We start from the raw sequence: 55501 nt of genomic DNA, 5'->3' as shown, positions 1-55501 counted from the left end.
TCTCGAAATAGTCGGCGACGGCCTTTTCCGACACCAGGATCGAGGCGTCGTAGGTCGACAGGCCAAGCGAGGAGATCAGCCGCGCCTTCTTGGCGTCGGGCAGTTCAGGCAGATCCTTTGCCAACGAATCGACATAGGCCTGGTCGAATTCCAGCGGCAGAAGATCGGGATCCGGGAAATAGCGGTAGTCGTGCGCTTCTTCCTTGGAACGCATCGAGCGCGTCTCGCCCTTGTTGGGGTCGAACAGCCGCGTTTCCTGGTCGATTTTGCCGCCATCCTCGAGGATGGCGATCTGGCGGCGCGCCTCGTAGTCGATGGCCTGGCCGATGAAGCGGATGGAGTTGACGTTCTTGATCTCGCAGCGCGTGCCGAATTCGCCGCCGGGCCGGCGCACCGATACGTTGACGTCGGCGCGCAACGAGCCTTCGTCCATATTGCCGTCGCAAGTGCCGAGATAGCGCACGATGGTGCGCAGCTTGGTGACATAGGCCTTGGCCTCGTCGGCGGAGCGCATATCGGGCTTGGAGACGATCTCCATCAACGCCACGCCGGAGCGGTTGAGGTCGACATAGGACATCGTCGCATGCTGGTCGTGCATCGACTTGCCGGCATCCTGCTCCAGGTGCAGGCGCTCGATGCCGACCTCGATGTCCTCGAATTCGCCCTGCCGGTCCGGGCCGACCGAGACGATCACCTTGCCCTCGCCGACGATCGGCTGCTTGAACTGCGAGATCTGATAGCCCTGCGGCAAATCGGGATAAAAATAGTTCTTCCGGTCGAAGACCGATTTGTGGTTGATCTCGGCCTTCAGCCCGAGGCCGGTGCGGATCGCCTGCTTGACGCATTCCTCGTTGATGACCGGAAGCATGCCCGGCATGGCCGCATCGACGAGGCTGACATTGGCGTTTGGCGGCGCACCGAAAGCCGTCGAGGCGCCGGAGAACAGCTTTGCTTGCGAGGTCACCTGCGCGTGCACCTCGAGGCCGATGATGATTTCCCAGTCGCCGGTGGCACCTGATATCAGGCGCTTGGCGTCGGGTGTGCGAGTATCGATGAGGGTCATAGTGGCCTGCGAGTTATCGGTGACGGAATTCACTTCTCAACGTGAATTCCGTCACGTCCGACGTGAAAGTCACTCGCTAGTGCAAACCACAAAAAGAGACAAGCGCAAAGCCAAAGCTGGCGCTTCACATCGAATCCAGCCGGCCGGCTGAAGAAATAAGGCGTCACGCCGTCGCGATGTAGGCCCTGATCTCCGCGGCCTCGCGCTCGACATCCTCGATGCGCCGCTTGACCACATCACCTATGGACACGATGCCGTCGAGCAGGCCGTCCTTTTCCACAGGCAGATGGCGGAAACGGCCACTGGTCATGATCTCCATGACTTCATTGACGGTGTGGTTCTCATTACAGATCTTCACCTTGGGCGTCATTGCCGAACGCACCGCGATATCCAGTGCGGCGGCTCCTTCCCTGGCGAGGACCCGCACGACGTCGCGCTCGGAAAGAATACCGACGATCTTATGATCGCCATTGGTGATGACCAGCGCACCGATCCTGTGTTCGGCCAGGATGCGAATGGCCTCGCTCAGCTTTTCGTTCGGCCCGAGCGTCAACACGTCATGGCCTTTCTGCTCGAGAATTGCCTTAACAGTCATGGCGTCCTCCTCAGTTTTACTTGCCGGTTCCTGCCCTGACCGGCTTTCCTTTTGCGCATGACCCCGAAAATCGGCCCCGATTTTCGGAAGGATCATGCGCAAATCAAAGTTCTACAGCGTCCTTTACGCGTCCAAGAGGACGCGCGGCGCTGTAGTGAACATCGTGCGCCGCGATCGATTGCATTTCAAGTGCGGCGATGCTTAAGCCGTGAACTCATCCGGCTGCTTCCGTCGATCGAAAGCGCGCAGGCCGAAGAAGCCGGCGACGAAACCGCCAATATGCGCCTCCCAGGCGATCTGGCTGTCGATGCCGGGCGCGAAGGCAACGAGGCCGGTGGCGAGATTGATCACCATCCAGATGGCGAGAAAAGTCACAACGCCGCGCGAGCGGAACACCGCCGCCATCGGCAGCGGCGCGCCGGCGAAGGCGGCTTTGCCGGACGAGCGGTCCGTGCGGAAGCCAAAGCGGGCGGCGGCCCCCATCATGCCGGAAATCGCCCCCGATGCGCCCACCAGCGGCGCCTGGCCGAGCGGATGCACGGCCCAGAACAGCACCACCGCCGCCAGCCCCGTCGCCGCGAAGAACAGGCTGAAACGAAGCGCGCCGAAGCGGTTCGCCAGCGGTGAGCCGAAAGCCGCCAGCCACACCATGTTGACGGCAAGATGAGCAAAGCCGCCATGCAGGAAGGCATAAGTGAAGGGGCTCGAAAACGCGTAGAAATCGAGGTCGAAGCGACCGGAATAGCGGATCGGAATGAAGGCGGTCCGGATCAGCAGGGAGAAATCCTGGTCCTCGGTGAGCCAGTAGAGTCGGATCAGATGAACGACGACGCAGATGCCGATCACCGCCAGCACAACCGGCGGCATGTTGAATACCGGCTCGCGAAGACGCTCCGGCTCGCGGCCGACAGGTCCGCCCTCGCCCTGTTCGATTTCCGATGGGCTTGCTGGTTCGCTCATATGGCTCGCACTCAGTCGCTGGATTCGACTTCGCGAGCATGTAGATCACGGCCACCCGATTCACAAAGGGGCGAATCGCCCCACGCAAATCAAAACCGGGGCGAATCAAAATTGGCGCGAATCAAAAAGAAGCCGTCCAAGGTTGCCCTTGAACGGCTGGTCGAGCCCCCATGCTCCCCCAAACTCTTGACTGAACTGCTGCCGATCGCTGGGAAACGACCGCTTCTGGAGTGGTTTTAGCGTGCCACGGGCGTGGGCGGGGCGCAACGTAAACCACTTGTTAACCTTAACGACCCCGACCCGTGAACAAGTGTTAACGATGCTGGCACGCATCCTGCTCCGCAACGCATGTAGGTCCTCGGAGGGCGCCCTTCTGTTCACCGATGGGACATCAGACGACAGATTGCGCGGAGCAGCATAACATGAACCAGAACGGATCGATCAGGCTGTTCCATTATTGGAACCGGCTGCGTGACGGGCGCCCTGCCCCGAAGCGTTCGGAAGTCGAGCCAGCCGACATCAAGTCGCTGCTGGCCGACACATTCATCCTGGAAAAGGATACGCGCGGCGAAGCGGTATTCCGGCTCGCCGGCACCAGGCTTTGCGCGGTCTATGGCCGTGAACTCAAGGGGTTTTCCTTCCCCTCTCTATGGCGGGAGAAGGACCAGCGGCTTATCTCGAAACTGATCCACGGCGTCTTCGATCAGAAATCCGTATTGCTCATCACCTATGAAGGTTTCAGCCGCACCGACCGTTCCAGCAAGTTCGAGCTGCTCGCCCTGCCGCTCGACGGCGGCGTCGAAAATCCGCGCTGCCTCGGCGTGATAAGCGCTGCTGAAAAGCCCTTCTGGCTGGGCGCGGACCCGATCGCCGACGCCCTGATCGATTCGATCCGCGTCGTCGATCCGGAGAAGGAACCGATATTCGCCAAGAACCGGCCGGCCATCGACGTTCCCTCGCTTGTCCCGTCGGAACTCGATCCGCCCCAGACGATTTCGGCTCTCGGCCAGGCGCGCCGCATCCGCCATCTGGTCGTGTTCGACGGCGGGCGCGGGTAATAATCCAAAACTCTAAAGTAGCGGTGTCAGGCTTTCCCCTTTGTTAACCCGCTTCGCTGTAGCTTTCTGACGAAGTTCCTCGCATCAACGCGCGGAATGCCAGACGGGGTGTAGGCAGTCATGAGGTCAGCGGCGGTCGACACCGCGCCGTCCCGAGCTGAAAGGCGTAACTTTCAGCGCGTTCGCGTGAAAATCTACGGACGCTTCATGCTGGAGGATCGCACCGAACATCCGTGCCAGGTGGTCGATATGTCGCCGGGCAATGTAGCGCTTCGCACCGAGCGCATCGGCATGCCGGGCGAGAAAGTCATCGCCTACATCGATCACATCGGCCGCATCGAAGGCGTCGTCACCCGCATCCTGCAGGATGGTTTCGCGATGACGGTCATCGCCTCGGAACGCAAGAAGGACAAGCTTGCCGCGCAGTTGACCTGGCTCGCCAACAAGCACGAGCTTGATCTGCCGGAAGATCGTCGTCACGAACGCGTCGCGCCGCGCAATCCGACCACCGTGCTTCAGCTCAGTGATGGGCGCCAGTACCAGTGCCGCATCATCGACCTGTCGCTTTCGGGCGCCGCGGTCGAGATCGACGTCAAGCCGGCAATCGGCATCCAGGTCATGCTCGGCACGATGCGCGGCCAGGTGGTGCGCCATTTCGAGGACGGCGTCGCCATCGAGTTCGCGGTCATCCAGCGGCCCGAAACACTCGATTCCGAATTCAACGCATCCGGCACCTGACAACCAACACACGTTACCGCAATCGAACCGGCCCATTTCGGCCGGTTTTTTGTTGCCCCGATGCCGCGCCAAGGCGCCGCGCCGGCCGATACGGCCCCGCGAGAACGCCTCAACAATTTTGTACTGAAATGATTCAAATTTTATGTTTATTCTATAGGCGTTTTACTTAATGTCTACTTCGAGCCTTTGCGTCGAATAAATCCAATCGTGTCATTGTCTCCTCAAACGGGGAGACTGAACGATGAAGACGACGAGGGGCAAGCTGTTGCTCTTGGCAATGGCGATGCAGCTTACCGCCTGGGGAACGGCGTATGCAGCGGGACCTGCCTTCATGCACACCGGCAGCCGTACCACACAGCCGGTCGGCCATTACGAGTTCTGTCAGAAGATTCCGCAGGAATGCAATCAGCGGACGCCGAAGCAGGCGCCGATCGAGCTGACCCGCAAGCTGTGGGCGAAGATCGTCAGCATCAACAATTCGGTCAACAGCAAGATCGCGCCACGCACCGATATGGAACTGTGGGGCAAAGAAGAAGTCTGGTCCTATCCCAACAGCGGCTTCGGCGACTGCGAGGACTATGCGCTGGAAAAGCGCCGCGCGTTGATGAACATCGGCGTTCCGGCCGGCGACCTGCTGATGACGGTTGCGCGCCAGCCGAACGGAGACGGCCACGCGGTGCTGACCGTGCGCACCAGCCTCGGAGAGTTCATCCTCGACAATCTGGAAACCAGGGTGCTGTCCTGGACTGCTACCGACTACACCTACCTGAAGCGCCAATCGAGCCAGAATTCGGGCGCTTGGGTAATGATCAACGACGGCCGCTCCGACGCGGTCGCCAGCGTCCGCTAAGGACGCCAATGCATATCGCCCAAAAGTGCGCAGCGGTTTTGGGATAGCGACATGCATAAAACAGAGATTAAGCGCGTCGCATCATTTGAACGCGCCGCGCCTTAGGAGAAAACCCGGTCGAGCCCCACCCCCCCGTCCCCAACGACCGGGTTTTAGGAGCCGGCCCCGTCCCCGGGCCGGCTCCACCATTTCAGGAGACACGGGCCTTAGTCCGGCAGGCCCGCCTTGCGAAGGCCCTCGATATATCTGCTGCGATCGTCCGATCGATGAAACGGCGGCAGCACCTCGGCGAGATTCGAAAGCCGCAGCGAGGGATCGAACGCGCACAGCCGGGCCATCATTTGCTGCGCTTCCAAAAGCCGCCCCGCCAGGGCATGACCTACGGCCGCAACGCGCATGGCGCTTGCGTAGTTCGGCTGGGATCGCAACGAGCTTTCTGCCCATTCGACAGCGTCATCGTAGCGGCCAGCACAGAAGTGAGCGAGCCCCGTGCAGAACTGCCAGGCGAACAGACGTGGATCCAGCGGGCTCAGGCGCATGGCGCCCGCAGCGTGTTCGACGGCTCTGTCCGGCTCACCAAAGCAGGCTCTCACCCAGCTGCTTAGGCCCCAGGCAGCCGCTAAATTCGGATTGAGAACGAGCGCGCGATCGATGCAGACCGCACTGTTCTTGAGTTCGCCCCCAACATAACCAAGGACGTATCCACCATGGGAAAGTGCAATCGCATCGTCCCTGCCGAGTTCGACCGCTCGCCTCGCCAACCGGACGGCTTCTGCGACCTCTTCCGCGCGATCGACCATCCAGCCATTGCTCTTTCGAGTGGCGTAGCATCGCGCAGCCCGCGCGTAAGCTGCGGCAAACTCCGGGTCACGGGCGATCGCTGCCTTGAACAGTTGCAAGGCTTCGTCGATAGCCGCTTGATCGTTGACCGTCCGGTCAAAGACTGCGAGCCCGCGGAGGTAGTAGTCATAAGCGTCGAGGCTTTCTGTCGGCTTGCGTTTGGCACGCTCGATCTCAGCCGCCTCCACCTTCGGTGTGATTGCGCCGACTATGCTCGAGGCGACCTGGTCCTGCAGATCGAACACCTCGGCGAGCGTTCCGTCAAAACGATCGGCCCAGAGATAGGCCCCCGTCGAGGTGTCGATGAGCTGTCCGGCGATGCGCAGGCGGTCACTCGCCCGGCGCACACTTCCCTCGACCACATAGCGCACGCCCAGTTCACGCCCGACCTGCTTTATGTCTATGGACCGCCCCTTGTAGGCAAAGCTCGAATTCCGAGCGACTACGAACAGGTGGCGGAAGTGAGCCAGGGCGGTGACGATGTCTTCCACCATACCGTCGGCAAAATATTCCTGCTCGACATCACCGCTTAGATTCTGGAATGGCAGCACTGCAATTGATGGCTGGTCGTCGTGTCTCGCTGGGACTGCCCGCATTTGCCCCGGCGCCGCGACGCCATAGCTTGGCCCCGGCGGCTGATGTCCAGTTCGTTCGCGGGACTGCAGAGAAGCCGCCAGTGAGCTTGTCTGCGCCTCCGGCTCCGCATCCAGCTGCTTCTTCAGCGCAGTTCGACAAAGCTCGAACTGGCGCAAGGCCGCGTTTTCGTGACCGCGATGCGCGTGGATCCGGATCAGCGCCCGATGGGCGGCCTCCGCGGTAGGATCTGAGGCGAGCAATCTCTCTGCCAGCCCTTCGCAGGCTGTCTCTTCAGCAGAGCCGGGTATGGGCAGCGCGAGGCTCAGCCGATCCACCAACTGCACGCCTTGCGCTGATATCTGTTCAGATAGGGTCCAAACCACTCATCCAGTTCCTCAGGAATGGCTTCCCCTGCAAGCACCCTACCGCGGTAGAGGTCGGCGGCGAAGGCGAGATCGGTCGCCCGGCCCTCCTCCAGTTTCCGGTCGAAGATCGAAATGTCCGCTTGATCCGGGCCGGTAATCAGCGCGACGGCTTCGTGATCCCCGTCGATGTAGACGGCGGCATCTTTGCTGGTCGGGAACGAGCGCCGGATGTCGACCAGTGCTTGCCGCAAACTGTTGCGCGCCTGGCCATTGCTTCGTCCCGGCCAAAAGGCTTCGGAAAGCTGCTCGCGACGATGGCCGCGGCGGCCGGCAAGGACCAGGGCAGCAGAAAGCAGCGAAGTCTTGCGCGTGGCGAAGCGGACGGGCCGGCGCTCCAGGGAAGTAACCTCGAGGCCGCCAAGCAACCTGATGCGCACAGATGGTCTCCAGACTTTGACCGCCGCGGCAGAATAGCATTTCGGTGGTTGGATTTAACACCGATTTAACGGCAGCTCGTCGGACATTTCCGTTTTTTCACGCTCAGCCGAACAGCCCGAAAACACCCGCGTGGCACGTTCCCAGCCGCAAATCTCGAAATTGGAGACTAGAATGGCTCATACGGAAACTCGCGCCGACCGCAGCGCGTCGAAAAGACACTTGTTTGGATCTAGCAGGAAAAGCGTAGCAATAATTATCGCCACCTTCAGGGGACGGCGACGGACCGTTGCAGAAGGCAGGGCGCTAGCCGACTTGACGCCCGATCAGCTGAACGACATCGGTCATCCGGAGGCCCATCGACCGGTGCTCAACATCAAGGCAGGTCTGATCGCGAACTTGATGTCGATGCGGTAAATTCGGCGTACCACTGCGCAAAGGATCAGCTGCCGGCAGCCTGCAACCGCTGCATAGTCGAACTCGCACCAAACGCGCGGGCTGGATTGTCGGCAGCTAAGAGACTTAAGCGGGATGAGATTCTAACAAACGCAGCCGCAAGAACTTCTCTCCAATCGCAACCCGCCCATGAGGCTTTCAGGCAACTGCCAATGGGAGCAATGTGGCGGCCGTTCAACCTCCGGATCGCTGCGATGTTGGAAATCCCGGAAGATCGATGCGAGCGCCACCGCCTGTTCAAGGCCATCGATGACGCGTTCAAGGCGGGCGACTTCGAGGGCCTCGGTGTCGCCCTCGGCGGCTCACCCGGCTGGTTTGACGAGCAAATGCCGTTTGAACTCGGCCTTGGACATCCACTGGAATATGCGATCTATTGGAGTCCCGCCGCTTTCATCTCGATCTTACTGGATGCGGGCTCGGACCCGAACTATCACCACCACAGCGGCTTTCCGGCAATCATCGCGGCACTGTCCACCGACCGGGCTGACAGACTGGAAATCGTCCGAATCCTGATCGATGGGGGCGCAGACCCCAACATGCGGGGCGTAAACGACTGGACACCGCTTCACTATGCAGTCGCCATCCGTAGCGTCGATGCCATCCGCCTGCTGTTGGCGGCGGGCGCCGACCCATCGCTCGAAACCCGCATCGACGACTATACGACAGCCCTCGAGGACGCTGACAATGCCGGTTTTGAAGCCGGCGCTTCGTTGCTGCGCGATGCGATGACCGGGCACGGCTCCAATGGACGGTGAGTTGGGGGACGATGCCGGTGAAACCATAGCCGAAGGTTTGAGCAAGGCTGGCCTCAGGTCTTCATCAGTCCCGCTTTGAAGCGTTTGCCGTTGGCGACGTAGTGCGCGGCCGAAGCGCGCAGCCTTGAGACCGCGGCATCGTCCAGCGCTCGCACCAAACGCGCGGGCGAGCCGATGATCAGTGAATTGTCGGGGAATTCCTTGCCTTCGGTGACCAGGGCGCCGGCGCCGACCAGCGAGTTCTTGCCGATTTTCGCGCCGTTCAGCACGATGGCGCCCATGCCGATCAGGCTGTTGTCGCCGATCGTGCAACCGTGCAGCAAGGCGCGATGGCCAATCGTGCAGCCTTGCCCGATGGTGAGGGGAAAACCGGCATCGGTGTGCATGACCGTCTGTTCCTGCACATTGGTATCGGCGCCGATGATGATCGGCTCGTTGTCGCCGCGAATGACGACGCCGAACCAGAAGCCTGCATTGCGGCCGATCTGTACGTCGCCGATCAGGGTGGCGTCGGGCGCGATCCAGTTGCTGTCCGCGTCCTCGAAAACGGGGGCTTTTGCGTCGATCGCGTAGAGCGGCATTTCGATCTCCCGATTCGTCTCACACTGAAAAGTCAGCCGAACCTAGGAGCATGCCCGCAACGGATGCAATGTCGATCAGCACGACGCCCAACGCCAATGCCCAGACCGTCGCGGTGCAACCGCAGGAGATCAGCGCCGGAGCGGAAATGCGGCCTTGCCGCCAGGCGTCGAGGGCTTCGTTGGCGAACATCAAGGGTCCGGCGCAGGCCGTCGCGGCGAGCGAGCGCAGCACATGCGCCGGCGACACATAGGGCTCGACGAAGGCAAGCCGACGGCCTGAGATCAGCTCCATCGCCGATCCCACCAGGCCGCACGCCGTCAGCCCAACCATAAAAGCAAAGAGTGTGTGTTCGACCGGACCCATCTTTACCTTCCATTTACCATGAAATCGCACAGTCGTGTTCGACAGGCGCCGTTGCAAGAGCCGTGCCGCGCCACGTGTGCCGCCTAAGGACATCCCAAGAGGGGACGTCCCAGGGGACGGCCATGGGACATCTTGCGACAGGCGGCCGAAAATTGGGGATCGCGATGAAGCAGACAGCCACCGCCAACGGTCCGCAACTTACCGTCGTCGATTCCAAGCTGATGAAGCGGGTGTTCTACGTGTTCGCGGCGCTGGCAATGCTTTCGGTGACGATCAGCCTTGGCGGCAAATGGTTCGGCCGCTCGATCGCCATGGCCGGATACACCGACGACACGACAATCCACGAGGTGGTGATCGGCAACAACGTCATCGCCGTGCCGGCCAATGTCATCCGCTTCGACCAGGCCCGGCGCGACGGCATCGCCTCGCGGCTCGACCTCTATCTGCGCTATCCCGAGATGGACGGCTACAGCGAAGCCGCCCGCAACGATTTCAACCATACCGGATCAAGCAAGGACATCATTTTCCTATCGTTCGAACGGCAGATAATGTCGCGTGAGATGAGCGGCCGCTTCGCGCCGATCTACAGCGCACTGATCGTCCAGCCCGGCACGCCCGGCCCGGGCGGCACCACGCTCTACGGCTTCACCGAAAAATCAGGCTATTTCAACGAGGTGCTGGCGGTCGCCAATCGCCGGGGCAAGGACCCGTTCGTGGCCCGCTGCCTGAGCGGCCCGAGTGCTGCGCAGTCGCTGGCGCCCTGCGAACGCGACATTCTGGTCGGCGACAGTCTCAGCCTCAGCTACCGCTTTCCCATGGAATTTCTGGGGAACTGGCAGGCGCTAGATGCAGCCATCGCCGCCGAGGCTGCGCGTATGCTGAAGACAGGGCGCTAACGCATTGTGTCTGAAGGGATTATGCGACGCGCTTTGGGGGCAAATCGCAAACGGCGGAGATTGGGTCCCCTTCTCCGCCAGGGATAACGGCGCCTACCGGTAATCGAGAACCCCCGACTCAGGCCAGATCGATGTCGAGGATCGCCATCGAGAAGTTATAGTCGCCGTCGTCCTCGTCCTTGAAGACGATGCCGAGGAATTCGTCGCCCACATAGACCTCGGCCGAATCGTCCTTGCGCGGCCGCGCCTTCACTTCAAGCTTGGGGTTCTGGAAGACGCGCTTGAAATAGGCGTCCAGCTTTCTGATTTCGTCCGGCTTCAAAACTCTTCTCCGATCGTCGGTCTTGCTCGTTTGAGCGCGCTTCTGGCACGTCGACAATGGCGATGTAAAGGCAAGCCGACCGGATATGCGAGAACCGACAGGCGGCAGAGCCGGCAAACGGAGTTCCGTTGCCCGCCCCGCGGACTTGAAATCAGATATCGAAGCTGACGACGTGGTCCATCGACTGTGATGGCAAAAGCTGGTCCATCTGCCGCGAAGGCTGGTCGCAGCCGGTCTCGCCGACGACACGAGCCGGCACGCCGGCAACCGTCTTGTTGTGCGGCACCGGCGACAGCACCACCGAGCCTGCCGCGATCTTCGAGCAATGGCCGACTTCGATGTTGCCGAGGATCTTGGCGCCGGCGCCGATCAGCACGCCGTAGCGGATTTTTGGATGGCGGTCGCCGCCGGCCTTGCCGGTGCCACCCAGCGTCACCCCGTGCAGGATCGACACGTCGTCCTCGATCACCGCCGTCTGGCCGACGACGAGGCCGGTGGCGTGGTCGAGGAAGATGCCCTTGCCGATGCGGGCGGCCGGATTGATGTCGGTCTGGAACACCGAGGACGACCGGCTCTGCAGGTAGAGAGCGAAATCCTGGCGGCCCTGGTTCCACAGCCAATGCGCCAGCCGGTGGGTCTGGATGGCATGAAAACCCTTGAAATAGAGCACCGGCATGATGAAGCGGTCGCAGGCCGGATCGCGGTCGTAATAAGCCTGAATGTCGACACGCACCGTCGACGACCAGTTCATGTCGTCGGCTGCCATCGCCTTGAATGTCTGGCGGATGAGATCGGAACCGATATCCTGATGGGCGAGCCGCTCAGCCAGCCGATGAATGACCGCCTCCTCCAGGCTTTCCTGGTTGAGGATGGTCGAATAGAGGAACGCCGCCAGCAGCGGATCGCGGTTGACCGCCTCCATCGCCTCGTCGCGGATCGAGCGCCAGATCGGGTCGATCGGCTCCACCATGGTCGGGCGGGCAATCGTAACACTGTTCATCAATGGTCTCCGGCTTGCCTGCTTGCCTGTTCTCCGGTCGCATAATGCGCATCGCGATCAAATTGATGCGCATTAAGCATCTGTTTTTGAGCATGTCGTTGTCCCAAAACCGCTGCGCACTTTTGGGCGACATGCTCTATAAGCCAGATCATAGCACGGTTGAACTCAATTTTCCTTAGTGCTTTGTCAAATGGATTTGGTTCACGGAAATTCAAGCGGCCATGGAAAACGAACCCTTGATCGACGAGCCGCTGAAGCACGAGCTTTCCGCGCTCTACCGAGCCGAAGGCCGCCACTATCACAGCCTTGCCCATATCGAGGCAATGCTGGCGCTCACCGGCCACTATCAGGCATCCCTGTACGATCCCGAGGCGGTCGAGGCGGCGATCTGGTTCCACGATGCCATCTATGACAGCCGAGCCAGGGACAATGAGGCGAGGAGTGCCGCCCTTGCCGAGAAAAAACTCGCCGGCCGCACGGATACGGAGCGCCTGGACCGCATCACAGCGATGATCATCGCCACCGCCACGCATGAATTGCCGCACTTTGACGACGAGAATGCCGTCCGCGACGCAGCGCTGTTCCTCGATATGGACCTGGCGATCCTTGGTGCGACGCCTGATGCATTCGATGCCTATGAGCAAGCGGTTCGCCGCGAATATGGCTGGGTGGAGGAGTCGATGTGGCGTGCCGGCCGCAGTGCTGTTCTGAAGAGTTTCCTCGCCCGCCCGCGCATCTTCCACACCGAGGAATTCCGGCAGCGGTTCGAGGTTCAGGCTCGGCAAAACATGGCGCGTTCGCTCAAGGCGCTCGGGCTAAGCTGAATCCAAACAGGCGTAGTTATAAGCATCCATACGCTGCGCATCGATGCACTCACAGCGGATTTTCGGCATAGAACTCCAGCACCCGCTGCTTGAAGGTTTTGTCGCCGACGGCCAACATGTGGTCGCGGCCCTCGATGTGAAAGGCCCTGGCGTTCGGCATCAAGGCGGCCAGTTCGTCGGGCGAACCGCCGATATCGTCCTTGGTGCCGACGGCAATCAACGTCGGCTGGGCAATGCGCCCAATGTCGGCCTCGGCCAGCAATTCCCGCGAGGTGGCAATGCAGGCGGCCAGCGCCCGGCGGTCGCTGCGTGTCTGGTCGGCGAAGGCGCGAAACGAGCGGCCGCGCGGATGGCTGGTGGCATCAGGATCGTCGGCCAGAAGGGCGGCGGCGATCGGATCCCAGTCGCCGACGCCGTCGACCATGCCGACGCCGAGACCGCCGAAGACCAGCGTCGCCACCTTGTCCGGGTCGGAAAGCGCCAGGAAGGCCGATATCCGCGCGCCCATCGAATAGCCCATGACATGGGCGCGTTCGATGCCGAGATGGGTCAGCAACGCTGCCCCGTCGGAAGCCATTTTTGCGGGGGTATAATCGGCCTCTTCATAACTCTTCGACGAGGCGCCATGGCCGCGATTGTCGAAGGCGATGGCGCGGTAGCCGGCATCGTTAAGCGCCTTGAACCAGCCGGGCGACACCCAGTTGACGTAATGGGTCGAGGCAAAGCCATGGATCATGAGCACCGGATCGCCCTGCCCCGATGCCGGCTGGCGGTCGAGGAAAGCAAGATCAAAACCGTCATGGGAGAAAAACTGCATCTGCGCCGGATCCTGCGCGTTCAGTTGTACGCAGTGCCGATTGCCGGGTGGCGCAACAAATCGCCGTCCGCGATGCCGCTCCTGGCGGCGGTGCCCGCCTTGAGCTCGAGCACGAAGCGAACCGGCTCGCCAGGCGAGATCATCGCCTCGGATTGCGGCTCGCCTTGCTTGATTGCCCGGATCCTGCCGTCCTGACTGACAAAGATCAGGTCGAGCGGCATCGGCGTGTTCTTCATCCAGAAGCTCACATCCCGAGGCTCCTCGAACACGAACAGCATGCCATGATCGTCGGCCATCTCCTGGCGAAACATCAGGCCGGCCTCGCGCTCGGCGGAGGTGTCGGCGATTTCGACGGAGAACGAGCGTTCGCCGCCTTTCGTCACCGCGACCAGCGGCTGCGGGTCGACGGCAAGGATCATCGCCCGGCTGTCTGCCGAAGCCGGTTGCTGCGAATGGAAGAAAGCGCCTGTGGCGATGACAAAAGCGATCGCGGCGCAGACTACGCCCGTTGTCAGCCAGTTCCTGTAAGTCATTCAGAATCCTCGGCCATCGCCCTAGACCATGATCCCGAACCTACGGTTCGAAAAACAACATGGTCAAGCAGAAAGCACTAGGTCGCATCCCGATTCGATCGGGATGGGATCTTAGTGCGAGACGGGCAAGGTACCCATATCCGGGTGAATTTCGGCAGCCATAAGGCCTTTGTCGCCGCGCCCGAAGCGGACCAGCACAACCTGCCCGGGCCTGAGCTCGGTAATGCCGTAACGGCGCAGGGTCTCCATGTGGACGAAAATGTCCTCGGTGCCCTCGCCTCGGGTCAGGAAACCGAATCCCTTGGTGCGGTTGAACCATTTCACCAGCGCCCGTTCGAGGCCGCTTTCCGGCGTCACCGAGACGTGGGTGCGCTGCTCCTGCATCTCCGCCGGATGGGTCGCCGTGGTGAGATCCATGGAGAGCACGCGGAACGCCTGCAATCCGCGCTCACCTTGCTTGACCAGGCAGACCACGCGCGCACCTTCCAAGGCGGTCTGGAAACCGTCCTTTCGAAGACATGTCACATGTAGGAGAATATCGCCGGAAGAGCCGTCATCGGGAAGAATGAAACCGTAGCCCTTGGCCACGTCGAACCATTTGATGGCGCCCGCCACCTCGACAAGATCGGCAGCGTCGCCGCTCTCGTCTCTTTGCAAGGCGTCGTGACCGGTTCCGTCCCGCCCCATGAAAGAGGCTTTTTCCCCCATAAGAACGCCCCCTTTTTCCAAGAATACCGCAACTGATTCTTGAGTTAGATTAACACTGCCGCTTCCGGTGTGTGCAAGACCTGAGCTGCCTTTTTTCACGGTTCATTGCAGGAATACCGGATTTGTTGTTTGCCGGCACGACCGGTTATCGGGAATTGCCCTTTGGCCGGGTGGCCCCTATGTTCCGCCGCAACGCAAACGTTTCGAGGAAATCACATGCGCTATCTTCACACCATGGTCCGTGTCGCAGACATCGATGCCTCGCTCGACTTCTACTGCAACAAGCTTGGCCTCAAGGAAGTGCGCCGCCACGAAAACGAACAGGGGCGCTACACGCTGATCTTCCTCGCCGCGCCCGAAGACGAGCAAAGCGGCATCGCCGACAAGGCGCCGCTGATCGAGCTCACCTACAATTGGGATCCGGAAGACTACAAGGGCGGCCGCAATTTCGGCCACCTCGCCTACGAGGTCGACGACATCTACGCCACCTGCCAGCAGCTGATGGACAAGGGTGTCACCATCAATCGGCCGCCGCGCGACGGCAACATGGCCTTCGTCAAGTCGCCGGACGGCATTTCGATCGAGCTTTTGCAGAAAGGCCCGGCCAAGGCCAAGGCCGAGCCCTGGGCCTCGATGCCGAATACCGGAAGCTGGTAACCAGTCACATTATCGGAGAGAATCCATTCATGCCGACCAGCCATGTCGATGTCGCCACCGAACATGCGAGCCGCTATCTGCAGCAGCTTTGCAAGCATTGGGCGCACAAGTTTCCCGTCGAGTTCGATCCGAACCACGGGACAATCGATCTCTCACTGGGTCGTGCGGCTCTGGATGCCGATGCGGCAGCGCTGCATATCGCGGTAACCGCTGACGAAGCCGGCTCGCTGGAGCGCCTGGAAACGGTCGTCGCCGACCACATCAAACGCTTCGCTTTCCGCGAAGAGCTGATCTTCGATTGGAAAAGGGCCTCGGCAGCGTAGGCGACCACGTTCAGCCGTCTCGGCCGGCTAACTCCAGCAGCGCCTGCACCGTGCGCCAGTTGCGCGCGGTGTAAGGCACTTTCAGCGTGCGCGGGATGAGGTTGGCAAACACCGATTTGCCGAGGCCATCCGGTGCGTGCAGATAAAGTACGTCGTCCCTGATCTCGAAGCTTTCAGGGCCGGTGCACTTCTGCGAAAGACGAGCCGTCTCCTCAGGCGTTGGCGCACGCTCCAGCGCATAGACGTGGAGTTTCGTCGGCTCCCCGGCGAATTCCGGATAGGGATTGCCCGCCACCAGCCGCTCGAACCAGCCGAGATCGCGCACCATGATGCGCGAGTGAAATCCCCATTTCTTCTCGAAGGCCGTTTCCAGCTGTTTGGTCAGCGTGGCCGCATCGCCCGTTGCCGACCGGAACACGACGTTGCCGCTCTGCACGTAGGTGGCGACGTCGCCAAAGCCGAGTTTCTCGAAGAACGACCGGAGTTCGGCCATCTTGACGATGCGGTTGCCGCCGACATTGATGCCGGAAAACAATGCAACGAATATCTTCTCCTCTTCACTCATATTCGGGCGCTCATATGATGAACCCGGCGAGCGTCTCGTTGTCGGTGATGTCCTGATACTGAACGCCCTCGGCCTCGAAATTCGCGTTGAGCAGCTCGAAATTGCGGCGATCCTTCGTTTCGATGCCGATCAGCACCGAACCGAAATTGCGCGCCGACTTCTTCAAATATTCGAAGCGGGCAATGTCGTCGTCAGGCCCAAGCAATTCGAGAAAGTCGCGGAGCGCGCCCGGCCGCTGCGGAAAGCGGATGATGAAGTACTTCTTCAGCCCCTCGAAACGCAGCGCCCTTTCCTTCACATCCGGCAGCCGCTCGAAATCGAAATTGCCGCCCGACACCACCGCGACGATGGTCTTGCCCCTGATTTCCTTCTTCGAAAAATCCTTGAGCGCGTCGATCGCCAATGCGCCGGCCGGCTCCAGCACTACGCCTTCGATATTCAGCATCTCGATCATGGTCGCGCAGAGCCGGTTTTCCGGGATCAGCCGCACGGCCTCAGCGGCAAACTCCCTGAGGTGCCGCAACGGTTCGCGGCCGATCTCGGCCACCGCCGCGCCGTCGACGAAATTGTCGACCCTGGCAAGCTTGATGCGCTTGCCGGTGGCGAGGCTCTCGCTGAGGCTTGGCGCGCCGGCCGGCTCGCAGAAGACGAAGCGCGTGTCGCGGCGCTGGTCGGCGAAATAATGCGTCACACCCGCAGCCAGACCGCCGCCGCCGACCGGAAGCATGATGATGTCGGGCATCCGCGCGCCCGGCATCTGGCCCGATATCTCGTAGGCGACGGTCGCCTGCCCCTCGATGATGTCCTTGTGGTCGAACGGCGGCACCATGTGCGCGCCGGCGCTTTCGGTGAATTCGAAGGCGGCGCGGTAGCAGTCGTCGAAAAAGTCGCCGACCAGCCTGATCTCGACGAATTCGCCGCCGAACAGCCGCGTCTTATCGATTTTCTGCTGTGGCGTCGTCACCGGCATGAACACCACACCTTGTCTGCCGAAATGACGGCAGACGAAGGCAAAGCCCTGGGCATGGTTGCCGGCGGAAGCGCAGACGAACAGTTCGGCGTCGTTGCCGGCGTCGAGCGCCTTGCGGAAGAAATTGAACGCGCCCCTGATCTTGTAGGAGCGCACCGGCGACAGGTCCTCGCGCTTCAGCAGCACGCGCGCCCCGGTCTTCTTCGACAGGTAACCGTTTTCCTGCAGCGGCGTTTCCGGAAAAATCTCGCGGATCGCGGCGGCAGCGGCAGCGACGCGGGAGGAGAAACTGGTCATCGGAAAAGTCACCCCGAATCGTCTGTGGTCTTCGCGTGCGATTGTCGGTCACGAAGCTAGCACACGCCGTACGTGTTTGATCAGGGCAATCGTTCTGGCTTTCGTGCAACAGTGCTTTGACTGTCGCTAGGCGCTGAGCGCAATTCGGCTGGATATGACTTACTTCTGCCGCACTTCGACTGTCCGGGAGGGGTTCGCGGAGGTTGGATAGCCTTTCGGCCGGAGTGGAATTCTAGAGTTGAAGAAGATTTGTATCCTTGTCCTTACCTTGCTCGTTGCCGGCTGTGGCGGCCGGCAAACCGAGGAACTGCTCGGCAGCGCCATGGTGTCCGCGCCGGTGACGGAAATCGCCGGCAACCACAGCATCTTCATCGCCACGACGCGCAAGCGCTCCGACGATCCCAGCAAGGTATTTGACGGTGAGCGCTCGGCCACGCTGAACTATGCCCGCGCCAACGTCACCGTGCCGGGGACCCACGAAACCGGTCGGATCGAGCGGCGTTCGCGCGGCAAGTCGAACGACCCGGCCAAATACTTCATGGCCTCCGACGTCGTCGGCTACGACACCGCGCCGAAATTCTCCAGCGCGCTCAGCACTGACATCGCCGCGCGCGGCGGCCGCGTCATGGTCTTCGTCCACGGCTACAACACCGGTTTCGACGCCGCCGTCTACCGCGTCACCCAGATCGCCCATGATTCCGGCTACCCGGGCACGCCGGTGCTGTTTTCCTGGGCGTCGGGCGCCAAGACCAGGGACTATGTCTACGACAGGGAAAGCGCCAGTGCTGCCCGCGACCAGCTGGAAGTGACGCTGAGGATGCTCGCGCAGACCGGCGCGCGGCGCATCGACATCGTCGCGCATTCGCTGGGAACCTGGGTTACCATGGAAGCGCTGCGCCAGCTCGCCATCAACGGCGACCGCGATCTCGGCGGCAAGCTCGGCGACGTCGTGCTGGCCTCGCCCGACATCGATGTCGACGTGTTCAAGAGCCAGATGCGCCGCTACGGCAAGCCGAACAAGCCATTCATCCTGCTCCTGTCCGACGACGACCGGGCGCTGCGGCTCTCCGGCCTGATCGCCGGCTCGCGGCCGCGCGTCGGCGACTACAAGGACGCCGCCGACCTCGCCGACTATGGCGTGAACGTTGTCGATCTCTCCAGCGTCAAGGGATCGGACCGTTTCAACCACACCAAATTTGCCGACAACCCCGAGCTGGTGAAGATGATCGGCCAGCGGCTGCGCGAGGATGACGGATTTGCCAGCGACCGCGAGGTAACCGACCGCATCAGCCTGCTCGGACAGTGAGGTGCGTTCCACGCCCTGTTACTTTCGTCGTGCGTGTTCACGGATGCGGCACCATCGGATCACTTTCAACTGGACCGGGCCGGCCCTTGGATTTATCGAAATAGCGAGCGACGTCACCAGCTTGACGTCCCCCTTGCGGGAGCCTGCGTGACCGTGCGTTCGAAGATTTTTCTCGTCGTAGCGTTTGCGCTCGCCGTTTCCGGCTGCGCCGGTGGGAAAACACACGACCTTCTCAACACGACGGCTGTCACAGTGCTTGCCTCCGACATCGCAGCCACGCATGAGATATTCGTCGCCACCACCCGGAAAAAGGCAACGAAAGATCCGCGGCAGGTGTTCGACGGTGACCGTTCACCGACCACCAGTTTTGCCAGTGTCGAGGTCACCGTTCCGAAGGTCCATCAGGTCGGCGCCATCGAGCGGGTCAGGAGCTCCGCCAACAGCAATCCGGCGAAGGATTTCACGGCAACGGAGGTCGAATTCTACGAAGGCGCCCCAGAATTCGCCAAGGCGGTCGGCGCCGACATCGCCATGCGCGGCGACCGCGCGCTGGTCTTCGTGCACGGCTTCAACAACGGTTTCGACGACGGCATCTACCGGCTGACGCAGATCGCGCACGACACGAAATATCCCGGCACGCCGGTGCTGTTCTCATGGGCGTCGAGCGGCAAAACCACAGGCTATATCTACGACAAGGAAAGCGCCAACGCTGCGCGCGACGATCTCGAAGAGACGCTGCGCATGCTGGCCAAGACGAAGGCCAAGAGCATCGACATTATCGCCCATTCGATGGGCACCTGGGTGACAATGGAGGCGTTGCGCCAGCTTGCCATCACCGGCGACCGCGATCTCAGCGGCAAGCTCGGCTACGTCATCCTGGCTTCGCCCGACATCGATGTCGATGTGTTCAAGAAGCAGATGATCCGCTACGGCAAGCCCGACAAGCCTTTCGCCATCCTGCTTTCGGGCGACGATCGCGCCCTCAGAGTCTCCTCCCTGATCTCCGGCGACAAGCCGCGCGTCGGCGACTATGGCGACGCGGCCGACCTCGCCAGCTACGGCGTGTCGGTGATCGACCTGACCAAGACCAAGGGCGGCGACCGTTTGAACCACGCCAAATTCGCCGACAACCCTTTCCTGGTGCAGTTGCTCGGCGACCGGCTGCGCGCCCCGGCCGGCCTGGCATCGGAGGAAGACAATCCGGCGCAGCCGATCGACAATCTCGGCCAGGGCATCGGCAAGGCCGTCGGCTCGGTTGCCGAGATCGTCATCACCACGCCATTCAGGGTGCTGACCATCGCCACCGGCGGATGAGCAATTTGGGCTCGCCCTTGGTCGTTGTCAGACGAACAGGTCGACCTTTTGGAACGTCGTCACGTCGATCAGGCCGACGTCGGAAATCCTCAGTTCCGGGATGACGACCAGCGCCAGCAGCGAGTGCTGCATGTAGGCGTTGTTCAGCGAACAGCCCATCTGGCGCATCGCCTCGGTCAGCTTGTCGGCCTTGGCCGCGACGATTTCGGCGCGCTCGTTCGACATCAGCCCCGCGATCGGCATCTCGACCAGCGCCAGTTCCTTGCCCTTGGAGAACAGCACGACGCCGCCACCGACCTCGCCCAGCCGGTTGACCGCCAGTGCCATGTCCTGCTTGCGGGTGCCGACGACGATGATGTGGTGCGCATCATGCGCCACGCTGGAGGCTATGGCGCAGTCGCCCATATAGCCGAAGCCGGAGACGAAGGCATTGGTGACGCCGCCCGTGCCCTTGTGGCGTTCGACCAGCGCGATCTGGCAGACGTCGTTGCGACGGTCCATGGCGACCAGACCGTCCTCCACCGGAAGATCGGCCTCGAGCGCGCGCGTCGGCGCCTGGTTCTCGATCACGCCGATGACCCGCACCCGCACCTCGTTGGCGCCGATAGGCGCCACGATGTCGAAATCCCCTGACTTGAGCTTCCTGCCGAGCTTGACGGTGTTCTTCGACGTCTTCGGATAGTCATAGGCCGGAATGTCGATGTCGAGCTTGCCGCCCTTGGCCAGCCTGACGCCGCGGCCATACACCTCGTCGATAGTCATTGCGGCCAGATCGGAGACGATCAGCAGATCGGCGAGTCGCCCCGGGGCGATCGAACCCAGCTCTCGCTCCAGCCTGAAATGCTGGGCAGTGTTGAGCGTCGCCATCTGGATCGCCGTCACCGGCTTCAACCCCTGGCTGATGGCGTGCCGGACCACCCGGTCCATATGGCCTTCATGGACAAGCGTGCCGGAATGGCTGTCGTCGGTGCACAGGATGAAATTGCGCGGATCGAGCCCGCTCTCCGTCACCGCTTTGATCTGCGAGGCGACGTCGTACCAGGCCGAACCCAGCCTCAGCATCGCCTTCATGCCCTGGCGGACGCGGGCGATGGCGTCCTCGGCGCGCGTGCCTTCGTGGTCGTCCTCGGGGCCGCCGGCGACATAGCCATGGAACGGCAGGCCGAGATCGCGCGAGGCGTAATGGCCGCCAACCGTCTTGCCCGCCCTCACCGTCGCGGCGATCTCGCCCGACATCACCGGATCGTTGGCCGCAACACCGGGAAAATTCATCACCTCGCCAAGCCCGATGATGTTTTCCCACGCCATAGCCTCGGCGACATCGGCGACCGTCAGCTCGGCGCCGGCATGCTCCAGCCCAGGTGCGGAGGGCACGCAGGACGGCATCTGCACTAACACGTTGATCGGCATGGCGACGGCCTCGTCATGCATCAGCCGCACACCCGGCAGGCCGAGCACATTGGCGATCTCGTGCGGATCGATGAACATCGAGGTGGTGCCATGCGGGATGACCGCGCGGCAGAACTCCGTCACCGTCACCATGCCGCTCTCGACATGCATATGCGCGTCGCAGAGACCCGGCACCAGATAGCGTCCGCCGGCGTCGACCACCTTGGTGCCCTGCCCGATGGCGTGGCCGGCATTCGGTCCGCAATAGGCGAAGCGGCCGCCGGCAATGGCAATGTCGGTGCCGGCGATGATCTCGCCGGAGTGAACGTTGACCCAGCGCCCGTTGCGGATGACGAGATCGGCGGGCCTCCTGCCCATGGCGACGTCGACCAGATGCGTGGCCGCCTCGGCCCAGGGTTTTGGTTTCGTTGCGGTCTTCGCCATGAAGAGACTCCTGTTTTCCCGACTGTGCCAAGCCGATGGCGTTTTGACCAGCGAGATCGGCGGATTGCCTGAGGGCTCCTCGGCCTTAATATCGACGGTGATTTTCGCGTCTGATGCGAGCTCGCGATTCGTTGCTTTGTGACGGCATTTATAGATTTCGCCATGGCGCTGATTTGCGCCAACGACCCGCCGCGGAGGCGGGTTTTTTGTTTCGGCGCCGTCCACGGCAAAGTGCCCAACCGGAATACGATTCGGTTTGCGGCAAATCAGATTGGCTCCCGTTAGCGAATCTTTCTGAATCGACGTTCGGGAAACCGCAGACACCACTCGAAGACTCAGATCAGAACTGGAAGTGCCTGATCCGGCCGCTCAGAGGGTCTCGACCTCCACCATTCGAGCCTGCAGGCGGTTCAATCAATTTGTCCCCGCACCGTCATTTTTTGCTCGGATCGTCCGCCGGATTGACGTAGTTGATCGTGAACGGTCCGTCGCCATGAACCTGAATAATCGTTTCGCTTGTCATCCAGGCGAAGTGATTCATTCCGGCCGGCGCAACTCCGAAGCCGCCAGCAGTCAGTTCGATGCCTTTCGCCTCGTCGAACTTGTCGCCCATTCCGATATGAAAGTTGCCGGAAAGCACCGTTATATATTCCGCGGTGGGATGACTATGTGCGGCAATTTTGTAGCCGGCGGGCGTCTTCAGTCGCAGCACATAAGGCCCATCCTTTGAGGGATCTCCAGCGATAACAGCTATGTCCGCGCCAGCGGGAATGACAGCAGGAGCAGGGCCCCATTTGATACTGTCCGCGTTCACTGGCATATCATCGGCAAACAGAGGCGCTGTCCCAACAAGCAGCAGCGCCAGAGCAGAGGCGAGCTTGAGCATGACAATCTCTCCATTGGTTCGTAGAGGACAGCGTCAAATTTCAACGCTGAATCACTCACCAATTGGAGCCTACCAATGCAGAACGCCCGAACGCATCCTCCGAACGGGGGACGCGCTTTCGTGGCGGACCTCGGCCTGGAAAGCCGCCGTTAAGTGTTCTCCCGCTGTTCCCTGTCGCGGCAGTTAAGAAGTTCGACCAGATCGTCGGCCTCTTCGATCGGCATGTCGATCAAGGGGACACCCACCTCGACAACCGGCAGCCCTGTGAACACATCGATGATGTCCCACGTGCCTTCAGGTGTCTTCTCAATGTCGTAGCGTTGAGTCATGGGGGAGTAGTGAGCCATGAGGGTAGAGGGGAAGACCTGGCGCGTTTTACTCGATCATCGCTCGTTCGGGCTTCGGCAATGCGGAAATGGATCCCGCCCGGCCTGATCAAGCGCCTCAAGCAATGAGGCAAGGGGGCTGGGAAGTCGCAGGTCGACGGCAAGATCCAGCGCGTCGTGTAAATACCGGCGATTATCTTCGGAACGGATCAGTTGCCGAACGGCTTCGGCAACAGACTTCCCTCGTTCTGTGTCAAACTCCGCCATGTTCGGAATTCCAGTAGCTTTAGTGCGAAACTCAGCCACTACGAAATTGTTCCAGGTGGAAACGATCTTGTTTGAACCTCAGTGTTTGATTCCCTCGCTGGGAACGGTTGCCGCCGGCCCGGTAACGGCAGCTATGCTGTTGACTTGGGCACGGATTTCGCGCCCACGATCCGCATCCAAGGCGGGTCGCGCGTGCCATGATGCGGGCCGGAAAAAACGCTCTAGCCTTGAGGCACCCGGTAACGGTTGGGTAACGAGCCTGCCCCGGCGAGGGGGAGTCCGGGACAGGCTCGGCTCCTCGAAACATGCCGGATTTCTCCGACTGGCCTTAAACCACTGTGCCTGCGCAAAGTTCCATTGCGTGGTGATCATTTTTCCTCGCGAAAGTCCTGCAGCGAGGCATGCCGAAGGTCTTTCTGCCACGCAGGTGTTTGGCGATCCGCGCAAGAACGAAGGCGACGATTTTTACATCTGCACGATCTGTGGGCAGCCGGTCGATATGCCGGATCTCAGGCAAGTGATCTGGCGCGACAAGCCGGCGCACGATCGGCTGGAAACGGACGCTTAGCGGCGCCTTTCTCGCCCGCGCCGTTATGACCGAACCGTAACCTCGACCGGCAAGGGGGAGCGCTGATTCTGCAGCGAGGCAGAAGCGCGATCAGCGGGCTGGCGAAAAGCGCGACGGTGACGTCCGCCTTGCTCTTGTGCCGCAGCTATTGCGCGATTTTGGTTCCGTTGACGCCCGGCAATCATGGACGGCCCAGGGGCGAGCGGTCGAGTTCCGGTTCTCATAGCACACTAGCCCAGCACTAAGCCTGCAATCAAAACGGTAAACCCGATAGAAAGCGGGACCGCCAAAAGCCAGCCAGCCTCCAAAACACTATTTTCCTGCCGATCCATAACAGTCTCCTCTTTGACGCTGCCCCTGATTACGAAAGCTCTGGGGAGCGGTTCGGTTCCGACGGATTTGCCGACGACCCGGCGGCGATGGCACCACGGGGCCTCGCGTTCGCCCTCACCATTCGCGTCGGCGGCGATCGCATCGCGTGGCGTCAGGGCCACGAGCTCATGGATGGCACCGTTGATCTCACCGCGCTCCAGACGCTCCACAAGGCGCCGCAGGACGATGTTGGAGCGGATGTCGTCGATAGCCTCGATGAAGGCGGCGGGCAGCATCGGGCTCGTACATCGCGACAAGCTGTTCGAACCGCTCGCGCGGTGATAGGCGTTGAGCATCTGAAGCCTACTTGAAGGTACCGCAATTGGTCATCGCGTTCGCCATATCTGCAGGTCTCGCACTGGTAACGGTTCTGATGCACTATGAGGTGCTGAATATCGCCGGAGCGATGAGGCGTCGTTTTTCACTTCCGATGCGGGTTGATCTGCTGCTCTTGGTCATCGCAGCGATCATTGCTCACGTGGTGGGGATCTGTCTTTTCGCGGTCGCCTATGCCTGGATGCACCAGCATCGAGACCTTGGAGCTCTCGCAGGCTTGTTTTCCGGGAGCGCAGCGGATTTCTTCTATTTCTCGATCACCTGTTACACGACCATCGGCTTTGGCGAAGTCTATGCCACTGGGCCGATGCGGATCGTTGCTGCCTTGGAAGGTCTCAACGGACTCGTCCTGATCGCTTGGTCAGCATCGTTCGCATACGCATCGACTTCGGATTTGTGGAAGCGGAAGCAAGACTGACGCGCGTGCGTAGTGCTTTGAGCGCCTAAGCTTCCACAAACGCAATGAGGGCTCGCACGCGGCCTGGCCGCGGATGGAACCATCAACAAGGCCGAGGTCGAGTTCCTTCAAAAATGGCTGGCAGCGAATGCGGAGATCAGCAATCAACCGATCATCCGAACCATGCCTCCCTCCCCCATTGGAACCCCGCGCAGCTAATCCCAATTGGAGATTAAGGCTGCACACTGGACGGGCTGCGCGTCACCTATGCCGCCGCCATACGGCGCATGGGCAATGACGCCGTGACGGGCACGGACGCGCTGGGGGCCGCTCTACGCGCTTGGGCGAGCACTATACCAGGCATGTCGAGAAAGAGGTTGGACGCTGCGAGCATGGACCAGAAAATATGGCAAAAACGGGCTCCGGCGAATGAAAAGGGGAACGCAGTTTTGCACAACACAATTTTCGGACTGCACAACGCCGATTGACGAAATCGCCTAAGTAGTTGAAACGAAAAGGGCGCGGACGTGGCGGAATTGGTAGACGCAAGGGACTTAAAATCCCTCGATCTCTGATCGTACGGGTTCGATTCCCGTCGTCCGCACCAGGAACACCGGCGCCACCCAGCGGGCGCGTCCAGGTTCCGGCAGATCAAGCCCGGATCGGGTTCAGCTTCAGATGCTGGATCAGGATGATCGTCTTGGCGTCGATGATGCGGCCGTCGGCGATGCCGGCCAGAGCTTCATCGAGCGGCATCTCCAGAACCTCTATGTCTTCGCCTTCTTCCGGCGCGCCGCCGCCGTCCGAGATGCGGTCGGTCGGCGAATAGCGCGCGACGAAGAACCAGAGCCGCTCGGTCACGCTGCCAGGGCTCATAAAGGGCGAAAACAGCCGATCAACGTCCTTCAGGTGGTACCCGAGCTCCTCTTCCGCCTCCTTGCGGATGCAGGTTTCGGGATCGTGTTCATCGAGCAGGCCGGCGCAGGCCTCGATCAGCGGCTCGCGGTGGCCGGTGACGTAGGCCGCGTAGCGGAACTGCCGAACGAGCAGAACCGTCGAGCGCTCGGGGTCGTAAGGCAGGATCACCGCCCCGTCGCCGCGATCGTAGGTCTGGCGGATCTGCGTCTCCCATTTCCCGTCGCGCCGGCGATAATCGAGAACGGTCTTTTTCAAGACTGCCCAATCATCGGAAAGGACTTCTTCCGAACGGATACGAATGCGGTCTTCCATGGTGAACTCCGTGCTGCCGGCGTGAGGACTACAGCGCCGCGCGTCCTCTTGGACGCGCAAAGGACGCTGTAGCACTTTTGATCTGCGCATGATCCATTCCGAAATCGGAATCGATTTTCGGGGTCATGCGCTAGCTGCGAACCGGCCCGTGCGCAATCCCAACAGCAATTGGTCCAGGGGCGCGCTTCACCGCCTCGTGTATGGCGCAGGCGCAATCCATTGCCTAAATAGCGACAGCCCCCTCCCCGGAGTTTTCTTATGACCACATCCCTTTTCCAGCCGATCACGCTTGACGGCCTCACCTTTCCCAACCGCATCGCGGTCGCGCCGATGTGCCAGTATTCCGCCGATGACGGTTCCGCCAGCGACTGGCACCTGTATCACTGGATGAACCTGGCGATGTCCGGCGCCGGCATGGTCACCGTCGAGATGACCGACGTCGAGCGGCGCGGCCGCATCTCGCATGGCTGCCTCGGCCTTTATTCGAACGATAATGAGGCAGCCGCCCGGCGTGCGCTGGATGCCGCCAGGCGCGTCGCCGCCCCCGGCACCAAGTTCGGCACGCAGCTTGCCCATGCCGGCCGCAAAGCATCTAACCGGAAGCCTTGGGAAGGCGGCGGGCCGCTCGGTCCCGATCAGGATCCCTGGCCGATCGTGTCCGCCTCGGCAATCGCCTACGACACGGGCTGGCAGGTGCCGCGGGCGCTGGAGGATGAGGAGATACTGCACATCATCGAACGCTTCGCCGAGGCGGCAAGGCGGGCCGAGCGGGCCGGCTTCGATTTCATCGAATTGCATGCGGCACACGGCTATCTGATCTTCCAGTTCCTGTCGCCGCTTTCCAACCAGCGCACCGACCGCTGGGGCGGCTCGCTGGAAAACCGCATGCGTTTTGTCGTCGAGATCGCCAAGGCGGTGAGGAAGGCAGTGCCCAAGCTGATGCTCGGGGCGCGTCTGTCGGTCAAGGAATGGGTCGATGGCGGCTTCGATGTCGAGGACGCGACCGAAGTGGCCAAGGCGCTGAAGGCAGCGGGCGTCGCCTATCTCTGCTGCTCGAGCGGCGGCAATTCGCCGTTGCAGAAGCTACCGACGGGTCGGGGCTACCAGGTGCATCTGGCGGAAGCCGTGCGCAAGGGCGCCGACATCCCGACGCGGGCCGTCGGCCTGATCGACGATCCGAAGCAGGCCGAGGCGATCGTCGCCCAGGGCCGTGCCGACATGGTGGCTTTGGCCCGCGCCTTTCTCGCCGATCCGCGCTGGGCGTGGCGCGCCGCGGCCACATTCGGCGAGACGATCCACCCGGCGCCGCAGCTTGCCCGCTCGGTGACGACGATGCAGCACTGGATGAAGGCGGCGGGCTGAACGGTCATTTCCAATGGCTGCGGCCCCAATGACCGCGACGCCAATGATTGCGACCCCAATGATTGCGACCCCAATGATTGCGACCCTTGAGACCTTTACGCGGAGGGACGTGCAACCAAATCGGCCGCTCCGCGTTGGCGGCGATGATGGATAACAAGCCTTTTGAAAAGCCGGTGGTGGTCGAACTTGGCCATGTCGGCAAATACCGTGAGATCCGCAGCACCCAGGAAGCGGCGGAGTGCCTGATGACGGTCTGGCCGCTCAATCGTGGTCCCCGGCATCGCGATGCTCTCGACACTTGCCTAAAAGTGCTGGAGGGTTATCGTTCGACGGCGGATGCGCGCCGCGCATTGGTCGAAGCCGCGAAGGAATCGGACGTGCTGGTTCCCGAGGAGAGATTGTCCGACGGCAGGCTGCCCGAAGGCAAACTGCCCCAAGGCAAACTGCATTGATCAGACGGAGCTTTTCCCACTGGAGGATTTCATGGCGAAGCTGACCTACAAGATCGTCGAGCATGACGGGGGCTGGGCCTACAAGGTCGGCTCGACATTCTCGGAAACGTTCCCTACCCACGAGGACGCGCTCCGCGCGGCTGAGATCGCTTCGGCCGAACAGCAGGTCGCCGGCACCACGGACGGCATCCAGTACGAGGACGCCGACGGCAAATGGCACGACGAGCTCGCCGACGGCCGGGACCGGCCGCAAACCGAAGTTTCCGATTAGGCTGGTGTCGTATACTGATGACTTCTCGCACCTCCGTTTTCAAGGGCTGGGGCTGGGCGAGTCATTTTCCTGCTAGGATCCCAGACGTGGCGAATTTCAATCCCACCGGGAACAAACACGATCAGGAGCAACGAAGAAGAGTGCTTGCCACGCAGCCGCTTTACAGGGCAGTCTGGTAGCGCTACCGTTTCATCATCGCGCGTGACCAGGGAGGAACTTTGGGAGCTGCCGCGGCCAGTTAGGAAAGCGGTTTCCTTCGAAGACGTCGCAGGAAGCATTCGGGAGGAAATCGATGGCGTCTGTCGCGATTGGCGATGTCTACAAATCATTCGGAACCGTCGAGATTCTCCACGGTGTCAGCGTCGATATAAACGATGGCGAGTTCGTCACGCTGGTCGGGCCGTCGGGCTGCGGAAAATCGACCCTTCTCAGGATGATCGCTGGCCTGGAAAAGATTTCGCGCGGCCAGATCGCGATTGGCGACCGTGTCGTCAACAACGTTGCGCCAAAAGAACGCGACGTCGCCATGGTCTTCCAGAACTACGCGCTCTACCCGCACATGACCGTCGCCGAGAACATGGCGTTCTCGCTCATGCTCAAGGGTGTTTCGAAAGCCGAAAGCGCTGCCAGCGTTAAGCGCGCCGCCGAAATCCTGGGGCTGGTGCCATTGCTGGAGCGCTATCCCCGGCAGCTTTCCGGCGGCCAGCGCCAGCGCGTCGCCATGGGCCGGGCGATCGTGCGCGATCCGGCGGTCTTCCTGTTCGACGAGCCGCTGTCCAACCTTGACGCCAAACTCAGGGTGCAGATGCGCGCCGAGATCAAGGAACTGCATCAGCGCCTGAAGACCACGACGGTCTATGTCACCCATGACCAGATCGAGGCCATGACCATGGCCGACAAGATCGTGGTCATGCATGACGGCCTCGTCGAGCAGATCGGGCCGCCATTGGAACTCTACGACCGGCCGAACAATCTCTTCGTCGCCAGCTTCATCGGCTCGCCCGCCATGAACATGCTGAGGGGCGAAATCGCAACTGATGGCGGCTCATCGTCTTTTCGCGGCTCCGGGGGGATTTCCCTGCCGCTGGCCGCAGTACCTTCGATCGGCAGCGGCGAACAGGTGGTGCTGGGGATACGACCCGAGCATCTGCGGCTGTCCGACGAAGATGGCATTCCGGTCACCGTCGTGGTGGTCGAGCCGACCGGGTCGGAAGTGCAGCTCATCGGCCGGACGGCCGGCGGCGAAGAGATCGTCGCCAATTTCCGGGAGCGCCATTCCTTCACGCCGGGCGAGACCGTACGGCTGACGGCCGAGCCCGGCCTCATCCATCTCTTTCATGGCGAAACCGGGCAGCGCTTCGAAATGCGGACCCGGCAGTAAGAAGCACCGCGAGGAAATAAACAGGAGGAGACGAGCATGAAATTCACCAGACGTGACGTGATCCGCACCACCGCCGGCGTGGCGGCGGGAGCCTTGGGAAGCCGGTTCGTCGGCTCTCCCGCCTTTGCCCAGGAGGGGTTGACATACAAGCCCGAGGACGGCGCGAAGCTGCGGATGCTGCGTTGGTCGCCCTTCGTGCAGGGCGATGAGGATCAATGGCTGGCCAACACCAAGCGGTTCACCGAGGCGACAGGCGTCGAGGTCCGCGTCGACAAGGAAAGCTGGGAGGACATTCGCCCCAAGGCGGCGGTTGCCGCCAATGTCGGCTCCGGTCCAGATCTGATGTTGGTCTGGTTCGACGACCCGCACCAGTACCCTGACAAGTTGCACGACGTGACGGAACTGGGTGAGTATCTCGGCACGAAATACGGCGGCTGGTACGACGGGCCAAAGCAATATGCGACGCGGGAGGGGAAATTCCTCGGCCTGCCTCTGGCCACCATCGGCAATGCCATCGTCTATCGGGAAAGCTGGGTAAAGGAGGCTGGCTTCTCGGAATTTCCGAAGGACACGGCGGGCTTCCTCGAGCTTTGCAAGGCGTTGCAGGCGAAGGGGCATCCGGCCGGCTTCACGCACGGCCATGGCGTCGGCGACGGCAACAACTATGCTCACTGGCTGCTTTGGAGCCATGGCGGCCAGATGGTCGACGAGAGCGGAAAGGTGACCATCAACAGCCCGGAGACGCTCAAGGCGATCGAATACGCGCAGGAACTCTACAAGACCTTCATCCCCGGCACCGAAAGCTGGCTCGACGTGAACAACAACCGCGCCTTCCTGGCCGGCGAACTGGGCGTCATCGCCAACGGCATTTCCGTGTATAACACGGCAAAAACCAACAAGGACAATGATCCGAAACTGGCTGAAATCGCCAAGGACATGCGCACGACCAGCCTGCCGATCGGTCCCGTCGGGAAATCGGTCGAGCTGTTCCAGGTGACCACGGCCGTGATCTTCGACTACACGCCCTACCCCAACGCAGCCAAGGCCTATCTGCAGTTCATGTTCGAGGAACAGCAAATGGCGGAGTGGATTACCTCCTCGGCCGCCTACTGCTGCCAGACACTCAAAGCCTTCGACAACAATCCGGTATGGACGGCCGACCCGAACAATGCCGCTTACGCCAAGGCCTCGGCGACGCTGCGTCCCAACGGCTATGCCGGGCCGCTCGGCTACGCCTCGGCGGCGACCATGGCCGATTATGTCCTGGTCGACATGTTCGCCAAGGCCGTGACGGGCCAGGCCACGCCGCAGGAGGCGATGGAAGAGGCGGAGAAACGCGCCAACCGGTACTATCGCGTTTGATCACAGCCGAGCCGGGCAGCCGCGACCGCGCTGCCCGGTCTGGTTCCTGAAATCGTGTGGCGGCCACTCAGGCCACCATGCCAGCAGACCTTATGAGGAGCCGTCCCATGGCCGTGTCGTCCGCCGCCGTTCAGCCGCGTCCGTCGATCCTGTCGCGGAGCCTGTCGCTCCTGGCCGACAGCCGGAACGCGCTTGGCTTCGGCTTCATGCTGCCGGCGGCAGCGCTGCTGCTGGTCTTCCTCACCTATCCGTTGGGGCTCGGCATCTGGCTCGGCTTCACGGATGCCCGCATCGGCCGCCCCGGTATCTTCATAGGCATCGAAAACTACCAATATCTGTCGGATGATGCCGTCTTCTGGCTCTCCGTATTCAACACCTTGCTCTACACAATAAGCGCCTCGATCCTGAAGTTCGCGCTCGGCCTCTGGCTGGCGCTTATCCTCAATCAGAACCTTCCCTTCAAATCGTTCTTCCGCGCGATCGTCCTGCTGCCGTGGGTGGTGCCGACGGTGCTGTCGGCCATCGCCTTCTGGTGGATATACGATTCGCAGTTCTCCATCCTGTCCTGGGCGCTTATGGAAATGGGCCTAATCGACCATCGCATCAATTTCCTCGGCGACCCGGAGAACGCGCGCGCTTCGGTAATCGCGGCCAATGTCTGGCGCGGCATTCCGTTCGTCGCCATCACGCTGCTGGCCGGCTTGCAGACGATTCCCCAGTCGCTTTACGAGGCCGCCACGCTCGACGGCGCCAGCCGCTGGCAATTGTTCCGTTTTGTGACGTTGCCGCTGCTGACGCCGATCATCGCCATCACCATGACGTTCTCTGTGCTGTTCACCTTCACCGATTTCCAGCTGATCTATGTGCTGACCCGCGGCGGACCGGTCAATGCCACCCATCTGATGGCGACATTGTCCTTTCAGCGCGGCATTTCGGGAGGCCAGCTTGGCGAGGGCGCCGCCATCGCTGTCGCCATGATCCCGTTCCTGCTTGCGGCGATCCTGTTCAGCTATTTCGGCTTGCAACGCCGCAAATGGCAGCAGGGCGGCGGAGACTGACATGGCCACGATCAAAAAAACGAAACGTCCGGAACTCGACGAAGGCGGCATGGGCTACCTTCAGAGCCTGCCGCGGCGCGTGGTGACGGTCTATCTGCCGTTGCTGGTGTTCGTCATCGTGCTGTTGTTCCCGTTCTACTGGATGACGATCACGGCAATTAAGCCCAATCACGAGATGACCGACTACGCCAATTTCAATCCGTTCTGGGTCGTGCATCCGACATTCGAGCACATCCGCTATCTCTTGTTCGACACGTCCTATCCGGGCTGGCTGCTCAACACGATCATCATCTCGACCGCCGCGACGTTCCTGTCGCTGCTGGCTGCGGTGTTCGCGGCCTATGCGATCGAACGGCTGAGGTTTTCGGGGGCGCGGCAGGTCGGGCTCGCGATCTTCCTCGCCTATCTCGTGCCGCCGTCGATCCTGTTCATCCCGCTGTCGGTGATGGTGTTCAACCTTGGGCTTTATGACACGCCCTTCGCGCTCATTCTTACTTACCCGACCTTCCTGGTACCCTTCTGCACGTGGCTGCTGATGGGTTACTTCCGCTCCATCCCGTTCGAACTGGAAGAATGCGCGCTCATCGACGGGGCGAGCCGGTGGCAGATCCTCACCAAGATCGTGCTGCCGCTGTCGGTGCCCGGCCTGATTTCCGCCGGCATATTCGCATTCACCCTGTCATGGAACGAATTCATCTATGCCCTGACATTCATCCAGTCGTCCGAAAACAAGACCGTGCCGGTCGGGGTGCTCACGGAGCTTGTCCGTTCCGACGTCTATGAGTGGGGAGCGCTGATGGCCGGAGCCCTGATCGGCTCCCTGCCGGTGGTCGTGCTTTATTCGTTCTTTGTCGAGCACTACGTTTCCTCGATGACCGGTGCGGTGAAGGAATAGCGCCTATGGGCGCCGCACCTTCTCCCTTCTCCCTTGTGGGAGAATGTGGCCTCGCCCACGGGTCTTGCCTCCAGCAAGCCCGAGGGCAGCTCCGCGAGATCGGATGAGAGGTGTCCAGCTTGGTACCGACGGCGTTCCGGCCAGCACCCCAACCGTCTTGGCGCTGCGCGCCAATCCACCTTCTCCCACAAGGGGAGAAGGAAGAGCCGCACCAGTGCGCGCCAATATCCTGGCGCATTGCCGCCCGCCATTCGCCGCGCTATCTCAGGCGACCCTGTCTGCCCAGGCGACTCTGTCTGCCTAAGGTGATCTTTTGCCGGAGCCTCCCATGCCTGAAATCGTCACCGCCGCCATGCTCGTCATCGGCGACGAGATTCTGTCCGGCCGCACCAAGGACAAGAATATCGGCCACCTCGCCGACATCATGACGGCGATCGGCATCGACCTGAAGGAGGTGCGCATCGTTCCCGACGAGGAAGACGAGATCGTCGCCGCAGTGAATGCCGTGCGTACCCGCTACACCTATGTCTTCACGACCGGCGGCATCGGCCCCACGCATGACGACATTACCGCGGACGCGATCGCCAAGGCCTTCGGCGTGCCCTGCGAATACGACGCCAAGGCCTATGCGATGCTGGAAGCGAGCTACGCCGCGCGCGGCATCGAATACACCGAGGCGCGCAAGCGCATGGCGCGGATGCCGCGTGGTGCCGACCATATCGACAATCCAGTGTCCATCGCGCCCGGCTTTCGCATCAGCAACGTCCATGTCATGGCCGGCGTGCCGTCGATTTTCCAGGCGATGCTCGACAATGTGGTGCCGACGCTAAAGGCCGGCACCAGAATGCTGTCGGCCACGGTGCACTGTCCGTTCGGCGAAGGCCTGGTCGGCGGACCGCTCGGCGACATCCAGAAGGCGCATCCGGATACGATCATCGGGTCCTACCCGAAATATGGCGACGGCAAGTTCTGGACCGAGCTGGTCGTCCGTGCCCGCAGCCAGGAAGCGCTGGACGCCGCCCACGCCGATGTCAAGGCGATGGTCGCAGGCCTCGCCAGCGCGGCCACCTGATCCAGGCCGGAACCAAGCATGGTGCTGTAACGTTTCATGCGGGCGAGTTTCGATCGCCGTAAATTGAGGGGGTCATCATGCGATTCAAAACCATCGTCGCCATACTGCAGAACGAACAGGACGCGGAGCGCGTGCTCGAATGCGCCATTCCGCTTGCCGACAGGTTCCAGAGCCATCTCATCGGCATTCATGCCGAAGCGCTTCCCGTCCCCTACACCTCGGCCACCGGCTTTCCCGACACCGAGTTCCTGCAGGTTTCGGCCGACATGAACAAGGAGCGTGCTGAAAAATTGCGGGCGGTTTTCCTCCGGCATCTCGAGGATTCCGACCTGTCGTTCGAGTGGCGTAGCCTCGAGAGCTTTTCCGGAGACAGCGCGCTGACCGGTATCCCAACCGTTCGCACCGCAGACCTCATCATCGCCGCGCAGCGGGAGTCGGGCGGCGATCCGAGCGCCGATGTCGACACGCTGGTCTACGACGCCGGCCGGCCGGTGCTGGTCGTGCCGCATTCGGGCCCGCTCGTGACCAGCTTCAAGCATGTGCTGCTCGCCTGGAACGGCAGCAAGGAAGCCGCGCGCGCCGCCTTCGACGCCCTGCCCTTCATCATCGAGGCCGAGAAGACCGATATCGTCGTCATCGACCCGCCGGATACGCTCGACGAGGCTCCGGAGGCGGCCGGCGCCGAAATCGCCGCCGCCCTGTCCAGGCATGGCGCCACCGTCAGCGTCTCGGTGCTGCAATCGGGCGGCCACTCGGTCGACGACGTGATCCAGACCAGGGTTGCCGAAACCGGCGCCGACCTGCTCGTGCTCGGCGCCTACAGCCATTCCTGGCTGCGCCAGCTTCTGTTCGGCGGGGTCACGCGCACGGTGCTGCGCACGTTGCCGGTGGCAGCTTTCCTGTCACGGTAAATCCACAAGGGTAACTCCACAGGGGCGAGTCCACAGGGATCGCCTGCCGCCACCCTTGCCAAGGCCAAGGCTTTCCAGTTAATTCCGCGCGCATTCCTTCAAGTGTTTGCGCGCGGTTTTTCGCGCGCTGCGGAGTGCATGCAAAAATGTCCCTTCCCGAAAAGGCCTTTCCCGTCTCCTGGGATCAGTTCCACCGCGACGCGCGTGCGCTTGCCTGGCGGCTTGCTGGCGCCAACAAAGGCCAGTGGAAGGCGATCGTCTGCATCACGCGCGGCGGCTTGGTTCCGGCCGCCATCATCTCGCGTGAACTCGGCATCCGGGTCATCGAGACGGTTTGCGTCGCCTCCTATCACGACTACGCCAGCCAGGGGCAGCTGCAGGTGCTGAAGGAGGTCACGCCGGCACTGCTCGCCGATGACGGCGCCGGCGTGCTGATCATCGACGACCTCACCGATACCGGCAAGACCGCGGGCATCGTGCGCGCCATGATGCCCAAGGCGCATTTCGCCACCGTCTACGCCAAGCCGAAAGGGAGGCCGCTGGTCGACACCTTCGTCACCGAGGTCAGCCAGGACACCTGGATCTATTTTCCGTGGGACATGGGCTTCACCTACCAGAAGCCGATCGCCGACGATCACGTCGGCTGATTCGCGGCAACTGCTTTTTCTCCCGGAACATGCCGGCGAGCATTGCTTGCCGGCGAGCACTTCTTGAAAGAGTGCCGCGGCGCACGATATTTCCTGAATGGACGCCTGTTGGTGTGGTTTAACCAGCCCGTATGAGGTTTTTTACTTTTATTGCTCATGATTAGCCGTAAGACTCGCGAAACGGCAGATGATTCTGGAGGCTGGGGCAAGCTTCTCCGATGTTGACGAGGCCAGCAACGCACAACCATTTGGCCGAAAGGGTTCAGCGGCTCTTCGGCACAGCGCCGTGCCGCCTGCAGGTTGCAGCATTGCCCTGGCGCGATACCGGGCATGGCGTCGAGATCATGCTGATCACCAGCCGCGATACCGGTCGCTGGGTGCTTCCCAAGGGCTGGCCTGAGGCCAAGGAACTGCTTTGCGAAGCGGCGGCGCGCGAGGCCGGCGAGGAAGCCGGACTGCGCGGCACGATCTCCCACCATGAAGCCGGCCGCTACTTCTATGCCAAGGCATTGGCTTCCGGCGAGGAAGTGCCTTGCGAAGTTCTGGTATTTCCGCTGCAGGTCGACAAGATCGCCGACCGGTGGAAGGAAAAGCGGTCGCGCATCCGCAAATGGGTCAGCCCCGCCGAGGCCGTGCGCATGGTCAACGAGCCGGACCTTGGTCAGATCATCGCCTATTTCTGCGCTGACCCGCAACAGTTCTCCTGAGCAAGACTAGGCGCACCGGCCAAAGCTGCGCACCTGCCGCATCACCGGCGATGCTCTTTGGCGAAGAGAATCGATTTGACTACCACAGCTTTGGCGGGCGTTGTCATCACGGTCGATGGCTTGGGCGTGGGTCAAAATCGAAATCCTCCGCGCCACTTCTATCCCCGTTATCCACATATGTGACACACAAGATGTTGGGGTCACAAAAGCTACGCAAACGAATCCTTGACGGCGCAAAACGAGTCGCCTTTTATGGGCCATGCGCTCCTGTTGAGAGTGCGACCGGAAAGTTCTGAGCCCGGTCTTTTTCCCGGACTATGTGCGTTTTGGCCGCATTTCCGCCTGTCTATAAGGCCGGCGGATGCGTTGGGGTTTTGGGGTTTTTGGGGACGAAAGGGAAAAATGTCGGACTAGAATAAATTGTCTGTTAACACTATATTTAGTGTTTGCAGGTAGGTTCGACGCTAGATAGTGTGAAGGTCCCCTCGATTGAGGGAGTCGCAAAAAAGTTTCAGTTTTGAGGGACCCGCAGGGTTCGTCGGCGCGTTGGACGACTACTTCGCAAGGAGTTCGGCCAGCAGGGCGGGCGGAGCCTGTGAAAGGGAGCCGGCCGTTTTCTAACGCTGGCAAACGGCGGACATGCGCGTTTCGCCAAGGGGGCAGAAATCCCCTGGGAAAAGCGCTATATATAGACAAGCAAGGGATAGGACCAATGCGCATCGAGCGTCGTTTCACCAAGCAAGGGCAGTCGGCTTATGCGGAGATCGAATTCCGCAAGGCGCTTTCGGAGATCAAGAATCCGGATGGCTCGGTGGTGTTCCGCTTGGACAATATCGATGTGCCGGCGCAGTTCAGCCAGGTTGCCGCCGACATCCTGGCGCAGAAGTATTTCCGCAAGGCCGGCGTGCCGGCTCGGCTGAAGAAGGTCGAGGAGAATGACGTCCCTTCCTTCCTGTGGCGCTCCGTCGCCGACGAGGCCGAACTGGCAAAGCTGCCCGAGTCCGAGCGTTACGGCTCCGAGATCGACGCCCGCCAGGTCTTCGACCGCCTCGCCGGTACCTGGACCTATTGGGGCTGGAAGGGCGGCTATTTCAAGTCGGAGGAAGATGCGCGCGCCTTCCGCGACGAGCTCGCCTATATGCTGGCCACCCAGCGCGTCGCGCCGAACTCGCCGCAATGGTTCAACACCGGCCTGCACTGGGCCTACGGCATCGACGGCCCGAGCCAAGGCCACTTCTATGTCGACCCGTTCACCGGCAAGCTGACCAAGTCGAAATCTTCCTACGAGCATCCGCAGCCGCATGCCTGCTTCATCCAGGGCGTGCAGGACGATCTCGTCAACGAAGGCGGCATCATGGACCTGTGGGTGCGTGAAGCGCGCCTGTTCAAATACGGCTCCGGCACCGGCTCCAACTTCTCGTTCCTGCGCGGCGAAGGCGAAAAGCTGTCCGGCGGCGGCCGTTCGTCCGGCCTGATGAGCTTCCTGAAGATCGGCGACCGCGCGGCGGGCGCCATCAAGTCGGGCGGCACGACGCGCCGCGCCGCAAAGATGGTCATCGTCGACGCAGACCATCCCGATATCGAGGAGTTCATCGACTGGAAGGTCAATGAGGAGCAGAAGGTCGCCTCGCTGGTCACCGGCTCGAAGATCGTGAAGAAGCACCTCGAAGCGATCATGAAGGCCTGCATCAACTGCGAAGGCCAGGACGACGATTGCTTCGACCCGGCGATCAACACAGCGCTGAAGCGCGAGATCAAGGCGGCCAAGAAGGACGGGGTGCCGGAGAACTACATCTACCGCGTCATCCAGTTCGCCAAGCAGGGCTACACTTCGATGTCGTTCAAGACCTACGACACCGACTGGGATTCGGATGCCTACCTCACCGTTTCTGGCCAGAACTCCAACAATTCGGTCTCGCTGAAAGACGATTTCCTGCGCGCCGTAGAGCAGGACGGCGACTGGCACCTCACCGCGCGCAAGGACGGCAAGGTGCTGAAGACGCTGAAGGCCAGGGATCTGTGGGAAAAGATCGGCTATGCCGCCTGGGCGTCAGCCGATCCGGGCCTGCACTTCAATACGACGATGAACGACTGGCACACCTGCGCCGCGGCCGGTGCGATCCGGGCGTCCAACCCGTGCTCGGAATACATGTTCCTCGACGACACGGCCTGCAACCTGGCCTCGATCAACCTGCTGCCCTACCGCAAAGCCGACGGCACCATCGACATATCAGCCTACGAGCACACGGTTCGGCTGTGGACCATGGTGCTGGAAATTTCCGTCATGATGGCGCAGTTCCCGTCGAAGGAGATCGCCAAGCTCTCCTACGAATACCGCACGCTCGGCCTCGGCTACGCCAATATCGGCGGCCTGCTGATGACCTCAGGCATTCCCTATGATTCCGACGAGGGCCGCGCCATCTGCGCAGCACTCACCGCTGTTATGACCGGCACGGCCTATGCCACCTCGGCCGAAATGGCCGCCGAGCTCGGCGCCTTCCCCGATTACGACCGCAATGCGCAGAACATGCTGCGCGTCATGCGCAACCATCGCCGCGCTGCCTATGGCGACAAAGACGGCTACGAGAAACTCGCCGTCAACCCGGTGCCGCTGGTCGCCTCCGACCTGAAGCAGCCTGAGCTTGCCGCCCATGCCAAGGCTGCCTGGGACCGCGCCATCGAGCTCGGCGAGGAGCATGGCTACCGCAATGCGCAGGCGACCGTAATCGCGCCGACCGGCACGATCGGCCTGGTGATGGATTGCGACACCACCGGCATCGAGCCCGACTTCGCGCTGGTCAAGTTCAAGAAGCTGGCCGGCGGCGGCTATTTCAAGATCATCAACCGCGCCGTTCCGGAAGCACTGCGTACGCTGGGCTATTCGGAAAGCCAGATCGCCGAGATCGAGGCCTATGCGGTCGGCCACGGCAATCTGAACCAGGCGCCAGCCGTCAACCCCGGCTCGCTCAAGGCCAAGGGTTTTACGGACGACAAGATCGCGGCACTCAATGCGGCATTGAAGTCGGCGTTCGACATCAAGTTCGTCTTCAACCAGTGGACGCTGGGTGCGGACTGGGTGAAGGAGACCTTTGGCTTCACCGACGAGCAGCTCAACGATTTCTCGTTCGAGATGCTGCCTGCCCTTGGCTTCTCGAAGAAGGACATCGAGGCCGCCAACATCCACGTCTGCGGTGCGATGACGCTGGAAGGCGCGCCGTTCCTCAAGGCCGAACACCTGCCCGTGTTCGACTGCGCCAGCCCGTGCGGCAAGATCGGCAAGCGTTCGCTGTCGATCAACAGTCACATCCAGATGATGGCGGCGGCCCAGCCCTTCATCTCCGGCGCCATTTCCAAGACCATCAACATGCCGAACGACGCGACGGTGGAAGACGCCAAGGGCGCCTACATGCTGTCGTGGAAGCTGGCGCTGAAGGCCAACGCGCTCTACCGCGACGGCTCGAAGCTCTCCCAGCCGCTCAATTCCTCGCTGCTTGCCGACGTCGAAGACGACGAGGACGAGGCGATCGAGCAGCTGATCGCGGCACCCGCCTCGCAGCGCGCCGTGCAGGTGACCGAAAAGATCGTTGAGCGCGTCGTCGAACGCCTCTACCGCGACCGCGAGAAACTGCCGAACCGCCGCAAGGGCTATACCCAAAAGGCGGTCGTTGGCGGCCACAAGGTCTATCTCAGAACTGGCGAATTCGACGACGGTCGCCTCGGCGAGATCTTCATCGACATGCACAAGGAAGGTGCTGCCTTCCGGGCGATGATGAACAACTTCGCCATCGCCATCTCGCTCGGCCTGCAATATGGCGTGCCGCTCGAGGAATATGTCGAAGCCTTCACCTTCACCAAGTTCGAACCTGCCGGCATGGTGCAGGGCAACGACGCGATCAAGAACGCGACGTCGATCCTCGACTATGTGTTCCGCGAGCTTGCCGTGTCCTATCTTGCGCGCCACGATCTCGCCCATGTCGACCAGTCGGATTTCGACAAGACAGCGCTCGGGCGCGGCATCAACGAAGGCAAGGCGACGCCGTTCTCGAAGGGGCTAACCCGCGGCGCCTCGCCGGTCAAGCTGGTGTCGGGCATGGGCGCCGAGCCTAAGGGGTTTGGGGGTTCAAGTCCCTCTCCCGCTACCGTCCCCACTCGCTCGGCGCCGACGGCGTTCTCAGGCTCCAACGTGCTGGCGCTGAAGCCGGCCAGCGACGAAGCGATCGCCTACAAGCGCGATTATGAGGAGCGGGCCAGGGAACTGGTCGAAGACATCGTCTACGAGGAAGCCGCAGACGAGGCTTCGGGGGCTTCGGCGCTGTTCACCGACGCCGCCGCGCAGGAGGCCGCCGAGGCAAAGGCGCTTGCCGCGACACGTCGCCAGCAATCGCTGATGCAAGGCTACACCGGCAACGAATGCTCGGAATGCCACAATTTTACGATGGTGCGGAACGGGACATGTGAAAAGTGCGACACCTGTGGAGCTACGAGCGGGTGTAGCTGACCGTCAGTAACTTAGACTTCTAGGAGGGGGATCTCCACCATGATGTACGTATCCAACTGGGCTAAACCTAGTGGTTTGAGCCACCGCTTCCGAGGATCAAATGTCCAGAGGCTCATCCGTTAAGCCCGCCTCCATCGCAGTTATTCGACCGGGTCTCCTGCCGCTTATGCCTACGGAGAGGCAGGTCGAATTGTTTCCGCTAAATACTCTCACCGAGATGCCAGATATGACTGGTACTACCGCCGATGCATGGGGGCGAGTAGAAGCGTCGGATTCACATGTCTATTTGGTCAAAACGGACGAGCGTGGTGGTAAGGCAATTCGAGCGTCCGAGTGGGTTGGTACGCGCTTGGCTGAAGAACTCAATATGCCCTGCCCGACGCCGAAGGTAATCCGACTGTCTGACGGGCAATTGTGTTTCGGGTCTCGAATCATTTCCGGAATTGCAGATGTAGCACGGACCTCTCAAATTCTGACCTCCGCGACGGTCGGACTTGGCGCGACACCCATTCCTGGCCTGCAGGGGCTTTTGAGCGCTCTTTATACGTTTGACATGTTTATAAACAACGTTGATCGCCATGATGAAAACTACCTTTCGGTAGAGGATCGAGGCACACGGCGCTTCTATGCAATTGATTTTGGCCGCTCACTTTTCTGGCATGATCGCCTTGACGGCTTTCCGGCACCAACGCAGCTGACGAGGATCACTTTCAAGAAGATCGTACAAAGACACGGATTCGATCTGGCCGCTGCGAACGCGATGATTGATCGGCTTGCCGGAATCGGATCAGAGAAGATATCGGCCGCCTTCTCTTCGATGCCAGATTCGTGGCTTGAGCAAGCTGCAAGACTGGAGTTTACTAATTGGTGGGAGAACGGCGAGAGGCAACGGCGCCTAGATGCGCTTCGCAAGGGCTTATCTGATGCCTCACTTATATAAGTTCGCCATTGTGCGACTTGAACCCAACGATGGTCGAGGGGAACGGTTGAACCTCGGCATCGTCGTGTTACGCAATGACAGCTTAGATGTTCGTGTGACGCGCACTTTGGATAGGGCACGCGTGTTGTCGGCTGCGCTCGACAAACAGGTGTTGCTCGATCTGTTTTCCAATTTCCGAGATATCGACGACCGTGCACGACAAGAAGGGCTACTCACCGAAGAAGATAGATTTAGCCGTCTTTCCCGGTTGGGACCACTTTCGGTCGTCAAGGCTGGGCAGTTTGTAGCCGAATCTCAACAGGCCTACGAGAACCGGATTTCGACTGTTCTTGAGCGATTAGTAGAGCCCGAGCCCGCTCCGCGAAAGGTGAGGGAAAAGCGTACGCGGCTGTACAGTCAAGTGAAGAGAGTATTGAAGGACCAGAGAATCCTTGCGCGAAAGGAAGAGGGTCTTGATTCCCATCGAATTGTCGCCGGATACGAACTCGACGAGGGCCTCGTCGCCGATCTGGTTTTACGAAACGGTGCGTTCCATGTCTTTGAGACAGTGGACGCCTCTGGTGACGAAGCATCGTTTCGAAAGGCTGTGTCAGAGATCGCTATCTCGGCACTTGTGATTGAGCGGGCGAAAATGCGGTTTGGAGAAAAATCAACGAAAGCACGCCTGATCTATTCGACCTCCGCAGTGCTAGAAAAACTTGCTCGCCCGTCGCTTGATGCAGCGGCTCATCAGGGCGTTGAGCTTATCAATTGGGCAAGTTTAAACGATAGGAATAATTTCCTTGTCACTGTGTCCCCTCTGGCCGACCCAATAGAGAATGGAAAAGGAAAGCAGTTCGCGTCTATTCTTCAGGACAAACTTTTCCACTAGCAACAGCAGACCTTAATTCACTCCGCGCCAACCAGCAGAGGCGCGCTATTGCCGCGTCACCGTGGCCGGCAAGCCGTCTGAAGAGGTTGCACCAGGGAACACTGAAAGGAGTGACGATATGCGTTACGCGGTGGTGATCGAAAAGGCCGGCAATAATTTTTCCGCTTATGTGCCGGATCTACCCGGCTGCGTCGCGACCGGCGCGACGGTGCCTGAGGTGGAAACCGAAATTCGCGACGCTATACGCTTTCATATCGAAGGCTTGCGTGCCGATGGGCTGGATGTGCCCAAAGGTGTCAGCCTGGCGGAATATGTAGGCTTAAAGCCACGCCTTCCCTTCCCCCTTGTGGGCCCACAGGGGGAGAAGGGAAGAACTGCCCTCAGTTCACAGCGCTGATGTTGCCCAAGCGGAGAAACAGCGTTTCGCCGGAAGAATCGTCGACGCCGTCATTGTCAGTGGCGACGAAGATGTCGCCGTTCTTGTCGATGGTGAAACCTTCGACCTTGTCGATGACATAGCCGTTGGTGGCCGATTTCAGGTCGCCGATGATGTCGCGCACCAGCGTCTTTTCGACCAGCGGCAGTTCGCCACCGAGCTTGGCCGGTTTGAAAGCGTCGAGCGCCACCGAATAGACGCGCTTTACCTTGGCCAGGTCGCCGATCTGGTTGTCGCGTTCGAGGATGTAGAGCTTGCCGTCATGCGCGGTGATCTCCGACAGGCCCATCCAGCCAGCGTCGGTCGCTTCGAGCGGATAGCGCACCGCCGACCATTCCTTGGCCTTCGGCTTGTAGGCCAGAAGCTTGACCTGGCCCTTCGGATCGTCGGCCCATTCGCGCTGCACCGCCATCACCAGCGTCAGGTCGTCGCCCTCGCCGATGGTGGTGATGCCTTCGAGGCCGAAGCGGGTCTGATGGGCGAGCAATTCCATCGGGAAGCCGATTTCCTGCTTGATCTCGCCCTTGTCGTTGACGTGTAGGATGGCGTGCGGGACGAGCTTTGCCGGATCGCCTTCATTGGCCAGCCAGAAGCCGCCTTCACCATCGGCGACGATGCCTTCGATGTCGAGCTTCTGTGCAGGATGGCCGCCACGCGTGACAATGGTCTTGCCGGTGATCAGCGCTGGCGTCTGCGTGGCATCGATCTCGAAGATCGAGGGCGCGTTGGCGTAGAACGAGTCCGAGGCCGCGAAGAGCTTGCCGGCAGTGTCGCCGGCCGCGAGCGCCGAAAGCGCACCCCAGCCGAGCGGCGTGCCGTCTGACGTGAGCTTTGCCGTGATCATCGGGTAAGTGGCGGGACCCTCGGAGCGCTCGTAGATCATCACGTGCGAGCGGGCGAGCCCGTCCTCGAACAGGTCGGCCTCGTTGGCGGTGACCAGGAGATTGCGCGACGGGATCGCGACCAGGCCTTCCGGACCGATGCCGGACGGCAGGATCTGGACAAACTGAGGCTCCGCACCCGTGTCCTTGTAGACGCCGAAAACGGAGCCACGCTCCGAAGCGACGAAAATCAGTCTGTCTTCGCCGAAGGCGCCGGTATCGAGACCTTCCGGCTCCACGCCCTTCTTGTCGCGGTCGTCGGGATAATGGCCGGCATTGGCGACCTCGTACTCGAAGGACGGGCCGGATTCGTAGAGAACCTCGCCCTTCTTGCTGAAGATCGTGAAGCCGCGCGAGCCGCCTTTGTAGTCGCCTTCGTTGGCGACGACGAGACGATCATTGTCGAGCCATTTCACGGCGTCGGGTTCGCGTGCGACGTTTTCGATTTTGCCGTCGAATGAAAAGGCGCCGTTCTTCTTGGTGTCGATCTTGTCCAGCGTGACGGAGCCTGCCGAGAAGTGCGTGACGATCGCGCCGGTTTCGGCGTTGATGATGGCGACGTGGTTGTTTTCCTGCAGCGTGACCGCTATTTCGCCGGCCTCGTTGAAGGCGACGAATTCCGGCTCCGGATCTTCCGCCGCAACCTCGGCAATGCCCGCCAGGTTCACGCTCTTCATCGTCGCGCAATCAGGCTGGCCTTCGGTCATCGTGAAAATCTTGAGGTCGCCCGCCGGCATCTGCGGAATTTCTCCGTCGTTCAGCTCCTCGTCGCGCTCGTTCTCGATGGCGATGGCCAGGAACTTGCCGTCCTTGCTGAACGCCAGCGAGTCCGGCTGGCCGCCGAGGTCGCAGGTGCCTTCGATCGCCTTGGAGGCAAGGTCGATGACGGTGAGGTTGCCCGAAGGCTTGGCTTTGCTCTTCGACGTGTTGACGCCGGCCAGCACCTTGCCGCTAATGACCACGACCGACGTCGGCTCGCCCTCGATCTTGACGATGCCGCCGGCCTTGGGCGCCTTGGGGTCGGTGATGTCGATGAAGCCGACGGCGCCGAGCGGGCTGTCGGAATAGACCAGCGTCATGCCGTCTTCGGTCGCCGTGATGATCTCGGACGAAGTCGGCGTGGTCTGCTCGACGTCCGCCGGGAGGTTTCCGGCGACGGCGAAGCTCGCGACCCGGTTGAACATCATGTCGGCATGGGCCGGCAGCGAAACGGAGGCAGCAAGCGCTGCCGTCAGGACGAAAAGCGCGGAATGGCGGGGCACGGTGGCGTCTCCTGTTCGAATGGAAGCCACCTGCTTTGGGGGAACGACATTTCAAAGCGATGACGGATCCATGACAGTTCTGAGACAGCGGCTTTCTGCGGCCGCGATCAGCACCCCGCAGGCGCGAGCAGCAAGAAGGAACCCCTACTCCGCCTCGGCCACCATCTGCCGCCCACCAACCCAGTTCCGCCAGGCTCTCTCGTCGCCGTGGAAGACGTTGAGGTCGATGCGGCCTCTCACGCCGTGCGACAGGCCGGAGCCGGAATACTGCCAGAACACCCATTTGCGGCCGGGATAGACCTTTGACGGGTGCTGTGCCACCGCGCGCAGCCAGAACGGATAGTCGGGGAAAGCGCCTCTGAGATTGTCGCGGTAGAAATCGGGCGCGGTGTAGATGATGGGCCGCTGGCCGTAGTGGCGCTCGAGCTTGTCCATGAACACCTGCATCTTCTCCAGCACCTTTTGCCGCGACGGCCGCCGCTTGCAGCTGGATTCGCCGTTCCACTCGACATCGATCACCGGCGGCAAGGCGCCCTCGACCCTCGGCACGTTGCGGATGAACCAGTCGGCCTGCTCGCCTGCCGTACGGCACCAGTAGAAGAAATGGTAGGCGCCGCGCTTGAGGCCGGCGGCGTCGGCGTTGCGCCAGTTCTTCATGAACATCGGATCAAGATGATCGCCGCCATCGGTCGCCTTGATGTAGGCGAAGTTCGCGCCCTGCGCGCGCAGCTTTGCCCAGTTCACGTTGCCCTGCCAGCGTGAAACGTCGACGCCGTGAACGGCGAGGTGTCTGGGCGAGGCCTTGCCGAAATTGATCGGCTTGGCGTCACGAAAACGGTAGCGCTGGACCGGCTCGGCGAGGATCGATGCTGCCCGTGCCAGCCGCTTCGGCGCAACCAGGGCAATCGGCTCGACGGGTGGTTCGATGCTGTCGGCAGGGCCTGGAGTGGCCATCGCCACAGTCTGCTCCGTCGCCTCTTCCTGCGCAAAGTCGGGTGCGGCATCGGCCGCACCGACCGACGCCACCGGCGCGGGCGGCCGCACAACGGAGCTGGTCGTCTCGCTGGACGGGACTTGCAGCGCGTCGACGCCGGACGTGGATGTGCAGCCGGCAAGGCAAAGTGACGCGATCGAGAAGATGACGACGCCTGATAACCGCATCTGGACCTGTACGCAGAACACAACAGACCGAGGGCAAGACAACGCCGCCGGACAACCGATCCAGATTACTAACGAGAAATTGCCAACAAAGTTTGAATCAAATTGTTAGGACGAGAGCTGGGCAAACAGAATACATGGCGCCCACTTTATCACCGTAGCGGTGAGAGCTTGGAAACGCCGGCAGGACGGAGACAGCGCGAAGGATCGCCGACGCCTGCAGGCCCGCTGCCTAGCCGCACAGCCATAACTTGTGGCAGCTCTCGGCTACCATGTGAGCGGGCGGTATGAAGCGGTCGGTGACGGGGCGATCGTTGACGACCGGTGCATCATCCCGGCGAACCTTTTCTTCAAGCAGCGAGCGAAGCTCGGCCGGCTGTACGCGGTCACGCTCCATCACGAGCTTGACCATCGGATCGCTCAAAAGCTCATCCAGGGTATTGATTCTGTCTTTCATCCGTCGCCTCCTCGACTGCCGACCCGCACGTAATAGATAGGCGGCAATGATGGCTCGCCAATGACGCTTTGCCGGCTATCTCGTGTCCCGGATGAAAAAATTGGGCACGCTTTGCGCTCAGTTCGCCTGTGCTTCAGTTCGGGGGTGGCGCGCCTTCATATTGCGGCAGGCCGTCGTCAAGCTGCACCCAGGGCTGCTTCGAGGCGGTCCACATATGCATCTGCGGCTTGAATACCGAAGGGGCGTCGAGCGAGCCTGAGGTCACGCCGATGATGCCGGCGGAGTCGCGCCGGGAAAACATCGTCGTGCCGCAGCCCGGGCAGAAGCCGCGCTTGAGATCGGGCGAGGAATTCACCGTCGCCACCGGCCCGTCGATGGTCACGTCGTCGATGCGGAACAGCACGCGTGCGTTGAAGGCCGCGCCCAGCGCCTTCTGGCAGAGCCGGCAATGGCAGACCCGCTCGTTGATCGGCGTGGCATCGGTGCGGTAACGCACCGCGCCGCACAGGCAGCCACCCTGATATTTCGCCATTACCTGCGCCCTCTTTCTGAAGATTGTCGGCAAGGTAGCTACCGGCACAGCAGCGTCAATTGAAAAGCCTTGATACGGCCATCTATGGCTGTGATGCGGGAGATGCCATTGGCCCCGAGGACGTGTGCCGGGATTGCCAATGCTTATCGCCGGCTTCAGAGGGATAAGCCTGTCCCAGCCATCTCGCGGGAGATGGGCCGGACAGGCCGTTGTCAGGTGGTTATTCCGCCTCGCTGATGACCTCGTCCCAGGTCTTGACCTTGGTCTCGCCATTGAGGAAGGGCAGCGTGACTGCTGTCAGTTCCGGCGCGAAGAACACGTCGTAATGGGTGCGGTTCGGCAGGATGGCCAGCCGGTTCTGCGAAAGGTTCTCGCGCATCCAGCCGGCGTCCTTCAGTCCGCCGCCGAGCATCTGATAGAATTTGATCTCATGCTCGGGCCGGTACATGTCGCTGTCGCCAAAAACCAGCATGACCGGCATCTTCAGCTTGGGTACGTCGGCGGAGTAGTCGTAGTCCTTGCGCATATGGGCGCCCAGTTGATCGAGCAGCTTCGGAAAGTCCTGCGGATGCGGCGCGACCGCCACGTAGGACTTGTACATCGGCGTGTCTTTCATCATGTCGGCCATCGCCGCGCCGACCTGCGCCTGCTGGGCGCGCATGTCGGCATAGAAGCCGTCCGCGGCATAGCCCGCCGACACCAGGACCAGCCGGCGCACTGCCTCGGGATGCTGGACGGCCATACGGAAGGCGACACCGCCGCCCAGCGAATAACCCATGACATCGACCTGCTCGTAGCCGAGCGCCTTGATGATTGCCGCCATGTCGTCACCCATCGCCTCCAGGCTCAACGGCCGGTCGCCGAGCGCGGTGCGGCCGTGGCCGTGCAGGTCGACGCCGATGACGGTGCGGTTCTCGGCAAGCCTCGGCAGGATCGGCGCGAACATGTCGGTGGTGCCGAGCCCACCATGCAGGAGAAGCAGCGGCTCGCCCTGGCCATAGACGGCGTAATAGTAATTCAGGCCGTTGATTGGCAGCAGGCCGGATTTCGCCGGCTTCGGCATTGCTTTCAGTTCGGAGGTCATGGCGGGCTTTGCCTCCTCGGCCTTGGTGGCGCCCGGCGCAGCGAAGAGTGCTGCAGCCGAGGCGAAAATGGCGAAAAACATCGCTCTGGACATGTCGGTCTCCTTCCGTCCCGCCGATATCAAAGTCGCTTGGCGACTTCTTCGAGCTGGTCGGCGCACTGGCCCCAGCCCTCGTGAAAGCCCATCTTCTCGTGCTCTTCGCGGTCAGTGACCGACCAATGCGCAACCCGGGCGATGTAGCGGGTCTTGCCCTCGCCCTCATCCTCGAAGGTCAGCACGACTGTCATGAACGGCTTTTCGGACGGCTCCCACGCCTTCGTATAGGCGTCGGTGAGAACGATCTTCTTGCCCGGCACGACTTCGAGGAAGATGCCGGGGTTCGGAAATTCATTACCATCGGGTCCCGCCATGACGACCAGGCTGGAGCCGCCGCTGCGCACATCCATTTCGGCGCGCGGCGTCGTCCACGGCTTTGGCGCGAACCATTGCGTCACGAGCTTCGGCTCGGTCCAGCAGCGATAGACGTTCTCGCGCGGCGCATCGATGATGCGGGCAAGAACCAGTTCGCGGTCGGAGCTGGGGGCGATGTCGAGCTTGGTGGTCATGATGGTCTCCTCACTTGCAAAAGAGTCGGCTTGAATGCCGGTTTCCGTCTCAAGGACGAGCGGGCAACGCGCAGCCCGACAGCGTCCCGCGAAAATTTCACCAGGCCGATTCCGGCGAACGCCGAAGGAGAGCTTAGTGGCGCTTGGCTTGCACCAGATAGGCGTCGATATCGGTCTCGCCGAGCCACTTCGCCGCTTCCAGCCGATGCAGGCCTTCGACCAGGACATGGCGCTTGCCGTCGTGGCGCACCTGGATCGGCGTCTTCATGCCGTTTTCCAGAATGTCTTCGGCCAGATGCCGGACGGTTTCGGGATGCAGTGTCTTCCTGCGCGCGGTCGGCACGTAGATGTCATCCACCTTGACCTTTTGCACTCTCAGCATGTCGGCTCCCGTGGCGAAAAAGGCCACCCTTTGTGATAGTCCGTTTGGAAGGCAAGGCCAAGGCCGGCTGTGAGCTATCGCTGGCCCGATCGTTTCCAATTGACGGCTGGCCGGCAGATGGTCGAAATGACGCGTTCGACCCTTCACAGGCGTTCATGACGAAGCTTCCTACCGAATTCCCCGATTTCGGACTGACGCCCCACCAGCGCCGGCAAGCCGTGCGCGGCCACTACTGGGAGTGGCCGGGCATGGATGGCGAACGCGGCGAGATCTGGTGCTACAGCGATCGTTTTTCATACCGCCGGGACGAGACGGTGGTGCTGCATGTCAGCTCGACGGCCTCCAGCTTCAGCATGTCGATCGTCCGCGACGGCGGCACCGAAACGAAAATGTTCGAGAAGGCTGGGATCGCGGCGCGCTGGCAGGATACACCCGACCAATGTTCGGTCGTGGGCTGCGGCTGGGGCGCTTCGTTTGAATTCCGGGTCGGCGACGATTGGCCGTCCGGAGCCTACCGCGTCACGCTGACGGCGGACGGCCGCGACGGCAAGCCGATCCGCTGCCAGGATCTTTTCATCGTTAGCCCGCAGCCCGGCAAGAAACGCGGTCGTGTGCTGCAGCTTGCAGCCACCGGCACCTGGCTTGCCTACAACACGTGGGGTGGCTCCAATCATTACGAAGGCATCACCGGCCCGAACCGCGACCAGTATGCCCCAATAGTGTCGACGCAGCGGCCATGGTGCCGCGGTTTTGTTGTTCTGCCGAACGAGGCGCCGCGCGTGCCGCTCGAGGTCGCCGTGCCGCCCAAGACCGTGCCGCGCTATCCGCATATGGAATGGGCCTTCGCCACCGGCCATTCGAAGAAATACGCCTCGTCCGGCTGGGCAAGCTATGACAGCCACTTCTTTCGTTTTGCCGAGCGTGCTGGCTATGCCGTCGACCTCGCCAGCCAGCACGAACTGCAATTCTCGCCCGAAATCCTCGACGGCTATGACTGCGTCGTCTTCGTCGGCCACGACGAATACTGGACCTGGGAGATGCGCGACACTGTCGACGCCTATGTCGAGCGCGGCGGCCATGCGGCGCGCTTCGCCGGCAATTTCATGTGGCAGACCAGGTTGGAGGACGAGGGCCGCCGGCAAATCTGTTACAAATACCGCGCCCGCGCCGAGGATCCGGCCTATCGGGGCGGCGACGTGACCCGCGCCACGAACTCCTGGGAAGCACCTGAGATTGGCCGGCCGGGCGCCTCGACTTTCGGGCTCAATGCGACTAGGGGCCTCTACGCCGGCTGGGGCGGTTGCGCGCCGCGCGGCGTGCGCGGCTTTCCGGTCTACCGGCCGGAGCATTGGGCGTTCGCCGGCACAGGCATCTATTATGGCGACCTGCTCGGCGCCGACAGCCATGTCTATGGCTATGAGGTCGACGGGCTCGACCACGAGATCCGAGGCGGACTGCCCTACCCTACGCCCAACAGCGGCGCACCGGACGGGCTGCAAATTCTCGCGGTCGGCATGGCCAGCCAGGTAGAGGAGAGCGCCGATATTCCGTTCGAAGACCAGTTCCTCGGCGACGAGGACGGACGCTTCACCGCCGAAACGCTGTTCGGCGAGGCGAGCGACGCCAATCTCGACAAGGTCAAGCGCGGCAACGGCATGATCGTCAATTTCCCGCGCGGCAAGGGCGAGGTGTTCCACGCCGGAAGCTGCGAATGGGTCGCCGGCCTGCTAAGGCAGGACCCGATGGTCGAGCTCGTCACCAAGAATGTTCTCGACCGCTATCTCGGAAAGTCCTGACATGCTGAAGTCCCAAACCCCTGCCCCGGACACCGAGACGCGCCCGCCATCGCATCTGTTCTATCTGTCCAGCCTGCGCCGGCCGCTGGTCGACCGCGCCGAAGGCATCTACATCTGGACGCAGGATGGCCGCCGCTTCATCGACGGATCGAGCGGACCGATGGTCGCCAATATCGGTCATTCCAACCGCAACGTGCTCGATGCGATGAAGCGGCAGATGGACCGCGCAACCTTCGCCTACCGGCTGCATTTCGAGAACGAGCCGGCCGAGGAGCTCGCGCGCGAGCTGGCCGGAAAGCTGCCCGAAGGCATGGACCGCATTTTTTTCGTCTCGGGCGGCTCGGAAGCGACGGAATCCTGCATCAAGCTCGGCCGGCAGTGGGCAGTGGCGACAGGCCAGCCCAAGCGCTGGAAGGTGATCACCCGCTTTCCCTCCTATCATGGCGGCACGCTTGGTTCGCTATCCGTCACCGGCGACGACGCCTTGGCCGAGACTTTCACACCGATGATGCAGGTCATGCCGACCGTGCCGGCGCCGGCCGCCTGGCGCGACCGCGACAATCTCTCGATGGAGCAGCGCGGCATCCGCTACGCCGACATGCTGGAGGAGAAGATCCTCGCCGAAGGGCCGGAAAGCGTGCTCGCCTTCATCATGGAGCCGGTCGGCGGCGCTGCCACCGCGGCGCTGGTCGCGCCGGACAGCTATTATCCGCGCATCCGCGAAATCTGCGACCGCTACAACATCCTGCTCATCCATGATGAAGTGATGAGCGGTGCCGGCCGCACCGGAAAATTCCTCGGTGGCGACCATTGGAACTGCAAGCCCGACATCGTCGCGCTGTCGAAGGGGCTGGGCTCGGGCTATGCGCCGCTCGGCGCGCTGGCGGCACCGATGCGGCTGGTGCAACCGCTGCTCGCCTCCGGCGGCTTCCAGCACGGCCATACCTATGCCGGCAATCCGCTCGCCTGCGCCGCCGGGCTCGCCGTGCTTAGCGAGATGGATCGTCTCGGCCTGATCGCCAATGCAGCTGACATGGGCGATCTTTTGATGGCCGAGCTGAAGGGGTTGGCCAAGCGGTTTCCGTTCATCGCCGACGTGCGCGGCAAGGGCCTGCTCCTAGGTGCCGAGATGGTCGCCGACCCCGATACGCTGGGGCCGATCGCACCGGCGAAGAAGGCCACCCAGCGGCTGCTCGACCTCGCCTATGAGCGCGGCCTGATCATCTATGGGCGAAAGGTCAAGGGCGGCTTCGACGGCGACAATTTCATGGTGGCACCGCCGATGATCATTACCAAGGAACAGGTCGGCGAAATCGTCGCCATCATCGGCGACTCGCTGCAGGTGCTGGCCGGCGAGCTCGACCTGCCGGTCGAAGGCTGAAATGGCGCCGCGAAAAGTCATCGTCACCTGCGCCGTCACCGGGTCGGTGCACACGCCGTCAATGTCGCCGCACCTGCCGGTGACGCCGGACCAGATCGCCGCAGAGGCTATTGCCGCCGCCGAAGCCGGCGCCTCGATCTTGCATCTTCACGCCCGCGATCCCAGTGACGGGCGGCCGACCGCCGATCCTGATGTGTTCATGCAGTTCCTGCCGCGCATCAAGCAGGCGACATCAGCGGTGATCAACATCACCACCGGCGGCTCGTCGCTGATGACGCTCGACCAGCGGCTGGCCGCACCGCTCAGGGCCGAGCCCGAAATGTGCTCGCTCAATATGGGCTCGATGAATTTCGCGCTGTTCCCGATGCTCGACCGGCCAAGGGAGTGGCATCACGAGTGGGAGCCCAAGCTGCTTGAAGCGACACGTGACACGATCTTCAAGAACACCTTTGCCGACATGGAGACCGTGCTCGAAAGACTTGGAAAGGGCTGCGGCACACGCTTCGAATTCGAATGCTATGATGTCGGCCACCTCTATTCTTTAGCGCATTTTCGAGACCGGGGGCTGGTGTCAGGACCTCTGTTCATCCAGTTCGTGTTCGGCATATTGGGCGGTATCGGCGCCGATCCCGACAATTTGGTCCATATGAAGCGTATCGCCGACAAACTGTTCGGCGACAGCTATCAGTTTTCGGTGCTGGCCGCCGGCCGCCACCAGATGCCGATGATCTCGCTTGCGGCAGCGATGGGCGGCAATGTCCGCGTTGGGCTGGAGGACAGCCTCTACGACGGCCGCCAGCTGGCAAAGTCCAATGCCGACCAGGTGCGCCGTATCCGCAGCGTGCTCGACGGGCTGTCGCTGGACGTCGCCTCGCCCGCTGAGGCGCGTGAGATGCTGGCACTCAAGGGCGGCGACCGGGTGGCGTTCTGAGATGCGGCCGTGATCAACCCAGCGTCAAAAGACATTCGCATCCGGCCCGGCACCGTCGAGGACATCGAAACCATCCATGCTGCGATCCTGCGGCTTGGCGCCCATATCGGCGCGCCCGAGGAAATCACTTCTACGGCCGACGACCTTCGCACCTACGGCTTTGGCGAAAACCCTGCCTTCTCGACGCTGATTGCGGAAGTCGGCGGCGAGTTCGCCGGCCTGTGCCTGCATTTCCCGATCTTCTCGACCTGGATGGGCCGGCCCGGCGTTTATGTGCAGGACCTCTATGTCGAGGACCGGTTTCGCGGCCGCAGGATCGGCGAACGCCTGCTGCGTCGTGTCGCGCGAGAATGCCGGGAGGACGGCGGCGTCTACCTTAGGCTGTCCGTCGACACCGACAATGAAACCGCCAAAGCCTTTTACGAAAGACTGGGCATTGCCTGGTCGAGCTACGAGCAGGTGCAGAAGATCGCCGGCGACGCGTTCTTTGCCTTCGCCGATGCACCCGATGATGAGGAGCCAAGATGAAAGCGTTCTATGCCGAAGAACAGAAGCGCCATGATCCCAAGGCATTCCTCTCCAGCGGTGCGCAGAAACCCAATCCGGAAAAGCCGGAACGCGTCGAATGGCTGCTCGCCGGCGCAAGGGCCGCCGGCTGCACGATCGAACGGCCGAGAGATCACGGGCCAGGACCGGTCGCGGCGGTGCATACGCCCGAATATCTCGATTTTCTCGAGCACATCTTTGTGCGCTGGCAGCGCATCGAAGGCGCTTCGGCGGAAGTGATCCCCAACATCCATCCGATCGCGCGGGGCGGCTCCTATCCGGCCTCAGCGGTCGGCCAGGCCGGCTATCACATGGCCGACACCGCTTGCCCGATCTCAAGCGAGACCTGGCAGAGCGCGCTGTGGAGCGCTTGGAGCGCGGTCGAGGCCGCTGAGGCCGTGATGTCAGGTGCACCGGCTGCCTATGCGCTCTGCCGTCCGCCCGGCCACCACGCCTTTGCCGATGTCGCCGGCGGCTTCTGTTTCATCAACAATTCAGCGGTCGCGGCACAGACGCTCCGCAAGAATGCGGCGCGGGTGGCAATCCTCGACGTCGATCTGCATCACGGCAACGGCACGCAAGGCATTTTCTATGCGCGACCGGACGTGCTCACCGTCTCGCTGCATGCCGATCCGGTGCGCTTCTACCCGTTCTTCTGGGGTCATGCCGACGAACGTGGCGAAGGGGCCGGCCTCGGCTACAATTTCAACCTGCCGCTGGCGCGCAAATCCGGCGACGCCGCATTCCTCGACGCGCTGGATGTGGCTTTCCAGCGTATCCGCGCCTTTGCGCCGGAAGCGCTTGTGGTGGCGCTCGGCCTCGACGCCTTCGAAGGCGATCCGTTCGGCGGACTGTCGGTAACGACACCGGGCTTCTCGCGCATCGGCGAGGCTATCGCCGGCCTCGGCCTGCCGACGGTCATCGTGCAGGAGGGCGGCTATCTCTGCGACGAGCTCGGCGACAATCTTACTGCCTTTCTCACCGGCTTCGGCGGCAGCAAGAGGCGGTGATGTCGGATCAGGATCGCTCCTGTCGCAGCATCGCGATGACGCGATGCACGCTCTCCAGTGTCTCGTCGATTTCGGCCGCCGTATTGTAGTGGGCGATGCCGATGCGCACGACGCCCTGTTCGGGCGGAATGCCGAGCTGGTGGACGATCTCCCAGGCATAGTTGTGGCCGGACCACAGGAAGATGTTTTCCGCATTCATCTGCCGTACGATCGTCTCCGGCACGATGCCG

At 61.7% G+C, this 55501-nt stretch carries 59 protein-coding genes, 1 tRNA gene and 1 pseudogene (2 of these 61 running past the window's edge); 33 read left to right on the top strand and 28 right to left on the bottom strand.

Going from position 1 to position 55501, the window contains the following annotated elements; all coding sequences use genetic code 11:
• The 3 genes from gatB to ACWTU7_RS07130 form a co-directional block, all read right to left on the bottom strand.
• A protein-coding gene (gene gatB / locus ACWTU7_RS07140; protein ID WP_455838271.1) for an Asp-tRNA(Asn)/Glu-tRNA(Gln) amidotransferase subunit GatB crosses the window boundary here: on the bottom strand, positions 1-1063 show its 5' portion. The gene continues 437 nt to the left of window position 1, outside the view; 1063 of the gene's 1500 nt are visible here — the first part of the coding sequence; it begins with the start codon at positions 1061-1063; its stop codon lies beyond the left edge, outside the window.
• Positions 1064-1226: 163 nt separating this feature from the next.
• Complete coding sequence (locus ACWTU7_RS07135) at positions 1227-1658, bottom strand: CBS domain-containing protein (RefSeq protein WP_023798170.1); 432 nt, start codon at positions 1656-1658, stop codon at positions 1227-1229.
• A gap of 201 nt (positions 1659-1859) precedes the next feature.
• The gene (locus tag ACWTU7_RS07130; RefSeq protein ID WP_455838270.1) at positions 1860-2618 is read right to left on the bottom strand and encodes a rhomboid family intramembrane serine protease; all 759 of its coding nucleotides are present in this window, start codon (positions 2616-2618) and stop codon (positions 1860-1862) included.
• A gap of 422 nt (positions 2619-3040) precedes the next feature.
• Here ACWTU7_RS07130 and ACWTU7_RS07125 point away from each other — a divergent pair, with 422 nt between their 5' ends.
• The 3 genes from ACWTU7_RS07125 (at position 3041) to ACWTU7_RS07115 (ending at position 5264) form a co-directional block, all read left to right on the top strand.
• Complete coding sequence (locus ACWTU7_RS07125) at positions 3041-3676, top strand: PAS domain-containing protein (protein ID WP_455838269.1); 636 nt, start codon at positions 3041-3043, stop codon at positions 3674-3676.
• Positions 3677-3796: 120 nt separating this feature from the next.
• Positions 3797-4414 carry a PilZ domain-containing protein gene (locus tag ACWTU7_RS07120; RefSeq protein ID WP_455838268.1) on the top strand — a complete coding sequence of 206 codons (618 nt, stop codon included), beginning with the start codon at positions 3797-3799 and terminating at the stop codon, positions 4412-4414.
• A gap of 241 nt (positions 4415-4655) precedes the next feature.
• Complete coding sequence (locus tag ACWTU7_RS07115; RefSeq protein WP_455838267.1) at positions 4656-5264, top strand: transglutaminase-like cysteine peptidase; 609 nt, start codon at positions 4656-4658, stop codon at positions 5262-5264.
• 206 nt (positions 5265-5470) lie between these two features.
• Here ACWTU7_RS07115 and ACWTU7_RS07110 read toward each other — a convergent pair whose 3' ends face one another.
• Positions 5471-7063, bottom strand: coding sequence for a BTAD domain-containing putative transcriptional regulator (locus ACWTU7_RS07110; protein ID WP_455838266.1), 1593 nt, complete (start codon positions 7061-7063; stop codon positions 5471-5473).
• Positions 7003-7482: an AfsR/SARP family transcriptional regulator gene (locus ACWTU7_RS07105; RefSeq protein WP_455838265.1), complete on the bottom strand. Its 480-nt coding sequence runs from the start codon at positions 7480-7482 to the stop codon at positions 7003-7005. Before ACWTU7_RS07105 ends, ACWTU7_RS07110 begins: the two co-directional genes overlap by 61 nt.
• Positions 7483-8130: 648 nt before the next feature.
• Between ACWTU7_RS07105 and ACWTU7_RS07100 the strand changes: the two genes are divergently transcribed.
• Entirely contained in the window at positions 8131-8691 is a 561-nt protein-coding gene (locus ACWTU7_RS07100; RefSeq protein ID WP_455838264.1) for an ankyrin repeat domain-containing protein, read from the top strand.
• Between the two features lie 53 nt (positions 8692-8744).
• Here the strand turns inward: ACWTU7_RS07100 and ACWTU7_RS07095 are convergent, their stop codons facing one another.
• Together ACWTU7_RS07095 and ACWTU7_RS07090 are read right to left on the bottom strand one after the other, a co-directional pair.
• Positions 8745-9272, bottom strand: a complete 528-nt coding sequence (locus ACWTU7_RS07095; RefSeq protein WP_455838263.1) for a gamma carbonic anhydrase family protein — start codon at positions 9270-9272, stop codon at positions 8745-8747.
• Positions 9273-9291: 19 nt separating this feature from the next.
• The gene (locus tag ACWTU7_RS07090; RefSeq protein WP_455838262.1) at positions 9292-9636 is read right to left on the bottom strand and encodes a DUF6949 family protein; all 345 of its coding nucleotides are present in this window, start codon (positions 9634-9636) and stop codon (positions 9292-9294) included.
• Between the two features lie 164 nt (positions 9637-9800).
• On the opposite strand from ACWTU7_RS07090, the gene ACWTU7_RS07085 reads away from it, so the two are divergent.
• Positions 9801-10532 carry a hypothetical protein gene (locus ACWTU7_RS07085; RefSeq protein ID WP_455838261.1) on the top strand — a complete coding sequence of 244 codons (732 nt, stop codon included), beginning with the start codon at positions 9801-9803 and terminating at the stop codon, positions 10530-10532.
• Between the two features lie 118 nt (positions 10533-10650).
• Here ACWTU7_RS07085 and ACWTU7_RS07080 read toward each other — a convergent pair whose 3' ends face one another.
• A complete protein-coding gene (locus tag ACWTU7_RS07080) occupies positions 10651-10854 on the bottom strand; it encodes a DUF3126 family protein (protein ID WP_013531334.1) in 204 nt (67 codons plus the stop codon).
• A 151-nt stretch (positions 10855-11005) separates the two neighbouring features.
• A complete protein-coding gene (gene cysE / locus ACWTU7_RS07075; protein WP_455838260.1) occupies positions 11006-11854 on the bottom strand; it encodes a serine O-acetyltransferase in 849 nt (282 codons plus the stop codon).
• A gap of 221 nt (positions 11855-12075) precedes the next feature.
• Here cysE and ACWTU7_RS07070 point away from each other — a divergent pair, with 221 nt between their 5' ends.
• Positions 12076-12678, top strand: a complete 603-nt coding sequence (locus ACWTU7_RS07070; protein ID WP_455838259.1) for an HD domain-containing protein — start codon at positions 12076-12078, stop codon at positions 12676-12678.
• A gap of 49 nt (positions 12679-12727) precedes the next feature.
• Here ACWTU7_RS07070 and ACWTU7_RS07065 read toward each other — a convergent pair whose 3' ends face one another.
• From ACWTU7_RS07065 to ACWTU7_RS07055, 3 genes are all read right to left on the bottom strand, one after another.
• Positions 12728-13495, bottom strand: a complete 768-nt coding sequence (locus ACWTU7_RS07065) for an alpha/beta fold hydrolase (RefSeq protein ID WP_029353775.1) — start codon at positions 13493-13495, stop codon at positions 12728-12730.
• Positions 13496-13515: 20 nt separating this feature from the next.
• Complete coding sequence (locus tag ACWTU7_RS07060) at positions 13516-14028, bottom strand: DUF192 domain-containing protein (RefSeq protein WP_455838258.1); 513 nt, start codon at positions 14026-14028, stop codon at positions 13516-13518.
• 111 nt (positions 14029-14139) lie between these two features.
• Entirely contained in the window at positions 14140-14736 is a 597-nt protein-coding gene (locus ACWTU7_RS07055) for a cold-shock protein (RefSeq protein WP_455838310.1), read from the bottom strand.
• A gap of 216 nt (positions 14737-14952) precedes the next feature.
• Between ACWTU7_RS07055 and gloA the strand changes: the two genes are divergently transcribed.
• Both gloA and ACWTU7_RS07045 read left to right on the top strand, forming a co-directional pair.
• Positions 14953-15393, top strand: coding sequence for a lactoylglutathione lyase (gloA, locus tag ACWTU7_RS07050; protein ID WP_127317011.1), 441 nt, complete (start codon positions 14953-14955; stop codon positions 15391-15393).
• A 29-nt stretch (positions 15394-15422) separates the two neighbouring features.
• Entirely contained in the window at positions 15423-15716 is a 294-nt protein-coding gene (locus ACWTU7_RS07045; protein WP_455838257.1) for a DUF2218 domain-containing protein, read from the top strand.
• 10 nt (positions 15717-15726) lie between these two features.
• Here ACWTU7_RS07045 and ACWTU7_RS07040 read toward each other — a convergent pair whose 3' ends face one another.
• Both ACWTU7_RS07040 and ilvA read right to left on the bottom strand, forming a co-directional pair.
• Positions 15727-16281, bottom strand: coding sequence for a DUF1697 domain-containing protein (locus tag ACWTU7_RS07040; RefSeq protein ID WP_455838256.1), 555 nt, complete (start codon positions 16279-16281; stop codon positions 15727-15729).
• A gap of 10 nt (positions 16282-16291) precedes the next feature.
• Positions 16292-17548, bottom strand: a complete 1257-nt coding sequence (ilvA, locus tag ACWTU7_RS07035; protein ID WP_455838255.1) for a threonine ammonia-lyase IlvA — start codon at positions 17546-17548, stop codon at positions 16292-16294.
• A 229-nt stretch (positions 17549-17777) separates the two neighbouring features.
• Between ilvA and ACWTU7_RS07030 the strand changes: the two genes are divergently transcribed.
• Together ACWTU7_RS07030 and ACWTU7_RS07025 are read left to right on the top strand one after the other, a co-directional pair.
• Positions 17778-18854 (top strand): alpha/beta hydrolase, encoded by a 1077-nt coding sequence (locus ACWTU7_RS07030; RefSeq protein ID WP_455838309.1) that lies wholly within the window; start codon positions 17778-17780, stop codon positions 18852-18854.
• Between the two features lie 147 nt (positions 18855-19001).
• The gene (locus ACWTU7_RS07025) at positions 19002-20168 is read left to right on the top strand and encodes an alpha/beta hydrolase (protein ID WP_455838254.1); all 1167 of its coding nucleotides are present in this window, start codon (positions 19002-19004) and stop codon (positions 20166-20168) included.
• A 27-nt stretch (positions 20169-20195) separates the two neighbouring features.
• Here the strand turns inward: ACWTU7_RS07025 and ade are convergent, their stop codons facing one another.
• The 4 genes from ade to ACWTU7_RS07005 form a co-directional block, all read right to left on the bottom strand.
• On the bottom strand, positions 20196-22001 hold the full coding sequence (gene ade, locus ACWTU7_RS07020) for an adenine deaminase (protein ID WP_455838253.1): 1806 nt from the start codon (positions 21999-22001) through the stop codon (positions 20196-20198).
• Positions 22002-22434: 433 nt separating this feature from the next.
• A complete protein-coding gene (locus ACWTU7_RS07015; RefSeq protein ID WP_455838252.1) occupies positions 22435-22887 on the bottom strand; it encodes a cupin domain-containing protein in 453 nt (150 codons plus the stop codon).
• A gap of 149 nt (positions 22888-23036) precedes the next feature.
• Positions 23037-23216 carry a hypothetical protein gene (locus ACWTU7_RS07010; protein WP_455838251.1) on the bottom strand — a complete coding sequence of 60 codons (180 nt, stop codon included), beginning with the start codon at positions 23214-23216 and terminating at the stop codon, positions 23037-23039.
• Between the two features lie 54 nt (positions 23217-23270).
• A complete protein-coding gene (locus ACWTU7_RS07005) occupies positions 23271-23480 on the bottom strand; it encodes a hypothetical protein (protein WP_455838250.1) in 210 nt (69 codons plus the stop codon).
• A 67-nt stretch (positions 23481-23547) separates the two neighbouring features.
• On the opposite strand from ACWTU7_RS07005, the gene ACWTU7_RS07000 reads away from it, so the two are divergent.
• Positions 23548-24048, top strand: coding sequence for a hypothetical protein (locus tag ACWTU7_RS07000; RefSeq protein WP_455838249.1), 501 nt, complete (start codon positions 23548-23550; stop codon positions 24046-24048).
• 230 nt (positions 24049-24278) lie between these two features.
• Here ACWTU7_RS07000 and ACWTU7_RS06995 read toward each other — a convergent pair whose 3' ends face one another.
• On the bottom strand, positions 24279-24716 hold the full coding sequence (locus ACWTU7_RS06995) for a hypothetical protein (protein WP_455838248.1): 438 nt from the start codon (positions 24714-24716) through the stop codon (positions 24279-24281).
• A 26-nt stretch (positions 24717-24742) separates the two neighbouring features.
• Here ACWTU7_RS06995 and ACWTU7_RS06990 point away from each other — a divergent pair, with 26 nt between their 5' ends.
• Positions 24743-25174, top strand: a complete 432-nt coding sequence (locus ACWTU7_RS06990; protein ID WP_455838247.1) for an ion channel — start codon at positions 24743-24745, stop codon at positions 25172-25174.
• Between the two features lie 500 nt (positions 25175-25674).
• Positions 25675-25760, top strand: a tRNA-Leu gene (locus ACWTU7_RS06985).
• Between the two features lie 44 nt (positions 25761-25804).
• Here ACWTU7_RS06985 and ACWTU7_RS06980 read toward each other — a convergent pair.
• A complete protein-coding gene (locus ACWTU7_RS06980; protein ID WP_065008177.1) occupies positions 25805-26383 on the bottom strand; it encodes an NUDIX domain-containing protein in 579 nt (192 codons plus the stop codon).
• 258 nt (positions 26384-26641) lie between these two features.
• On the opposite strand from ACWTU7_RS06980, the gene ACWTU7_RS06975 reads away from it, so the two are divergent.
• The 15 genes and pseudogenes from ACWTU7_RS06975 to ACWTU7_RS06905 form a co-directional block, all read left to right on the top strand.
• The gene (locus ACWTU7_RS06975) at positions 26642-27745 is read left to right on the top strand and encodes an NADH:flavin oxidoreductase/NADH oxidase (protein WP_455838246.1); all 1104 of its coding nucleotides are present in this window, start codon (positions 26642-26644) and stop codon (positions 27743-27745) included.
• A 143-nt stretch (positions 27746-27888) separates the two neighbouring features.
• Entirely contained in the window at positions 27889-28197 is a 309-nt protein-coding gene (locus ACWTU7_RS06970) for a DUF982 domain-containing protein (RefSeq protein WP_455838308.1), read from the top strand.
• 31 nt (positions 28198-28228) lie between these two features.
• On the top strand, positions 28229-28468 hold the full coding sequence (locus ACWTU7_RS06965) for a DUF2188 domain-containing protein (RefSeq protein ID WP_065008174.1): 240 nt from the start codon (positions 28229-28231) through the stop codon (positions 28466-28468).
• A 292-nt stretch (positions 28469-28760) separates the two neighbouring features.
• Positions 28761-29849, top strand: a complete 1089-nt coding sequence (locus tag ACWTU7_RS06960; protein ID WP_455838245.1) for an ABC transporter ATP-binding protein — start codon at positions 28761-28763, stop codon at positions 29847-29849.
• A 36-nt stretch (positions 29850-29885) separates the two neighbouring features.
• Positions 29886-31211: an ABC transporter substrate-binding protein gene (locus ACWTU7_RS06955; RefSeq protein WP_455838244.1), complete on the top strand. Its 1326-nt coding sequence runs from the start codon at positions 29886-29888 to the stop codon at positions 31209-31211.
• A gap of 206 nt (positions 31212-31417) precedes the next feature.
• Complete coding sequence (locus ACWTU7_RS06950) at positions 31418-32269, top strand: carbohydrate ABC transporter permease (RefSeq protein WP_370463494.1); 852 nt, start codon at positions 31418-31420, stop codon at positions 32267-32269.
• Position 32270: 1 nt separating this feature from the next.
• A complete protein-coding gene (locus ACWTU7_RS06945; protein ID WP_029353730.1) occupies positions 32271-33164 on the top strand; it encodes a carbohydrate ABC transporter permease in 894 nt (297 codons plus the stop codon).
• Positions 33165-33492: 328 nt separating this feature from the next.
• Positions 33493-34236 (top strand): competence/damage-inducible protein A, encoded by a 744-nt coding sequence (locus tag ACWTU7_RS06940; RefSeq protein WP_455838243.1) that lies wholly within the window; start codon positions 33493-33495, stop codon positions 34234-34236.
• Positions 34237-34313: 77 nt separating this feature from the next.
• The gene (locus ACWTU7_RS06935; RefSeq protein ID WP_287149486.1) at positions 34314-35147 is read left to right on the top strand and encodes a universal stress protein; all 834 of its coding nucleotides are present in this window, start codon (positions 34314-34316) and stop codon (positions 35145-35147) included.
• Positions 35148-35293: 146 nt separating this feature from the next.
• Positions 35294-35794, top strand: coding sequence for a xanthine phosphoribosyltransferase (gpt, locus tag ACWTU7_RS06930; protein WP_029353723.1), 501 nt, complete (start codon positions 35294-35296; stop codon positions 35792-35794).
• 218 nt (positions 35795-36012) lie between these two features.
• Entirely contained in the window at positions 36013-36501 is a 489-nt protein-coding gene (locus tag ACWTU7_RS06925) for an NUDIX hydrolase (protein ID WP_455838242.1), read from the top strand.
• Positions 36502-37213: 712 nt separating this feature from the next.
• Positions 37214-40999: a vitamin B12-dependent ribonucleotide reductase gene (locus ACWTU7_RS06920; protein ID WP_455838241.1), complete on the top strand. Its 3786-nt coding sequence runs from the start codon at positions 37214-37216 to the stop codon at positions 40997-40999.
• Between the two features lie 226 nt (positions 41000-41225).
• Positions 41226-41939 (top strand): HipA family kinase, encoded by a 714-nt coding sequence (locus ACWTU7_RS06915; protein ID WP_455838240.1) that lies wholly within the window; start codon positions 41226-41228, stop codon positions 41937-41939.
• A complete protein-coding gene (locus ACWTU7_RS06910) occupies positions 41899-42810 on the top strand; it encodes a DUF3037 domain-containing protein (RefSeq protein ID WP_455838239.1) in 912 nt (303 codons plus the stop codon). The genes ACWTU7_RS06915 and ACWTU7_RS06910 overlap by 41 nt, the downstream gene beginning before the upstream one ends.
• A gap of 118 nt (positions 42811-42928) precedes the next feature.
• Positions 42929-43126: pseudogene (locus ACWTU7_RS06905) on the top strand (type II toxin-antitoxin system HicB family antitoxin); the annotation flags it as partial.
• Positions 43127-43190: 64 nt separating this feature from the next.
• Here ACWTU7_RS06905 and ACWTU7_RS06900 read toward each other — a convergent pair.
• From ACWTU7_RS06900 to ACWTU7_RS06870, 7 genes are all read right to left on the bottom strand, one after another.
• Positions 43191-45389 (bottom strand): esterase-like activity of phytase family protein, encoded by a 2199-nt coding sequence (locus ACWTU7_RS06900; protein WP_455838238.1) that lies wholly within the window; start codon positions 45387-45389, stop codon positions 43191-43193.
• Positions 45390-45533: 144 nt separating this feature from the next.
• On the bottom strand, positions 45534-46550 hold the full coding sequence (locus tag ACWTU7_RS06895; protein WP_455838237.1) for a glycoside hydrolase family 25 protein: 1017 nt from the start codon (positions 46548-46550) through the stop codon (positions 45534-45536).
• Between the two features lie 229 nt (positions 46551-46779).
• On the bottom strand, positions 46780-47004 hold the full coding sequence (locus ACWTU7_RS06890; RefSeq protein ID WP_029353718.1) for a hypothetical protein: 225 nt from the start codon (positions 47002-47004) through the stop codon (positions 46780-46782).
• A gap of 133 nt (positions 47005-47137) precedes the next feature.
• Positions 47138-47536: a GFA family protein gene (locus ACWTU7_RS06885; protein WP_095521620.1), complete on the bottom strand. Its 399-nt coding sequence runs from the start codon at positions 47534-47536 to the stop codon at positions 47138-47140.
• Between the two features lie 220 nt (positions 47537-47756).
• Positions 47757-48713 carry an alpha/beta fold hydrolase gene (locus tag ACWTU7_RS06880; protein ID WP_455838236.1) on the bottom strand — a complete coding sequence of 319 codons (957 nt, stop codon included), beginning with the start codon at positions 48711-48713 and terminating at the stop codon, positions 47757-47759.
• A gap of 26 nt (positions 48714-48739) precedes the next feature.
• Entirely contained in the window at positions 48740-49225 is a 486-nt protein-coding gene (locus tag ACWTU7_RS06875; protein WP_287159699.1) for an SRPBCC family protein, read from the bottom strand.
• Positions 49226-49358: 133 nt separating this feature from the next.
• Positions 49359-49607 (bottom strand): ParB N-terminal domain-containing protein, encoded by a 249-nt coding sequence (locus ACWTU7_RS06870; protein ID WP_065008163.1) that lies wholly within the window; start codon positions 49605-49607, stop codon positions 49359-49361.
• Between the two features lie 155 nt (positions 49608-49762).
• Between ACWTU7_RS06870 and ACWTU7_RS06865 the strand changes: the two genes are divergently transcribed.
• The 5 genes from ACWTU7_RS06865 to ACWTU7_RS06845 are packed head-to-tail and all read left to right on the top strand — an operon-like array spanning position 49763 to position 55271.
• Complete coding sequence (locus ACWTU7_RS06865) at positions 49763-51403, top strand: N,N-dimethylformamidase beta subunit family domain-containing protein (protein WP_455838235.1); 1641 nt, start codon at positions 49763-49765, stop codon at positions 51401-51403.
• Between the two features lies 1 nt (position 51404).
• A complete protein-coding gene (locus ACWTU7_RS06860; protein WP_455838234.1) occupies positions 51405-52784 on the top strand; it encodes an aminotransferase family protein in 1380 nt (459 codons plus the stop codon).
• Between the two features lies 1 nt (position 52785).
• Positions 52786-53715 carry a 3-keto-5-aminohexanoate cleavage protein gene (locus tag ACWTU7_RS06855; RefSeq protein ID WP_455838233.1) on the top strand — a complete coding sequence of 310 codons (930 nt, stop codon included), beginning with the start codon at positions 52786-52788 and terminating at the stop codon, positions 53713-53715.
• Between the two features lie 12 nt (positions 53716-53727).
• The gene (locus tag ACWTU7_RS06850; protein ID WP_455838307.1) at positions 53728-54243 is read left to right on the top strand and encodes an N-acetyltransferase family protein; all 516 of its coding nucleotides are present in this window, start codon (positions 53728-53730) and stop codon (positions 54241-54243) included.
• Complete coding sequence (locus tag ACWTU7_RS06845; protein WP_455838232.1) at positions 54240-55271, top strand: histone deacetylase family protein; 1032 nt, start codon at positions 54240-54242, stop codon at positions 55269-55271. The genes ACWTU7_RS06850 and ACWTU7_RS06845 overlap by 4 nt, the downstream gene beginning before the upstream one ends.
• 7 nt (positions 55272-55278) lie before the next feature.
• Here ACWTU7_RS06845 and ACWTU7_RS06840 read toward each other — a convergent pair whose 3' ends face one another.
• Positions 55279-55501: the 3' end of a cysteine desulfurase-like protein gene (locus tag ACWTU7_RS06840; RefSeq protein ID WP_455838231.1), read on the bottom strand. 1043 nt of this gene lie beyond the right edge of the window; the window shows 223 of its 1266 coding nt (coding positions 1044-1266); the start codon falls outside the window, past its right edge; it ends in the stop codon at positions 55279-55281.

The sequence above is a fragment of the Mesorhizobium sp. BHscii genome (assembly GCF_053848065.1).
The sequence above is the reverse complement of the archived record's forward strand: the minus strand, read 5'-3'. Positions and strand labels throughout refer to the sequence as shown.

Excerpts from the sequence above, each read along its gene's own strand:
- ACWTU7_RS07135 (WP_023798170.1), bottom strand. The coding sequence starts at position 1,658 with ATGACTGTTAAGGCAATTCTCGAGCAGAAAGGCCATGACGTGTTGACG.
- ACWTU7_RS07130 (WP_455838270.1), bottom strand. The coding sequence starts at position 2,618 with ATGAGCGAACCAGCAAGCCCATCGGAAATCGAACAGGGCGAGGGCGGA.
- ACWTU7_RS07125 (WP_455838269.1), top strand. The coding sequence starts at position 3,041 with ATGAACCAGAACGGATCGATCAGGCTGTTCCATTATTGGAACCGGCTG.
- ACWTU7_RS07120 (WP_455838268.1), top strand. The coding sequence starts at position 3,797 with ATGAGGTCAGCGGCGGTCGACACCGCGCCGTCCCGAGCTGAAAGGCGT.
- ACWTU7_RS07115 (WP_455838267.1), top strand. The coding sequence starts at position 4,656 with ATGAAGACGACGAGGGGCAAGCTGTTGCTCTTGGCAATGGCGATGCAG.
- ACWTU7_RS07100 (WP_455838264.1), top strand. The coding sequence starts at position 8,131 with ATGTTGGAAATCCCGGAAGATCGATGCGAGCGCCACCGCCTGTTCAAG.
- ACWTU7_RS07095 (WP_455838263.1), bottom strand. The coding sequence starts at position 9,272 with ATGCCGCTCTACGCGATCGACGCAAAAGCCCCCGTTTTCGAGGACGCG.
- ACWTU7_RS07090 (WP_455838262.1), bottom strand. The coding sequence starts at position 9,636 with ATGGGTCCGGTCGAACACACACTCTTTGCTTTTATGGTTGGGCTGACG.
- ACWTU7_RS07085 (WP_455838261.1), top strand. The coding sequence starts at position 9,801 with ATGAAGCAGACAGCCACCGCCAACGGTCCGCAACTTACCGTCGTCGAT.
- cysE (WP_455838260.1), bottom strand. The coding sequence starts at position 11,854 with ATGAACAGTGTTACGATTGCCCGCCCGACCATGGTGGAGCCGATCGAC.
- ACWTU7_RS07070 (WP_455838259.1), top strand. The coding sequence starts at position 12,076 with ATGGAAAACGAACCCTTGATCGACGAGCCGCTGAAGCACGAGCTTTCC.
- ACWTU7_RS07065 (WP_029353775.1), bottom strand. The coding sequence starts at position 13,495 with ATGCAGTTTTTCTCCCATGACGGTTTTGATCTTGCTTTCCTCGACCGC.
- ACWTU7_RS07060 (WP_455838258.1), bottom strand. The coding sequence starts at position 14,028 with ATGACTTACAGGAACTGGCTGACAACGGGCGTAGTCTGCGCCGCGATC.
- ACWTU7_RS07055 (WP_455838310.1), bottom strand. The coding sequence starts at position 14,736 with ATGGGGGAAAAAGCCTCTTTCATGGGGCGGGACGGAACCGGTCACGAC.
- gloA (WP_127317011.1), top strand. The coding sequence starts at position 14,953 with ATGCGCTATCTTCACACCATGGTCCGTGTCGCAGACATCGATGCCTCG.
- ACWTU7_RS07045 (WP_455838257.1), top strand. The coding sequence starts at position 15,423 with ATGCCGACCAGCCATGTCGATGTCGCCACCGAACATGCGAGCCGCTAT.
- ACWTU7_RS07040 (WP_455838256.1), bottom strand. The coding sequence starts at position 16,281 with ATGAGTGAAGAGGAGAAGATATTCGTTGCATTGTTTTCCGGCATCAAT.
- ilvA (WP_455838255.1), bottom strand. The coding sequence starts at position 17,548 with ATGACCAGTTTCTCCTCCCGCGTCGCTGCCGCTGCCGCCGCGATCCGC.
- ade (WP_455838253.1), bottom strand. The coding sequence starts at position 22,001 with ATGGCGAAGACCGCAACGAAACCAAAACCCTGGGCCGAGGCGGCCACG.
- ACWTU7_RS07015 (WP_455838252.1), bottom strand. The coding sequence starts at position 22,887 with ATGCTCAAGCTCGCCTCTGCTCTGGCGCTGCTGCTTGTTGGGACAGCG.
- ACWTU7_RS07010 (WP_455838251.1), bottom strand. The coding sequence starts at position 23,216 with ATGACTCAACGCTACGACATTGAGAAGACACCTGAAGGCACGTGGGAC.
- ACWTU7_RS07005 (WP_455838250.1), bottom strand. The coding sequence starts at position 23,480 with ATGGCGGAGTTTGACACAGAACGAGGGAAGTCTGTTGCCGAAGCCGTT.
- ACWTU7_RS06995 (WP_455838248.1), bottom strand. The coding sequence starts at position 24,716 with ATGCTCAACGCCTATCACCGCGCGAGCGGTTCGAACAGCTTGTCGCGA.
- ACWTU7_RS06980 (WP_065008177.1), bottom strand. The coding sequence starts at position 26,383 with ATGGAAGACCGCATTCGTATCCGTTCGGAAGAAGTCCTTTCCGATGAT.
- ACWTU7_RS06975 (WP_455838246.1), top strand. The coding sequence starts at position 26,642 with ATGACCACATCCCTTTTCCAGCCGATCACGCTTGACGGCCTCACCTTT.
- ACWTU7_RS06970 (WP_455838308.1), top strand. The coding sequence starts at position 27,889 with ATGATGGATAACAAGCCTTTTGAAAAGCCGGTGGTGGTCGAACTTGGC.
- ACWTU7_RS06965 (WP_065008174.1), top strand. The coding sequence starts at position 28,229 with ATGGCGAAGCTGACCTACAAGATCGTCGAGCATGACGGGGGCTGGGCC.
- ACWTU7_RS06960 (WP_455838245.1), top strand. The coding sequence starts at position 28,761 with ATGGCGTCTGTCGCGATTGGCGATGTCTACAAATCATTCGGAACCGTC.
- ACWTU7_RS06955 (WP_455838244.1), top strand. The coding sequence starts at position 29,886 with ATGAAATTCACCAGACGTGACGTGATCCGCACCACCGCCGGCGTGGCG.
- ACWTU7_RS06950 (WP_370463494.1), top strand. The coding sequence starts at position 31,418 with ATGCTGCCGGCGGCAGCGCTGCTGCTGGTCTTCCTCACCTATCCGTTG.
- ACWTU7_RS06945 (WP_029353730.1), top strand. The coding sequence starts at position 32,271 with ATGGCCACGATCAAAAAAACGAAACGTCCGGAACTCGACGAAGGCGGC.
- ACWTU7_RS06940 (WP_455838243.1), top strand. The coding sequence starts at position 33,493 with ATGCCTGAAATCGTCACCGCCGCCATGCTCGTCATCGGCGACGAGATT.
- ACWTU7_RS06935 (WP_287149486.1), top strand. The coding sequence starts at position 34,314 with ATGCGATTCAAAACCATCGTCGCCATACTGCAGAACGAACAGGACGCG.
- gpt (WP_029353723.1), top strand. The coding sequence starts at position 35,294 with ATGTCCCTTCCCGAAAAGGCCTTTCCCGTCTCCTGGGATCAGTTCCAC.
- ACWTU7_RS06925 (WP_455838242.1), top strand. The coding sequence starts at position 36,013 with ATGTTGACGAGGCCAGCAACGCACAACCATTTGGCCGAAAGGGTTCAG.
- ACWTU7_RS06920 (WP_455838241.1), top strand. The coding sequence starts at position 37,214 with ATGCGCATCGAGCGTCGTTTCACCAAGCAAGGGCAGTCGGCTTATGCG.
- ACWTU7_RS06915 (WP_455838240.1), top strand. The coding sequence starts at position 41,226 with ATGACTGGTACTACCGCCGATGCATGGGGGCGAGTAGAAGCGTCGGAT.
- ACWTU7_RS06910 (WP_455838239.1), top strand. The coding sequence starts at position 41,899 with ATGCGCTTCGCAAGGGCTTATCTGATGCCTCACTTATATAAGTTCGCC.
- ACWTU7_RS06895 (WP_455838237.1), bottom strand. The coding sequence starts at position 46,550 with ATGCGGTTATCAGGCGTCGTCATCTTCTCGATCGCGTCACTTTGCCTT.
- ACWTU7_RS06890 (WP_029353718.1), bottom strand. The coding sequence starts at position 47,004 with ATGAAAGACAGAATCAATACCCTGGATGAGCTTTTGAGCGATCCGATG.
- ACWTU7_RS06885 (WP_095521620.1), bottom strand. The coding sequence starts at position 47,536 with ATGGCGAAATATCAGGGTGGCTGCCTGTGCGGCGCGGTGCGTTACCGC.
- ACWTU7_RS06880 (WP_455838236.1), bottom strand. The coding sequence starts at position 48,713 with ATGTCCAGAGCGATGTTTTTCGCCATTTTCGCCTCGGCTGCAGCACTC.
- ACWTU7_RS06875 (WP_287159699.1), bottom strand. The coding sequence starts at position 49,225 with ATGACCACCAAGCTCGACATCGCCCCCAGCTCCGACCGCGAACTGGTT.
- ACWTU7_RS06870 (WP_065008163.1), bottom strand. The coding sequence starts at position 49,607 with ATGCTGAGAGTGCAAAAGGTCAAGGTGGATGACATCTACGTGCCGACC.
- ACWTU7_RS06865 (WP_455838235.1), top strand. The coding sequence starts at position 49,763 with ATGACGAAGCTTCCTACCGAATTCCCCGATTTCGGACTGACGCCCCAC.
- ACWTU7_RS06860 (WP_455838234.1), top strand. The coding sequence starts at position 51,405 with ATGCTGAAGTCCCAAACCCCTGCCCCGGACACCGAGACGCGCCCGCCA.
- ACWTU7_RS06855 (WP_455838233.1), top strand. The coding sequence starts at position 52,786 with ATGGCGCCGCGAAAAGTCATCGTCACCTGCGCCGTCACCGGGTCGGTG.
- ACWTU7_RS06845 (WP_455838232.1), top strand. The coding sequence starts at position 54,240 with ATGAAAGCGTTCTATGCCGAAGAACAGAAGCGCCATGATCCCAAGGCA.